The organism is Cedecea sp., assembly GCF_036500665.1.
GTDB lineage: Bacteria > Pseudomonadota > Gammaproteobacteria > Enterobacterales > Enterobacteriaceae > Cedecea.
In genome coordinates, this window is record NZ_DASYBS010000086.1 from 1 (window position 1) to 55,539 (window position 55,539).

Below are 55,539 nucleotides of genomic sequence, written 5' to 3' on the forward strand. Positions count from 1 at the left end.
CGGAGACGAAAATAATCCCGCTGAGCGGCGTCAGTAAGTCCGGGGCTGGTTGCATCATCCACGCTGGAGGTGCCGGAGGCTTCCGACACTGGCTGGCAGGTATTGTTGACGCGCAGCCGCTTAGTGCCAGCAACAACATCACGCTGCAGCTCATCAATAGTATGTCTGGCATCTGCCAACTCCTGGGTGTATTTAGCGTCCAGTGCAGCGACGTCGCGCTGCCTTGTCTGCATGTCGGTGAGCGTCGCACTGGCTTGAGTCAGCTTTGAATTAGCTGTATCACGCTGCTCTTTGTACGCAATAGCGTTTGAGCGGTAGTGATTGACGGCCCAACCGAGACTAAACAGGATTGCAACCACAGCCACGCAGGTGATTAGTATTGCTCGGCTCATATTCAACCTGCCAGGCCGAGAGCGCGAACGAACACATCAAAGCCGTAAGGCTGCTGGCCGTTCTCATGCTTAATGATGGCTTCCAGTAACGGGAGCATGATTCGGCTGTCGCCCACGTCAATCTTATGGTCAGGCGAAACACCCACCGCCTGAGCAACGCTGTTGATATAAGCCTGGGTATTGTTCTCGTTCGGCGGTGCCCAGCGGTTGATAATCCCGGAAACCGTGTTGAGGCCATGCTTACGCTGATAGTTACGCAGGATAATCACCATTGCGCGGATGCCATATTCCGGTGAAGTGAACTGGCAGAATGATTTATCTGTGCGCTGCGCCGTCGGCACCAGACCTTTCCATTCATCACCCCGGCCAATGTTACCCGGGTTATTGTTGCGGATCCCGCGAGGGCTACTTTGCTGCATTATCACCTCCGAAACGGGTGTTAATCACGTTCAGCACGAACTTTCTGAACTGCTCCACACCAATAAAACCAATGCCACCGCCGATAGCGACAGAAACAGATTTAGGCCATTTCATATATTCCAGACCCGAGGCCACCGTCAGAGTCAGTGCGCCGCAAAGTAACCCTTCAAGGAGCATTTTTTTCCAGCCACCGCCGGTATAAGCAATTCGAAGGACGGCCATAATGAACGCCATCAGCACGGCACCAAAAGGCGTTTCTCCGCGCCACCAGCTCTGGAGCAATTCCAGCCAGTCAGGCCAGTGAGTGGGATTGTTGGGCATTTTCATAATCTCTCACCTCGCTAAGCGGGTGCTGTGTGAAGGAAATAAAAAACCCCTGCGGTTAGCCAGGGCCAGAAAAGGTTGTTGTATCCATTAAAACCGTGGGTACTTCGTGATAAGAACGGAAGAGGTGGGATGCAGATGTCTGAGTACCCGCGCTGCTGACTCCCTGATGCACAAAAGGCCCACCGAAGTGGGCCTTTGAATTACGTTGCGCTGTATTGTCGCAGTGCCGGGTGCCTCCCGGTGAGTCCTGGGCTGGTCAGACCGGACTCGCACAAAACTTTCGAACACTCGAGGGTAACCATTTCGCCCCGCCGCTCAGGGGGATTCACTGCGACAAAACAACCATACACTTCATAGCGGAATAGCCACAATACCGGGAGGATAAATTTGTGTTCAACATCAAGAAAAAAAGCCCGCCAGAGTCCTGCGGGCGGGCATAAGTTGCTAAATTTCGACAGGAAAGTACAGCCCTGACGCGCAATCGTACAGGGCAATTTAGATTATGGATGCAGTTCCGGAATTTACCATACAGTACGTAAAATATTACTGGACCGAAAGCACATTCGGCTGAGCACTGGACAATGCGGTCGACAGGGCTGATAGTGCGATATCAGTTAACTATCCAGTGCTCATGCGAATGCGCCCTCCCGGTTACTAAAGATTTATCGTCCCCGGCAAAAAATGGAAGGTCTGCACGGAATTGCATCAATATACTATCGAACATCCTGACCCCGGTCAGGAATGAAAGAATAAGTATCAAAGCAATCATCCAGTTGCGCAAGTACTCACCTCAATCACCTGCTTCTTTCGTAGTAATCCATGCCACGAAAAGCCATCATCTCTGAATAAAGATAATAATATATTATGCAACCACCAATCAGACATCCACCAAGCACCACAGCCATCAACATTCTTTTCAGGTTCATTACTACGACTACGCTCACACTTTTTCTATAAAAATACAGCGTAGGCAGTTTTGTATAAACGATACATCAACCTTGTTGATGAATATTAAGTCGCCAGTGTAAACATTGAGTTGAGCACTGGATGGTTAGCTACGGGGTTGCTACAAAGATATCAATACCCCCCGGTGCTCATGTTAATAGCTTTCCGGTCACTCCGGGTCATCCCTTCTTCGCAGACCGGAAAGCTTTTACCGGGGCGAGATGTAAACTGAAATAAAAAAGGCCCCGGCATCTGATGAGGGGCCTTCCTTTGCCGCTGGTTACCCACAGCTGATACTTTCACTGACCACAGCAGACAAAGGAGCCTTTATATATCTCAGGCACAAGCATGCGTCAATAGATTATCAAATGGTTAAGCACATTTAATCAGCAAGCCAGTAAATCTGGTCCGCCACCGACGCCCTGAACTACAACATCCTGGTTGTCGCTCTTCCTGATGAACTAGTGGCGGATGGTACACCGTACTGGATTCGAACCAGTGGCCTATTGCTTAGAAGGCAATTGCTCTATCCAACTGAGCTAAGGGCCGAAACGGAATGATACACAAATGAAATTAACCATTCAATCTAAACGGTTTTTATGGTTGTCGGCATCCCCGCCTGATATTATTGATTACCAAAGGTAATTATCAATAAAGGGGATTATCTGGCATGGCAAGGCATAGTTTTTTCACAGTGGACAGGCATAGAGCATTCTTTGAGGGAATGAAAATTGAATTAACTTACCCTTATTACCCAATTGTTACGCTGCAATCACATGCTCGTTCCAGACTGTCTGGTGGAGTATCCCGGCATGCTAACAACTATTTCTTCAACTATAACATTAACCTGACAGGCTCTGAAGAACGATTCGATGCAATGATAGAAATGTTACTGGAAGAACGTAGAAAATCCAACTTTCGTGAAAAACCATCACGCTTTCAGGCTCTGTTCGCGTGTGAATCCATAAACGAGGCGGTCAGGTTCAGAGATTATTCCAGACTACCGCCTGGCACCCCTATTTTCGAGGTCAACTCAACGCCCCACTACCACAGGGGCGACATGAACTTGTTGAACATGAATTGCACGCCAGTTGAATTATCTCACAGACTGGATCTTTACTGGCAGGGTGAAACAAAACCGATTAGTAAAGGTTACCAGCCCTTGTGGGAGGTGCTCATTCCGCTCCCCGTCACAATTGGAGAAAAGGCTAATACTTAGAAAATAAAGCCTTCAACCCCACAATCATTTATGTAACCGAACCGACTCCTGGTCGGATACCACAGAAAAATACAAAACCCCACCATTACTGGCAGGGGTTCGATTGTTAAGCTGTGTGTCGAAGTGACCACTCTTACCAGAATAAGAGTGGTTTTGTTATAACACAACTGTTTTTTATCAACTTACCTGTCGGCGCTCCATCCTTTCTATCGCCAGTCGCTCAAACCGCGCCAGCGTCTGTATGCCAGGCTCCAGGTCAATACGGCCAGCCTCCTGCTGCAACTGAGCCAGTACGCACGCACAGTCTTCACCATTACGAACAATACGGCGCAGCGCTTCTTTTTCTATGCGCACAAGCATGTCATTGGTAGCACTGGTGACCTGAATCAGACGGCGGCATTCTTCGGCTACCGCAGGTAAATCGCTCACAGTAAACTGAGCCGGGGAAGCAACGCCAGTTGCCTTACGCAGGGCATACCATACGCCGCGGCTCCATGTTGTTTGTCGATGAAACTGCATGCTCAGGAGACTCACCAGGTGATTGAGGTTGTGCATGTCGTTCGGGGTCAGCGGTTCGGATATGGTACGAGCCGGTTCGCATACAGGATGTTCGTAGCGGCCAGTTTTGCGGAGGGTGGGCAGAACTTCATTGAATACCCAGTCCTGGAATTGTCGGGCTTCGGGTTTGTTGCTGCGGAAAATGACTCGGTAGAGATTGGGTTCGTTGATGAATGATAACTGTCTATTTTGACCTCCAGACCTGAGGTAGATCTTTTCTACCCCGGCCTTATCTAGCTGTTTAGACAGCAAATCACTAGAGTTTTTTATATCGAGAATTTCACAAACATCTTTAATGCAAAACCACGGCTCACCGCCGATTATATGGATACGTACGTCATGGGATTCTTGAAATGAAAAAACTGCAGGCTGAGTAGTCATATGACATCCTCCGGGTGGTATCGTTGAATAATCACCACCATCGAGGCTAATCGAGAGGTGGTGAACTGTGCAGGGTTAGCCTTACCGGGATACCACCGGCGCGGATTGCTCCGCCCCCGCACAGCCCACCATAATTTGGGTGTAGCTATGCGTGCGACAAAAAAACACGCTCGCGGCGTGTTGTGTCGCGGTATCTATCCAGGAGGCTAATCCCGACCACCAGCAATGTGGTAGTACGTCGACTATAGCCCCGGATATCCGTTGAGGTCAACCCTCAGTATTTGAACCTGTCCACCACCAGCCAGATAAGCCCTGCAAAAACGACGAGAGGCAGCAGACCCAAAATCAGTTCAATCCAGTACATTTTTCTCTCCATTGAATTTAATTACTGATGGCTCCAGTCCATTTCGAGGGTGACGCTCAGCGCTGCCAGACAACCCTCAATGAAACCCTCCGCTTTTTGCAACCGGATAACCACCTGATTGAGCGATATCCCCAGCTTGCTGCCTATACCACGCAACGTCATTCTGTTCACGTAGTACCACTCCAGCAGCATACATAGGTAAGCATCTTTCTTTTTCAGCACGCTCATCGCAGAGCTGATAACCAGACCATCATCGTCGCAGCAGGCAGCGCGGGATTTACGGGAGCCAGGAATCAGGCCGCTGAACCCTGCGGCAACCGGGGCATAATAGATATTCCCGCCCTCACTTGCCGCCCACGCTCCCCAGCGCTCCAGCACCAGTTGAATATCACGCATTGTCTCTATCCCCCGCTCCGATGGCAATTACCAGCCCCTGTGGGCTAAAGTGCTTCAGGGGTGCTTCGAGTTTCATATTTACCCCTTATGCTCTCGCATACCGGCGTGATTGTTCTTTTGGCTGCGGAGCGGATAGCATCCTGGCCTGATCCTGATCGACTGGCAAAAAATGCCCGTTATAAAATCGGCGGTAGATGGTTCCCGGCTCACCGTTACGCTGTTTCGTTACATTGATTTCAGCAATGCCACGCGCCGGTGACTCTGGGTTATACACCTCGTCCCGATACAGCATGAGAATGATGTCCGCATCAGCTTCGATTTCGCCAGAGTTTTTCATGTCTGAGTTCATGGGGCGTTTATTTGGTCTGGATTCCACACCACGCGATAGCTGGCTGAGCGCAATCACAGGGGTTTTGTTGGCCTTAGCCAGCCCTTTAAGCCCTTTAGATATTTCACCCACAGCAAGGTCATGGCGGTTAGCACTGTTGATTTTGATAAGCCCCAGATAATCGACCACCACCAGCGCTATCTCCGGGTGCGCCAGTTGATACCGGGTTGCCGTCTGGCAAATCTGCTCAATGGTGAGGTTCGTGGCATCCACAATCCAGATATCACGGTTAGCCAGCCGTTCCATACCGCCGAAGAGACGCCCCCATTCCTCATCGTTGAAGCGCTCAGGTGCTTTCAGTTTTGATACTGGCATTCCGCCCGCCGCGGATACCATGCGTTCGGCGATCTGGATGCTCGCCATCTCCATGCTGAAAAGCAGAACACCATGCCCCTGCCCTGTTACCTTTTCAACAATATCCAGCGCCAGCTCGGTTTTACCCATTGATGGCCGGGCAGCAATAAACACCAGGTCAGTGAGATCAATGCCGCCGGTCTTTTCGTCCAGCTCATCGATCCCCGTCAGCAGACTACGTCCGGTTTCTTTCCCCTGATTGCCCGCTTCGATTTTGTTGGTGATATCTTCCAGCAGATCGGACATGTGCACGGCCTGAACCGCCCGGCTTCCGGCGTCGATGTTCGCCATTGTCGCTTTAGCAGCGTCAAGAGCAGCCATTGCGGCCTCGCCATTGTTCGCATTACGAATCCCCTCCAGCGCGGCGCTGAGCGTTGCTTCTGCATCACGTACAGCGGCATTTCGCTCAAGGGCTGACACGTAGAAAACCAGCGCCGATTTAGCCCACGCAATCCGGCCAGCCCCCAGAATCGTCGGTTCATGCTCTGGCATCGCCTCGCACAAAATAACCGGGTCAATAACGCCACTGCTTCTGGCCTGTCGGCAGATGCCGGCGTAAATCTCCCTGTACTGCCGGACAGAAAATGCGCTATCCGGCAGGCGAGAAATAATTTCCAGCACCTCAGGATCGGCACCGCGCAAAAACATCGCGCCAATTACCGCCCCTTCGAGTTCTTCGTTGCGCCAGACATCACTCATTCGGCCTTACTCCCTGTCTTGCTGCGATAGCTCTCCCAGTTGAACGCCAGGCGGTTACGCCCACCATTGGTAATGCGATCCAACGCTCGTTCACCTATCGCGTCACTCAGCTGGGCGAATGTCAGGTTGCTGATGAGGATTGTCGGCAGCACGCTTTCGTATCGGGCGTTAATGATTTCCTGCAGGATCACCGCCTCTGACTGGCTACCAAACTGAACCCCAACCTCGTCGATAATCAGCAGGTCGAGCGAAGCGTAATGCCCTATCACCTCTTCCCCGGTATGGCTGGAGTCGCTGCGCCAGGTGCTTTTTACGGCGCGGGTAAGGCGCATAACATCAGTGATTTCGACCCGGGCCAGATGGTTACGGATAATCGTTTTTGCCATCGACACCGCAAGATGATTTTTCCCGGTGCCGCAGCTCCCTGTCATCACCAGACCTGTGCCGGCCGCGAAAACACTCGGCCAGTTTTCGGCGTAGCGCTGGCAGGCAGACAGGTTTTTAGCGGCATCCGGGTTTACTGGCTGGTAGTTTTCGAATTCGCTGCTGTCAAAGCGACGGGAGATACCTGCGTCGTTAAGCAGCCCCACCACCTGCAGACTACGCAAGCTGGATTCAGTTTCTGCCAGTTCTTGGCGGATACATTCCGGGCAGCCTGAGCGTTTAGCGCTCGGTATGCCGCGAAACTCAGGGCCGGTCAAAAGACGTCGCGAGTATTTGCCATGTGTATCGCAGCTGGCGGCCTCTCCGCTCTCCTGCCAGCGCACGTAATGGAATGGCTTCACGCCATCCGCAGCGAATGCCAGTTCCTCTGTGAGCTGCTCCTGACGGGATTTAAGCTCGTTTTTTTTAACCATCTGGTTCAAATTCAACATCGTCACTCTCCCGCTTACCAGTCGCAGCTCGACTGGCCATAGTCCTGATTACTGAAGCCTGCCAGCGGCAAACCACCTCGTCGGCCGCCCGGCTGGCTGGTGGGCACTTGCCAGGATTCCTCGAAATGGCGATCTGACCCGAAGAACGTGGCGGCCTGTTTGACGTATTGGGAACCAGCATTACCCGTAGCCTGTACGAATGCCGCATAGCGCTTAACGCCATCCAGCATGGCCTCAGGTTTAACCCCCTCTTTCAGCCGGGCCTTCCAGTGTTTCCAGGCTCCAGCTTTCGGGTTACCGCCTGCGCGTTTTGGGTATGCCAGCCAGGCTGCTTCGAATTCAGGTGAATATTCATCCCTGGAGGAGCGCTTTTGTGCAGGAGCGTCAGCGGATGCACAGAGTGTTTTATTCTCTGTAGTAATCTCTGTGTTAGTCTCTGTAGTAATCTCTGGTAATGGTTGGGTCATATTGACCTGTTGCATTGGGTCATCCTGACCTTGTGCATTGGAGCAAACTGCACCATTGCATTTGGTCATATTGCACTGTTCCATTTGGTCAAATTGACCAAATGCATCGTTCACTGGATTTGCTGTGCTTTCGATAGCTTCCAGTGCTGCATAATTGATGCTGTACCATTTGCTACGGTCGCGTGGATCACGGTTGTAATTTCCACTGACCACCATTCTCTGCTGTTCAAGGCTCACTAGCGCACGTTTGATAGTTGCTTCGCTCCAGAACGGGAACTGTTTCTGCCAGCTGGCAACGCTGTTATAGACCCACCTACGCCCCTCGTACTGATGTTGTGAGGAAGCCATCCAGTAATGGATTTGCTGGAGCACTACCGCCTCGTTAAGCCCTATAGCACAGGCAAGCGAAGGCAGCACCTGAAGAGGGTTTTCGTTAATGAGCAATCTGCTCATAGCAAGCTCCCCTTACGTTCCGTGAGATAGCCCGGCACTTTGGGATCTCGCCGCTGTTTCCAGTCCTGAATGGCCCGCTCTTTGACGTCAGGGAACTGGTTTGCATTACAGCCAGTGCAGGCAACGTAATACGATTCCTTTTCCCCGCCAAAATCAGTAACACGCACCAGCTGCACTGCCTGAGTGCCACAAGACGGGCACGGCTTGAGAGGGAATTCGCTATTAACGATCGAGACGTTTCCCATCATTTTTTCTCCTGCAGAAGATTCATCAGGTCGGTGTCGTGGGTAAATTGACCATCCCATGTTTTCTTCATCGGAAGCTCACCGTTCAGGTAATGGCGATATAGCCAGGCTGCACCCTTCTGTTTCAATATTGGCTTGAAGGTGTCACGCATCTCGCCATTCTCCTGCTCTACGCGGCCAGGGCGTTCGGTAATATATTGACCTCGGGCGTAATGCTTAACACGCCAGCGAGGGTGCTTAGCTTTTGGCTGGTCATCAAAAAGCCAGTTACGCTCTTCCAGGAATGCGTTAACCGAGCGTGTATTGACACCATTAAGCTGTTTGCAGAACTGAACTGGGGTAATGCCTTCGGCAAGATGATTTTCCAGTTTGTTGATGTAGCGGGCCTGACGATCGGCATAGCCGACAGCAAGACGCTCAGCCTTTTTGGCTTCAACCCATGCTTCAGCGGCGGCTATAGGATCTTCGAAATCGGGTAAGCCGCTGTTTGCAGGCGCCAGCTTACCTGTCCGGAAATCGATAAAAGCCTGGTTGACCTGCAGACGGAACGCCGGGGAAACCCAGCCCGCATATTCAACGGCCAGCAGTTCGTGAGCGAAAGTGCCACCGTTACGACCTTCAACTGTAACTACCGGGATCCCGGTAGTTTGCATTTCGAGCTCCGCAATCAGCCACTTAGTGCTATCGAGGGCCAGCCAGTAACTCGGGCCGTTCTTTTTCTCTGCCCCGCTGGCCCGATGAAGGCAGTTCAGGTTAAAGCGCCCTTCCGTGTCAGTGGTAATCGCTATACCCGCAATGACGGGCTGATTTTCCGCTTTGACGCTTGAAACGCTCTGGTGTTTATTGGTATTGTTTTCCATGAGTTCACTCCGTCGGGTGAATTTGAAATGATGTTACGTAACGAAGTCAGAACAGGCCCGGTTGAGCGTTCCCTCTTCCGGGCTTTTTCTTGCCTGACTTTCTCTCCGCAACTGTCACCTGCCCTTTAGCCCACTGACGGGCGTGGAACAAACAATCTTCATACGCTCTGCCTTTGCGGCTCGCCTGAGACATACGATGATAATGATCCAGTCCCACGCATGCCCCATCCTGAGCCACCTGTAATGGAAAACCTTCATCCACCAGCGCATGGGTAATGTGCTTTTTGATAAATTCTTCCGGTGGCATGGCACACCTCTGTGCAATTTTTTTGATTGCAGAGATTGGGGTGGGAATAGGGAATCTCCGCGTCTAAATGACACAAAATCGCCACTTCCTCGGGGACGCCGCGTTTTTCCCATTTTCCAACCGCTTGTCCGCTTCTTGGTTTACCCTTTCTAGGGAAGTTGCGACCAATAGCGGCATTCGAGCCATAGGTAGCCCTCAAGATTTTGTATAGTTCCATCAGATCCTCAATGAAAAGCTTAGTTTCGGAAAATAATAGTTCATCGAAACCTATGTTACAATGTTTTTTGATATATTCCTTTCGACACTTTTATATCAGAGAGAGCAAAAAAATGACGAGCAGCTTTGGCGAAAGACTGTTAGCACGTAGAACTGAATTGGGGTTATCTCAAGATGAATTAGCTAAGAAGACAGGGGTATCAAGGGTCACAATAAGCAAAATAGAACTTGGGGGCTCTCAGGATACAAGATCCTCCAACCTGTTTAAGATAGCTGAAGCTTTAAAGTGCTCGCCGCGCTGGCTACTTGACGGAACCAAAGACAAGGGATTTGAGGTCGATAAAAACGTCACCAACCCCAAAGCCAACCGCCCACCAAATTATCGTTACCCCAAGCTAACATGGGTTAGTGCGGGCCCCTGGAACTGCGAGGATTACCCAGCGTACCCAGAAGACTGGATTGGGAGTGATGTTTATGCGGGAGAACATGGTTTTTGGTTAGATGTCAGAGGGGACTCAATGACCTCCCCGGGAGATTTTTCCATCTTTGAAGGAATGGAGATCTTGGTAAGCCCCGATCAGGAGGTTTACCCTGGTAAATTTGTTGTCGCAAGATTGAAGGGGTCCGGAGAAGCAACCTTAAAACAGTATGTTGAAGATGCCGGTCAGAGATTTCTAAAACCATTAAATCCCCGCTACCCAATGATATCAATCAATGGAAACTGTGAGATAGTCGGTGTTGTAGTGGAAATGAGAATGAAAATTTAAACCGAAACTTTTATTACAAAAGGCATTGACTATCTATGAGTCTACTCGTAACCTTCATTGCGAAACGTAGGTTACGAGGAATCAACCATGCTTTTATCACTTCCAGTCATCCTAGATCAGATTGAAGCTCTTCAGCTTGAAGCTTTAGAGTCCTGCTCCCACGACACCAAAAAGCTTTTACTCGAAATATCTATTGAGAAAACTCAACTACTTAAAAACAGCCCGTTAGCATCAAGGTTTCGAGTTTCTCCGGCCTTGCAAGATACACACGCTGTAGGGTCCCGCATTCAAATCATTCGTGAAATCCTTGGACTTACCGAAGCAGAGCTGGCGCGTAAACTCAACACCTACAGCGATCATATTTCTGATTGGGAGTGCGGGATCTCGGAACCACCGGCAAGCATGGTTATTCCCCTGGCGAACTGCCTCAAATGCGATCTGATGTGGCTGTTAACAGGCGAACCAGTAGCCGTTGCCCGGGAGTCATAATTCATGAAAAATTTCGAAAGTCTGCCGTTAAATCCTGTAGAAGCATTTGCCAATATTGAAATCCTGCTAGCCGCAACTGAAATCATGTTCAGCGCAGATAATGCACCATTAAACCGAATCGGAACCATGATTCTAAATGCGGCCCGCGAATATTGTTCAGCATCAAAGGATTTCGAGCCGGAGAATGAAAATGAATAATCATGATGCAATGATATCCATTGAACGGGCACAAGCCGTTCTGGACGCACTAATCGAATCTGATGTGGATCCCAAAACAACCGAAAGCAACCTGTTTGTTATTCGCTCTCTTTTAGCTGATACGGAAAAGGCATTGTCAGCACCACAGGATGAAAGTAAAGATGATATGTCCAGCATTCTGTGTGCTGCCGCTGATATCAGTGGCCACCTAAAACAGGTTGCATTTTTATATCAGCAAAACTTCTCTCCGGACGAAGTGGAGTCGCAGCATTTTGTCATGGCAAGCCTTATAGCCAAATTCAGTCATCAGCTATGCAAAGAGATTAAAGCAGTAAAAAACCTTACTTAATATTTTATAACTGAAATTTAATTACGCCTTAACCGGTGGGGATATCCACAGACTGAATTCAGCGGAGATATAATTATGTCATTCGTGAAAGACAAAGCAGCATACAGAACAGCACTTATTATTTTTGTTACTTATGGCGAAGAGTATCGACATATTGCAGATCTCTTCATGCGTAAAGCCTACGGGAGATAATTATGCTCCCTCTCGAATCGGTCAAACTGAATGCCGAAAATCTTCTTCATTTGCTGGATTTGATGTCAATGAACTCTGCGAAATTGCAAGGCGAACAACTGGACCGATTACTGGGACTTGCGCTCAATTTATCTGGCGATATTCAACAATGGTTTGAACAGGAGAATAAACGCCGTGAACAGCTTAATTGAAACACGCCGCCGCTGGGTTGTTATTGCAAAACTTAATTCTGCCCTGCCAGAAACAGAGCAGAGTTACACTCATCACCAAATACCTTTTTCTTTTTCACTGATGAGTTGCGCCTTAAATTCCAGAAGTTCATCAATAGTGGCAGCAAACATTAAAGGAATAAAGTCAGCGCCAGAGCCACGGAGATAAATGCGGACATTCTTATCCAGCATGACACCTGCTTTCTCAATATGAAAGCATCCCTGTAACTGGCTATGCATTAAAACATAAAAATCACCCTGAATATCCATAGAGGCTCCAATGATTAAATTTGAAAAAGCAACCGTACTCATTCTCAACAACGATGACTTTCAGTCACCAGGCAAGCTAACTGAGTCTGCAGACCAGGAAACGATTACAGCCGACATAGTGATTTATGAAGGGCGTACCGTCAAGAACCGATTATTCAATATGGATGGCGAGCATAAAGGAGTAAACGATGGAAATTAACAAAACAAAATCCGGCATCGACGCAGCATTCAGCCGCCCGCTTCGCCCGGTTTATATCGTGACCCGTCACGGCTTCCGAAAGCGCTGTCTGAGCCGCAGTGCCGCACTGAACAACCTGGCGCACTACATGACCACTCACGCATTCCGCCTGGCTGGCGTTAAAACTCACCACCCTGATATGCCAGTGCAGCGTGACGGCGTGACGGTTTACCAGCCTGGACAGCCAACCGATAGCTACCTGTCGGCGCACTCACGCTGTATTCAACGACTACGCCGAATTCTGGCCCGCAAGCACGAGATCCTTCAGTGGAAGGAGAAACACGATGCGCTAACCAAACAATACCGTGAATTCATGAAAACAAAGCCGTTCTGAGGGGGCTTTATGGGAAAGAAACGCAACAGCAAAACCCGGCAGGGATTATGCGGAGTTACCCTGGCGCAGGGTCTCAGGCTGACTCGGGACGCTGAGTACGAACGCGCCAATGTCCATCAGGTTGTTAGCCAGTTCGCTACTGGTGACGGCAACGTGAAAATGCCACTCAACCGCAGCATGCGCCGCTACGCAAAACACATCGGGATCGAGCTTAAAAAAGGGGAATGACATGTCGATGAAAAACGAACTTATCAACGTCTGGTACCGCGTCACCTTTATGGTGACCGAGAGCGGCGACCGCCGCGAATACTCAACCTTTATTCAGAGTAGCAGCGAGACGGGTGCAGCGGTATCTGCCGCTGTCAGCATCTGCGAAAGCAGCGATGAATTGAGTAACCCTTCCTTCAAATCTATCCGTATCGCGACCTACGGTGAGGCCGATTCACTCGATACGGAGCTTGATGCGATTGCTGAGCGTGAAGCGAAGGTACTGGAGGAAGAAGGCGATGAATAACAAATTGATGACATTTAACTCTGTGGACCTCGGTATTTCTCTGAGCGGGATGCTTTATCGGGAGAAACCTGTCTTTGTTGCAGTGGAGGTAGCCGTCGCATTGGGTTATGAGCGACCTTTTGATGCTATCTCAACCCACTGCAAATCATTGATTAAATTGAAACACGGTGAAATGGCGAGTTTAGGTCTGGAACCAAAGCCAAATGGTATCAGCTTGATTGGTGAGCCAGACGTGTACCGCCTCATACTGAAAAGTCAGCTTCCATTAGCTGAGCGCGTTCAGGATTGGGTGTGTGAGGACGTTCTGCCGTCTATCCGTGAAACTGGCAGCTATTGCCACCAGCGCCCGAAATCTCAGGCGGAAATCATTGCCGAAATGGCCCTTTTGAACGTTGAACAGGAGCGCCGACTGAACCATGTTGAGGATAAAGTCGTCGAGGTTGCGCAGACCGTAGAAAACATCAAGCGCGGCTCGCTTCCTGCTGGATGGATTGGGTACTCAAATCTGAAAGCAAAGTTGGGCATGTCTCCCCTTAAATGCAAAACACTGATCGGCGCATACAGAGTTCCAACTGACACTCAGGATTATCTGACCCCCGACGGGCTACTTGCCAAAAGGGAAATCGTTCATTACGAACCATTTATGAAAGCCCTGCATCAAATGATGGCAGAGGCAGAACGCCGCGGCACCCGCTGGTGGCATCCAAAAATGGGGCTCTTCCAAATCCTGAAATGGGAGGCCAAATAATGCACAGCATTTACACCGAACCCGGCAAAACTCTGTTCGAGCGCCACCAGCAGGCGCTTACGTGGGTATGCGATGCGTACCTGTTCTATCTGGTAAGCCTGCACCGCCGCCCTGTTTATCGTCATGCTAACGGTGATATTTCGCTTAATCAGCCAGCGCTGCAAGGTTTTATTGACTCCTATCTCATGGATAAGGGATGGAGCATAGGACGGCGGCATGCGCATTACATCGATATCCTGGACCTCATCACGTACATGGGCCGCAAAAACTCTGATTTTATCGACTGGGGTACTGTTCCGGCGCTTACCCCTCGCGGGATCCGGTGGCTCAATGCCTGCTTCTCCAGGCTCGGAGAAATGGTTAGCAGTTACGGTGGGTGGGATGAATACGTCAGAAAGGTCGAGGGGAAGGAAACGCCATGAAAATCGTTTATCAGGACTTCGGCGCCGCGGCGAACGTCGTTATCACCAACACCGTATTCGAGTTTCGGAAGCATAATCGGGTGGTTGATACCACCCTCTTCCTGGTGCCGGAAGTCGCCAGCAAACATCTCGGGTTCTTCATCATGAAAACCGTTATTTCCGGTAAAACAAAGCATGTTCTGCGGGCCTACAAAATCGCGCTCAGGGAGACAGGACGATGCCAACGATGAAAAGGGTATCGAAGGACCGCCTGGTCGACATCAACGACGAGCTGGTCAAGTCCAGCGTCCATATTGATGACGGATGCGACTGGACCGCTTACCTCAACTGGCAAGCTAAAGCCAACTACCGACTCAGCAAGGGAATTTATGAGCCGCCACCAGCCAGGCCGAAAGTGGCAGCAGTGAAGATCGAACCGAAAAAGAAGGCCCGGAAACGGGGTTATCAGGTGGTGCAGAAAGCGATTAGTGCGGTGTGAGGTGGGTATGCAAACAATTATCCAAATGGAACCTAACGAGTGGGTTACCGAAGATCTGTTAATCGCAGTGACCGGGATGAAGCGAGGCACGATTTCTCGGGCGCGCAAAAAATCATGGCTGCTTGGCCGCGAGTACAAGCATGTTTCGCCAGAGGGTGAGCCAAAACCCACCAGCGAATGCATGTACAACCGCAAAGCCGTGGATGCCTGGATTGCGGCACAAAATCAACCAATTTGGTGATCGAAAACAATGAAACAGGTAAGCTTACGGCGCTCCTGGACGTCGGGAGGGAATTATGAGTAAAGCATCATACCCAACGGGCGTTGAAAACCATGGCAGCTCACTCCGCATATGGTTTTTGTATAAAGGTAAGCGTGTCAGGGAAAATCTCGGTGTCCCTGACATCGCTAAAAACCGCAAGGTTGCCGGAGAGCTGCGTACCTCAGTCTGCTTTGCTATCCGCATGGGTAGCTTCGACTACGCTTCGCAGTTCCCGGACTCATCCAACCTTAAACTTTTTGGGCTGGGTAAAAAAGATATCACCGTGCAAGAACTCGCTGACAGGTGGCTGGAGCTAAAGAAAATGGAGATCAGCGCTAACACTATGGAGCGTTATCAGTCCATGATGAAAACCTGCCTTCGGGTGTTGGATGGCAGCAGACTTGCATCTATGATAACCCAGGAAGACGTGCTAATTTTTCGGAGAGAGCTTCTGACCGGCTATCATTTTCTTACACAAAATCAGAAGAAGCCGATTAAAGGACGCAGTGTTCCTACGGTAAATACTTACATTGCGGTAATTGGTGGAATGTTCCAGTTTGCCGTAATCAATGGGTACATAGAGAAAAACCCCTTTACAGGAATGCCAGCCTTAAAAAAAGCGAGACCTGAACCGGATCCACTATCGCGAGATGAGTTTATCAGACTGATAGATGCATGCTCCCATCAGCAAACCAAGAACTTCTGGTCACTGGCAGTCTACACGGGAATGCGACATGGCGAGTTATGTGGGCTGGCATGGGAGGATATTGATCTCAAGGCCGGGACGTTGATCGTCAGAAGGAACTACACACAAACAAAGGAGTTTACCCTGCCCAAAACAGATGCAGGAACAGACAGGGTGATACACCTTATTCAGCCCGCCATCGATGTGCTACGACATCAGGCTGAAATGACGCGTCTCGGCCAGCAGTATCAGATTGAAGTAAAGCTGCGTGAATATGGCCGGACAACCTCTCACTCATGCAGCTTTGTTTTCAACCCACGAATTACAGATCGCGGAGGACAATCCGGTCCCCATTATGCCGTAAGTTCGATTAACAAAACATGGGAGTCTGCAATAAGGCGCTCAGGAATAAAACATCGCAAAGCTTACCAGTCCAGGCACACTTACGCTTGCTGGTCTCTGGCTGCAGGAGCAAATCCTAACTTCATTGCAAATCAGATGGGTCACGCTAACGCTCAGATGGTTTACAATGTTTACGGTGCATGGATGAGCGACAATAGCCAGTCTCAGGTGGCGATGCTAAACCAGAAGTTATGCGATTATGTCCCACAGGTGCCCCATAGACTGTATACAGCATAGCAAAATTAACTAAAATCAAAAAGTTAGCATACAGGTACAAATACATGAACAATATGAACGTAATTATTGCTGACGACCACCCGATTGTTCTGTTCGGCATTCGTAAGTCTCTTGAGCAGATCGAATGGGTGAATGTTGTCGGTGAATTTGAAGATTCCACAGCGCTTATCAATAACTTGCCTAAGCTTGAAGCCAATGTTCTGATTACAGATCTTTCTATGCCGGGCGACAAATACGGCGACGGTATCACGCTGATTAAATACATCAAGCGCCACTTCCCTAATCTGTCGATCATCGTCCTGACCATGAATAACAATCCGGCTATTCTTAGCGCGGTGCTGGATCTGGATATCGAAGGGATCGTCTTAAAACAGGGCGCACCAACCGACCTGCCAAAGGCACTTGCCGCCCTGCAGAAAGGTAAAAAATTCACGCCGGAGAGCGTCTCCCGCCTGCTGGAAAAAATCAGCGCAGGTGGCTATGGTGACAAACGCCTGTCACCAAAAGAGAGCGAAGTGCTTCGCCTGTTCGCGGAAGGTTTCCTGGTCACCGAGATTGCCCGCAAGCTAAACCGCAGTATCAAAACCATCAGCAGCCAGAAGAAATCCGCGATGATGAAATTGGGCGTGGAAAACGATATCGCCCTGCTGAACTACCTCTCCTCTGTGAGCCTGACACCGGCGGACAAAGAGTAATTCACACAAAGCCCTATGAAAGAAAAAGCCCCGCATTTGAGTGCGGGGCTTTTTTTATTGTCCTGCGTTATCAGGCATCACGGGTACTGCGCACCCGGGCAGCATACACCGCCAGCGTCTGTTTAATGACGTCCAGCGTCACCGGTTTAGACAGGCAGCTGTCCATTCCGGACTCAAGGCACCGCTGCTTCTCTTCAGCAAGGGCATTGGCCGTCACGCCAATCACCGGCAGCGTCAGCCCCAACTGACGAATACGCTGGGTCAGGCGATAACCGTCCATATTCGGCATGTTGACGTCGCTAAGCACAATATCAATATGGTTTTTACTGAGCACGTTCAGCGCATCCACGCCGTCGTTCGCCGTTTTGCACTGGTAGCCAAGCGAACCCAGCTGGTCTGCCAACAGACGACGGTTAATCGGATGGTCATCGACCACCAGAATCATCATGTCGTCGTTCTGCTCGCTTATCTCGTTCACCGCGACCAGTGCCGGTGAGCTGCCCGGTACGTCTACGGTAATGCTGTAGATCCGCCCCAAAAGCGGCAACAATTCGTGCGGCGCAGCCACGCTGTGTACCCAGCAGGCAGGTTCAAATTCAACGGGGATCCCAATATGGCGGCGGCAGAAGACAATTGCCGCCCGTCCGCCCCACGGAGCAGCAAGATTATCATCGGTGATCAAAATATCGTCACTGCCCGGTGTCTCACCCGACCAGGTGTGGGCATGTAGCCCATTCTTAACCAGCAATGATTCCAGATAGCTGCTGAGATAATCATTACGAACCGCCAACCAACAGCGCTTGCCGGCCAGCCCTTCGACGTTATTCTTCGGTGCGAACTGCGCCTTATACAGCGGTATACGCACCGTAAACTGGCTCCCCATACCGGATTCAGTATCCACCGAAATATCGCCGTCCATCATGCTGATGAGCTTTTCGCAAATCGCCAGGCCCAGTCCAGTCCCCTGGAAGTTACGCTGCACGCCGGTCCCCACCTGGAAGAAAGGATCGAAGAGTCTCGTGACCTCTTTAGTCGGGATCCCAACGCCGGTATCGCGTACGCGGAAGCTGAGATAGTCACCATTAATGGAGACATGCAGGATGATGCAGCCAATATCGGTAAACTTAATCGCATTGCTCAACAGGTTCGAAATAACCTGCTGAAGCCGCATAGGATCGCCCTGCAGCGTCAGCGGCACGTCAGCGTCGATAAAGCAGTAAAGGCCGAGCTGCTTACGTACCACGAGCGGTAAATAGTTGGCCGTAATATGGCTCATCACTTCGCGCGGTGAGAACTCACGCGGCTCGATTTTCAGCTGCTCGGACTCAATTTTAGAGAAGTCGAGAATGTCGCTGATGATTTTCAACAGCAGGCTGGAGGAGTTATTCATCGCCGTGACCAGCCTGTCGACGCCTTTCGGCAGCTCTTTCGTTTGCAGGAGGTCGAGGTTACCGATAATACCGTAGAGCGGCGTACGCAGTTCGTGACTGACGGTGGCAAGGAACATCGATTTCGACTGGCTCGCCTGCTCGGACGCCTGCGCCATCTCTTGCAGCGACTCTTCCATCTTCACACGGGCGCTAACGTCAACCAGCACGCAAATCGCCACGTTCTCATTGCGATAGCGTGAATGCACAAAACTGATTTGCAGATTGGTGTGGTTGCTGGTTAGCACATCTACAAAGTTCACCTGCTGGCCACAGATAATCTGCGTCAGCCTTTGCCTGTCCTCATGGGTCAACATGTTCAGGTAGTTGTGCGCCAGCTCGTTACTCAGAATATTGGTGCCGTCCTGAGTTCGCAGAATACAAATACCCACGGGCGCGGAGGCGACAATTTTCCGGTTGAACTGCTCGTGTTCTTCCAGGCGCTGGGCGTCACTCTCGGCAGGAATAAATATTCGCCGCTCGTACATTCTTGCCAGGGTAAACAGCACGATCCCCACCAGCACGTTGAGTAAAACCGCATTGAGGATAAGCATCCTGATGCTTTCCAGCACCAGGTCAACAGGCACGGAGTAGATAACGCTCAGCGATGAAGGCGGCAGATTCTTTTTCAATACCAGCGCCTTAAAGCCTGCCGTGTAGCCAAACCAGGAGCGATCCTGGATCCAGCGGCTTTCAGGTTCGATACGTGATTCCGGGCCGGTCAGCGAAATCAATGGGTGACCGTTTTCATCCAGAATGGTGACGCCGATGGGCAACGTTCCGGGCGTGAGGAAGTTCTCCATGCGAACCGTTTGTTCAATGCCCAATAGCGCCTGCAGGCGCGTCGCCAGATAGACCGGCGTTAAAGTATAAAAGTAGCCAATTCCGGCACGAGGTCCCTGGCCAATCCAGTAGATGCTATTGGCACGTTCATCCTGAGGTGCAGTGCGGTACTTCATGATGCGTTCATGCAGCGTTTTAAGGGCGTTTTCCCGCTCCAGTGGCATATCGCGCAGGCCAAAGTCCGCCATACATAAATTATCGCCACCAATCAGAAAAACGCGATTCAGGTCGTAAGCGGCTGAGAAATTATCGCGCCAGTAGCGCAGGAACCACGAGAGGGATTGCAGCGAGCTTCGCCACGTTGTGCTCACCGCCGAGCAGTCCGAGTCCGGGAACAGCGGCATAAACGTCGGCGCTTCGGTTTTATCTTCGTTTTGTTCAAGCGGAGGCAGCACGCCATTTGGGGCGGTAAGGCGGTTTTCAGCAATGTATTTAAGCTCTTTCACCACGTCAGAAGTACGCTGAATATAGCGCTGAGCCTGGTCAAAGCTGATATTGAATTCCTGACGGATTTCCGACTCTTTATCGTGCAACGCGTTAACGATATAAAACACGGAAAACAGCGCGATAAGCAACCATAGTAAAAGCGCTAACGCCCTGAACAGGTAGCGCGAAATTTTAAGCGTGCTGCGGAAAGAGACGAGATATTTCAAATTGAACCTGGAGGTACGCGACGAGTAAATAGAGATGCGCTTAAGGTAGCCGCAAAACCCTTGTCCCGCAACGGCAAACAAAAAAGGCCGCAAAAGCGGCCTTCCAGATACAGAACTGTGCTTAGATAAGCATCGTTCTTCCAGAGAGCACTTGCAAATAAACCAGGGAAATCAATTCATTGATTTTCTTCAGATAACCACAGTAAAGGAATAACCACGCTTATTCCTTTACTGTCAGAACGTTAAAGGGCCGCAAAAGCGGCCCTTTATTTACAGACAATTCCGGATTATTCGTCCGCGTCGTCCGCTACATCATCATCGGTGTCGGCTTCCGGCGCGATATCATCGTCGCCTTCCGCTACGCTACCGTCGATGCTGTCCAGTTCTTCGTCATCCACCGGCTCGGCCACGCGCTGCAGACCCACTACGTTTTCATCTTCCGCCGTGCGGATGAGGATTACGCCCTGAGTGTTACGCCCGACTACGCTGACCTCAGACACGCGTGTACGCACCAGCGTACCGGCATCCGTTATCATCATGATCTGGTCGGTATCTTCCACCTGAACCGCGCCAACGACGCTGCCGTTGCGCTCGGTGACTTTGATAGAGATAACGCCCTGCGTTGCACGAGACTTGGTTGGGTATTCTGCCGCTGCGGTACGTTTACCGTAGCCATTCTGCGTGACGGTCAGAATTGAACCTTCACCGCGAGGAATGATCAGAGACACCACTTTATCTTCACCGGCCAGTTTAATACCGCGAACGCCTGTTGCGGTTCGGCCCATGGTACGAACGGCGTCTTCTTTGAAGCGCACCACTTTACCCGCAGCCGAGAACAGCATGGCTTCATCGCTACCGTTGGTCAAATCAACGCCAATCAGCTCGTCACCCTCGTTGAGGTTAACGGCGATAATGCCCGCAGAACGTGGGCGGCTGAAGTCGGTCAGCGCGGTTTTCTTCACGGTACCGCTTGCGGTTGCCATGAAGACGTTGATGCCTTCTGCGTACTCGCGCACCGGCAGAATCGCGGTGATGCGCTCATCCTGCTCAAGCGGCAGCAGGTTCACAATTGGGCGGCCACGTGCGCCACGGCTCGCTTCTGGCAGCTGATAAACCTTCATCCAGTACAGGCGACCACGGCTGGAGAACAGCAGGATCGTGTCATGGGTGTTAGCCACCAGCAGGCGATCGATAAAGTCTTCTTCTTTTATACGTGCGGCTGACTTGCCTTTGCCGCCACGGCGCTGCGCTTCATAGTCGGTCAGCGGCTGATACTTCACATAGCCCTGGTGAGACAGGGTGACCACCACATCTTCCTGGTTGATCAGATCTTCAATGTTGATATCCGCGGTGTTGGCCGTGATCTCCGTGCGGCGATTGTCGCCGAACTGATCGCGCATCGCTACCAGCTCTTCACGAATCACTTCCATCAGACGCTCGGCGCTGCCCAGAATATGCAGGAGCTCGGCAATCTGCTGCAGCAGCTCTTTATACTCGTCGAGCAGTTTTTCGTGCTCAAGGCCGGTCAGTTTCTGCAGACGTAAATCCAGAATCGCCTGAGCCTGCTGCTCGGTGAGGAAGTATTTGCCGTCACGGATACCAAACTCGGGCTCCAACCACTCAGGACGCGCGGCGTCGTCACCGGCACGTTCCAGCATCGCGGCAACGTTACCCAGATCCCACGAACGGGCAATCAGGCCAGCTTTTGCCTCTGCGGCATTCGGCGAGTGACGAATCAACTCAATGATCGGGTCGATGTTCGCCAGCGCGATCGCCAAACCTTCAAGGATATGGGCGCGATCGCGAGCTTTGCGCAGCTCAAAGATAGTACGGCGGGTCACCACTTCGCGGCGGTGGCGCACGAACGCAGACAGGATATCTTTCAGGTTCATGATCTTCGGCTGACCATGGTGCAGTGCCACCATGTTGATACCGAAGGAAACCTGAAGCTGGGTCTGTGAATAAAGGTTATTGAGCACCACTTCGCCGACGGCGTCGCGCTTGATCTCAATAACAATACGCATACCGTCTTTGTCAGATTCATCGCGCAGGGCGCTGATGCCTTCCACGCGTTTGTCTTTCACCAGCTCGGCGATTTTCTCGATCAGGCGAGCTTTGTTTACCTGATACGGGATCTCGTGAACGATGATGGTTTCGCGACCGGTTTTGGCGTCCGCTTCCACTTCGGCACGCGCACGAATATAAATTTTACCACGACCGGTACGGTAGGCTTCTTCAATACCGCGGCGGCCGTTAATGATAGCGGCAGTCGGGAAATCAGGGCCTGGGATATGCTCCATCAGCCCTTCAACGCTGATGTTCTCGTCTTCGATATAGGCGAGGCAGCCGTTGATGACTTCGGTAATGTTGTGTGGCGGAATATTCGTCGCCATCCCTACCGCGATACCGGATGAACCGTTTACCAGCAGGTTAGGAATTTTAGTCGGCATGACGTCTGGAATTTTTTCGGTGCCGTCGTAGTTATCGACGAAATCAACCGTCTCTTTTTCCAGGTCGGCCATCAGCTCGTGGGCGATCTTCGACATACGGATTTCCGTATAACGCATCGCTGCGGCAGAGTCGCCGTCTACGGAGCCGAAGTTACCCTGGCCGTCAACCAGCATGTAACGCAGGGAAAATGGCTGTGCCATACGGACGATGGTGTCATAAACCGCGGTATCACCATGAGGGTGATATTTACCGATTACGTCACCAACAACACGGGCGGATTTTTTATATGCTTTGCTCCAGTCATTGCCCAATACGTTCATCGCGTAAAGTACGCGACGGTGTACCGGCTTAAGTCCATCTCGGACATCTGGCAGTGCGCGGCCAACAATAACCGACATCGCATAATCCAGATACGAGCTCTTTAGCTCTTCCTCAATGTTGACCGGCGTAATTTCTCTGGCAAGGTCGCTCATGTAACCGCTATCCCTCTACTGTTTTCCCGGATTCAAAGGTCGCAAATTATAACACATCCGGCCCTGTGTGGGGAAACCTGAACGCAATTGTCGGCGCTTTATTCACGCCGCCAGCCTGATATACTGCCAGCCTCAACATCTGCAAGGAGTCACCGCTGTAATGAATGCTGAAAACCAACCGGTTATGCAGAACGTCGACCACGATGAAATCGCCAAATTTGAAGCTGTCGCTTCCCGCTGGTGGGATCTGGAAGGTGAATTTAAGCCGCTGCATCGCATCAACCCGCTGCGTTTGGGCTACATCAATCAGCGTGCTGGCGGGCTGTTCGGCAAAACGGTTCTGGATGTTGGCTGCGGCGGCGGCATTTTGGCGGAAAGCATGGCGCGCGAAGGCGCGAGTGTTACCGGCCTGGATATGGGGTTCGAACCGCTGCAGGTGGCGCGCCTTCATGCGCTGGAAAGCGGTATCAAGGTGAATTATGTTCAGGAAACCGTAGAGCAGCACGCGGACAAACACACCGGGCAGTATGACGTGGTGACCTGTATGGAAATGCTGGAGCACGTCCCTGACCCACAATCGGTAGTGCACGCCTGCGCTCGCCTGGTGAAGCCCGGCGGCCACGTTTTCTTCTCTACCATCAACCGCAACGGTAAAGCCTGGCTGATGGCCGTCGTCGGTGCAGAATATGTCATGCGCATGGTGCCTAAAGGCACGCACGATGTTAAAAAGTTTATCAAGCCTGCCGAGCTCTTAAGCTGGGTGGACGAAACCCCGCTTCGCGAACGCCACATGACCGGGCTGCATTTCAACCCGGTGACCAACACGTTCAAGCTTGGCCCGGGAGTAGATGTTAATTATATGCTGCATACTGAAGCATAAAACGGCATATCGTATAAGGATTGATTATCGATAATTGCGCCAGAATCGTTGCGCAATTATCGATGAAGTTTAAGAAATCAGCACCCGATCAAAATTTTCATTTTTTTTGCATCCCATTGACAATTCCCTCAAGCCTTACGTGACGTGGACTTACGAAAAAAGCGCCCCGCTGAACCTCATTTTATTGCTGAAATCAATACTTGTACTGAACGGATTCCTTACTAGAATACTCACCATCTAGTGACCATTTTGTCACCCACCCCCTATATATAGTATTTATCCACAGAGTTAGTCACAGGCTAGCGGATGTGCATAAATCAGGGGAAAACTCATCTCACGGACAGGTAAAACTCACATGAATCAGAGTCTGCTGGTTACAAAACGCGATGGCAGCAAAGAGCGCATCAATCTGGATAAAATTCATCGAGTGCTCGACTGGGCCGCTGAGGGACTTAACAATGTCTCCGTTTCACAGGTAGAGCTGCGTTCCCATATCCAGTTTTATGACGGCATCAAAACCTCTGACATTCATGAAACCATCATTAAGGCCGCAGCCGATCTGATCTCCCGTGACGCGCCCGATTATCAATATCTTGCCGCACGCCTGGCGATTTTCCACCTGCGTAAAAAAGCCTACGGCCAGTTTGAACCGCCGAAGCTGTACGATCAGGTGGTTAAAATGGTTGAGTTGGGCAAATACGATCAACATCTGCTGGAAGACTACACGGAAGAAGAGTTCGAGCAGATGGACGATTTCATCGATCACTGGCGTGACATGAACTTCTCCTACGCGGCCGTTAAGCAGCTGGAAGGTAAATACCTGGTGCAGAACCGCGTCTCTGGCGAAATCTACGAGAGCGCGCAGTTCCTTTACATCCTGGTGGCTGCCTGCCTGTTCTCCGGCTACCCGCGTGAAACCCGACTCAGCTACGTCAAGCGTTTCTATGATGCGGTTTCCACCTTCAAAATTTCCCTGCCTACGCCAATTATGTCCGGCGTGCGCACCCCGACTCGCCAGTTCAGCTCCTGCGTACTGATCGAGTGCGGCGACAGCCTGGATTCTATCAACGCCACCTCCAGCGCTATTGTGAAATACGTTTCCCAGCGTGCTGGCATCGGCATCAATGCCGGTCGCATTCGTGCCCTGGGCAGCCCGATTCGCGGCGGTGAAGCGTTCCACACCGGCTGTATCCCGTTCTACAAGCACTTCCAGACCGCGGTGAAGTCCTGCTCTCAGGGCGGCGTGCGTGGCGGGGCTGCCACCCTGTTCTACCCGATGTGGCACCTGGAAGTTGAAAGTCTGCTGGTGCTGAAAAACAACCGTGGCGTAGAAGGCAACCGCGTGCGCCACATGGACTACGGCGTCCAGATCAACAAGCTGATGTATACCCGCCTGCTGAAAGGCGAAGAGATCACGCTGTTCAGCCCGTCCGACGTACCGGGCCTGTACGATGCGTTCTTCGCCGACCAGGAGAAGTTCGAGAGCCTGTACACCAAATATGAGAAAGACGACAGCATCCGCAAACAGCGCGTGAAGGCGGTCGAGCTGTTCTCCCTGATGATGCAAGAACGCGCCTCTACCGGCCGTATCTACATCCAGAACGTTGACCACTGCAACACCCACAGCCCGTTTGATCCGGCCATTGCGCCAGTGCGCCAGTCCAACCTGTGCCTGGAGATCGCGCTGCCGACCAAACCGCTGGACGATGTTAACGACGAAAACGGCGAGATTGCCCTGTGTACCCTGTCCGCGTTCAACCTTGGCGTTATCGAAAGCCTGGACGATCTTGAAGAGATGGCCGTGCTGGCGGTACGCGCGCTTGACGCTCTGCTCGACTACCAGGATTACCCAATTCTGGCGGCAAAACGCGGCGCAATGGGCCGCCGCACTCTGGGTATCGGCGTGATTAACTTTGCCTACTATCTGGCGAAGCACGGCGTGCGTTACTCCGACGGCAGCGCAAACAACCTGACGCACAAGACCTTCGAAGCGATTCAGTACTACCTGCTGAAAGCGTCAAACGAGCTGGCAAAAGAGCAAGGCGCCTGCCCGTGGTTCAACGAAACCACCTATTCGAAAGGTATTCTGCCGATCGATACCTATAAGAAAGACCTGGATGCCATCAGCAACGAGCCGCTGCACCTGGACTGGGAAGGCCTGCGTGAGTCCATCAAAACGCACGGCCTGCGCAACTCCACGCTTTCCGCCCTGATGCCGTCCGAGACCTCTTCGCAGATCTCCAACGCCACTAACGGTATTGAACCACCGCGCGGCCACATCAGCATTAAAGCGTCGAAGGACGGTATCCTGCGCCAGGTTGTGCCGGATTATGAACTGCTGAAAAACAATTATGAGCTGCTGTGGGAAATGCCGAATAACGACGGCTATCTGCAGCTGGTTGGCCTGATGCAGAAGTTTATCGACCAGTCGATTTCTGCCAACACCAACTACGATCCGACGCGCTTCCCGTCTGGCAAAGTGCCGATGCAGCAGCTGCTGAAAGATCTGCTGACCGCCTATAAATTCGGTGTGAAGACCCTGTACTATCAAAACACCCGTGACGGCGCGGAAGATACTCAGGATGACCTGGCACCTTCCATCCAGGACGATGGCTGCGAAAGCGGCGCATGTAAAATCTGATTTTCGTTTTTCCCTCACCTCTGCTTCTCCCGGCACCGTGCCAGTTCCCTCTCCCTTTGGGAGAGAGCCGGGGTGAGGGGAAACAAAAATAATGGAATTAAAATAATGGCTTACACTACTTTTTCACAGACGAAAAACGACCAACTCGCCGAGCCGATGTTCTTTGGTCAGTCGGTTAACGTGGCGCGCTACGATCAGCAAAAATACGACATCTTCGAAAAACTGATTGAAAAGCAGCTCTCCTTCTTCTGGCGCCCGGAAGAAGTGGACGTCTCCCGCGACCGTATTGACTTCCAGGCACTGCCGGAACATGAGAAGCACATCTTCATCAGCAACCTGAAGTACCAGACGCTGCTGGACTCCATTCAGGGCCGCAGCCCGAACGTGGCGCTGCTTCCTCTGATCTCTATCCCGGAGCTGGAAACCTGGGTTGAAACCTGGGCGTTTAGCGAGACCATTCACTCCCGCTCCTACACCCACATCATCCGCAACATCGTGAACGATCCGGCGATTGTCTTCGACGATATCGTCACCAATCAGGAAATCCTCAAGCGTGCCAAAGATATCTCTGGCTACTACGACGACCTGATTGAGATGACCAGCTACTGGCACCTGCTGGGCGAAGGCACTCACACCGTGAACGGCAAAACCGTCACCGTGAACCTGCGTGCGCTGAAACGCCAGCTATATCTCTGCCTGATGAGCGTGAACGCGCTGGAAGCTATTCGCTTCTATGTTAGCTTCGCCTGCTCCTTCGCTTTTGCCGAGCGCGAACTGATGGAAGGCAACGCCAAAATCATCAAGCTGATTGCCCGTGATGAAGCGCTGCACCTGACCGGCACCCAGCATATGCTTAACCTGATGCGCAGCGGTGAAGACGATCCGGAAATGGCGGAAATCGCCGTTGAATGTCGCCAGGAATGCTACGACCTGTTCGTGCTGGCCGCTCAGCAGGAAAAAGAGTGGGCAGACTACCTGTTCCGCGATGGTTCCATGATCGGCCTGAACAAAGACATCCTCTGCCAGTACGTTGAATACATCACCAACATCCGTATGCAGGCCGTGGGGCTTGATCTGCCGTTTCAGACGCGCTCAAACCCAATTCCATGGATTAACGCCTGGCTGGTTTCCGATAACGTACAGGTCGCACCGCAGGAAGTCGAAGTCAGTTCCTATCTGGTCGGTCAGATCGATTCGGAAGTTAACACTGACGACCTGAGCGATTTCCAGCTGTAAGCCATGAGCCGTATTACGCTTAGCATTACCGGCGCACAGCTGATTAGTGAGGAGGAACATCCCTCGCTGCTGGCAACGCTGGAATCTCATCGAGTCTGCGTAGAATATCAGTGCCGGGAAGGGTATTGCGGCTCGTGTCGCATTAAGCTGCTGGCCGGTGAAGTTCAGTGGCTGACCGAACCGCTGGCGTTTATCCAGCCCGGTGAAATTCTCCCCTGCTGCTGCAAAGCGCGGGGCGATATAGAAATCGAGATGTAAAAAAGGCCGCATTCGCGGCCTTTTCTCTTTCCGTTACTTCTGCTTCAGGAACTGAACCGCCTTGTCCGGGAAGTCGGTAAACAGCCCGTCGACGCCCGCTTTGTTGTACAACACCTCGTACAGCTGATTCACATCGCTCACATAGTCAGGCAGCGCATCCGCCCTTACCGTGTACGGATGTACGGTAAGCTTACTGGCATGCGCTTCGGTTACCATATCAGTGAGCCTGACGTTGCCTTTGGTCGAGGACTTCTCCACCAACATATGGTAGTCCGGGCCAACACCGTCGGCATACTGAGCGATTTGCTTCATCGCGCCAGGCTTAAACATCCAGTCGTAGCTGTAGTTCACCCACTTGCCGTCCGGCTGTTTTTCCTGAGTCTCATTCCAGTCGGTATAAGCGATAAGCTGCACCAGTTTAAGATTCATGCCCATTTTCGGCTCAAGCTCGTTTTTAATGCGCTTAAGCTCCGCCGCGTCAAAGCACTGGAGATAAACCTTATCCTGCTTGCCGGTATAGCCGTATTGCTTCAGCACCTCCAGCGTTTTCGCCGCGATATCTTTCCCTGCCTGATGGTGGAACCACGGCGCTTTTATCTCAGGATAAATGCCGATGTTCTTGCCGGTGGAATGGTTCAGCCCCTGAACAAACTCGATTTCTTCTTCAAAGGTGTGCACCCGGAAGTCGGATTTGCCCATCGGGAAGCGCCCCGGATAGGTCTGCACCTGCTTGCCGTCAACGATATCAAAACCTTCGGTGAACTTGAGGGACTTGATTTCCGCCAGCGTAAAGTCGATGGCGTAGTAGCGGCCATCTTTTCGTGCACGGTCCGGGAAGCGCTTCGCGACATCAGTCACCCTGTCCAGATAGTGGTCATGCAGCACCACCAGCCTGTCGTCTTTGGTCATCACCAGGTCTTGCTCAAGGTAGTCCGCTCCCTGAGCATAGGCCATCGCCTTCGCCGGCAGCGTATGCTCAGGCAGATAGCCGCTGGCCCCCCGGTGAGCAATCACGACTTTGTCCGTGCTCTCAGCAAATGCGCTGCTGGTCGCCATCAACACAACGCCCGCCAGTAAGGATGTTGCAATCAGTTTCATTTTGCTCCCCTTAGCCGTTCTTCATCATTTTTTCGTCATGCTGTTTACGCTCGCCAATCATCACCACAATCAGCAGCAACACGGCCAGAACACTGCCGCCAATCATCACGATAAAACCGCCGTCCCAGCCGAAGAAGTCAACGGTATAGCCAACAATGGCGCTGGCCGCGACCGAGCCGCCCAGGTAGCCAAACAGGCCGGTGAAGCCCGCTGCCGTACCCGCCGCTTTCTTAGGTGCAAGCTCAAGCGCATGCAGGCCAATCAGCATCACAGGGCCATAAATCAGGAAGCCGATGACGATCATGCAGGCCATGTCCACGCCCGGGTTACCCGGCGGGTTAAGCCAATAAACCACGGTGGCAATTGTCACCAGCACCATGAAGAACACGCCGGTCGCACCGCGGTTGCCCTTGAATACTTTATCGGACATCCAGCCGCACAGCAGCGTACCGGGAATACCTGCATACTCATAAAGGAAGTAGGCCCAGGACGATTTATCCAGCGCGAAGTGCTTCACTTCCTTCAGGTAGGTTGGTGACCAGTCCAGAATGCCGTAACGCAGCAGGTAGACAAACACGTTGGCAATCGCGATGTACCACAGCAGGCGGTTCGGGAAGACATACTTCATGAAGATCTGCTTCGCCGTCAGCTCTTCTTCCGCTTTCTCGCTGTAATCGTCCGGATAATCGTTTTTATACTCTTCAATCGGCGGCAGACCGCAGGATTGCGGCGTGTCACGCATCAAACCGAAAGCAATAATCGCCACAATGATTGCCGCAAAAGCCGGCATATACAGCGCCGCATGCCAGTCGTTAAACCACGCCATACCCAGCAGGAACAGCAGCGGAGGAATACCGCCGCCCACGTTATGCGCACAGTTCCACACGGAAACAATACTCCCGCGCTCTTTCTGCGACCACCAGTGCACCATAGTGCGTCCGCACGGCGGCCATCCCATACCCTGGAACCAGCCGCACAGGAACAGCAGCACAAACATCACGGCGATGCTTGACGTTGCCCACGGCACAAAGCCCATAAACAGCATCACCGCCGCCGCCATGATAAGCCCGGCAGGCAGAAACACGCGCGGATTCGAACGGTCGGAAACCGAACCCATGATGAATTTCGAAAATCCGTAGGCGATCGAAATCCCGGATAGCGCAAAACCGAGATCGCCACGGGAAAAGCCCTGCTCCACCAGATATGGCATCGCAAGAGTGAAGTTTTTCCTCACCAGGTAATAAGCAGCGTAACCAAAGAAGATGCCCATGAAAATTTGCCAGCGCAGGCGACGATAGACCGGGTCTATCTGCTCCTCTGGCAAACGCGTCTTATGCGCGGCGGGTTTGAAGATACTTAACATACGAGCCTCCGTGGCGTTGATGTTCAGCGGGGGCAAGCGGCCCCTGCCTAATGTTCTTTTTCGAGCACATGGTAGTTATCTACGCGCGTACTTACTGTGAAACATCGCACATAATGTTACATTTTTATTACAAAGAGGCGAAAAGGTGCATGGCATCACGAATAATTTTCGTTTATTGCTCGAATTTGCTCGCAATCAAACATTTCGTGCCTTATTTGTGGCTGAATAACAGTAAATAATGCGGGGATAAAGGAACGCCATGTGAGCAGAGAGACGGACGTGATTATCATTGGCGGAGGAGCAACCGGAGCCGGTATAGCACGTGACTGCGCCCGACGTGGGCTGCGTGTTCTTCTGCTCGAACGCCACGACATTGCGACGGGCGCGACCGGCCGCAACCATGGCCTGCTGCACAGCGGCGCGCGCTATGCGGTCACCGACGGCGAATCCGCACGAGAATGCATTGAGGAAAACCGCATCCTGAGGCGCATCGCCCGCCACTGCATCGAACCCACAGACGGTCTGTTTATCACGCTTCCGGAAGACGACCTGGCGTTTCAGAGCGGGTTTATTGCCGCCTGCCGTCAGGCCGGGATTCACGCAGAAGCGCTGGCCCCCAAAGAGGCTCTGCGTCTTGAACCATCAGCGAACCCGGCGTTAATCGGTGCGGTGCGTGTCCCGGATGGGACGGTCGATCCTTTTCGCCTTACGGCTGCCAATATGCTCGATGCAAAAGAGCACGGCGCAAAGGTACTCACCGGCTGCGAAATTACCGGCCTGATTCGGGAAGGCTCCAGGGTCTGCGGCGTGCGCGTATTCAATCATCTCACCCGGCAATCGGGGGAGTTCCGTGCTCCGATGGTGGTTAATGCCGCCGGGATCTGGGGCCAACACATTGCTGAATATGCCGATCTCAAGGTAAAAATGTTCCCGGCTAAAGGCGCGCTGCTGATCCTCGGCCACAGAATCAATAACATGGTCATCAACCGCTGCCGTAAACCGGCAGACGCCGATATCCTTGTCCCCGGCGACACCATCTCGCTTATTGGCACCACCTCCACGCACATTGACTACGACCAGATTGACAATATGTCCGTCACGCCGGATGAGGTAGATATTCTGATCCGCGAAGGTGAAAAACTGGCTCCGGTACTGGGCCAAACCCGTATTCTGCGAGCCTACGCAGGCGTCAGGCCTCTGGTCGCCAGCGATAACGATCCGACGGGGCGCAGCGTGAGCCGTGGGATTGTGCTGTTGGATCACGCGAAACGCGACGGCATGGACGGTTTTATCACCATTACCGGCGGCAAACTCATGACCTACCGCCTGATGGCGGAATGGGCAACGGACCTGGTTTGCGAGCGGCTTGGGAACAATATCCCCTGCTCCACAGCTTCGACGCCGCTGCCGGGCTCCGAACAAACGGCAGAACAAACGCTGGGCAAAGTTATCTCCTTACCGCCTACGATTCGCGGGTCGGCCGTCTGGCGGCACGGCGACCGCGCTACCCGCCTGCTGAATAACAGCCGGCTTAGCAACAGCCTGGTTTGCGAATGCGAAGCCGTCACCTCCGGTGAGGTTCGCTATGCCATCGACGCCCTCGGCGTAAAAAGCCTGGGTGATTTACGCCGCAGAACGCGTGTGGGCATGGGCACCTGCCAGGGCGAACTTTGCGCCTGCCGTGCCGCGGGCCTGCTGCAGCGCTTCCAGCTCACCACACCGGCACAGTCGCTTGAGCAGCTTTCCCATTTCCTCAACGAACGCTGGAAAGGTGTCCGCCCGATAGCCTGGGGAAATGCGTTACGCGAAAGCGAATTTACCGCCTGGGTCTACCAGGGGCTGTGCGGACTGGATAACGGAGAACAGAGATGAAATTCGACACGATTATCATCGGCAGCGGCCTCGCCGGACTGACCGCTGGAATAAAGCTGGCGGAAAACGGGCAGCGCTGCGCTATCGTCAGCCGCGGGCAAAGTGCGCTGCACTTCTCTTCTGGTTCACTGGATTTACTGTCTGCGCTGCCGGACGGCAGCCCGGTTCAGGAGCCTGAGGCCGCGCTGGAAAGCCTGGCTGAACAGGCCCCCCAACATCCCTACAGCCTGATGGGTAAAGAAAGCGTGTTGGCTTTTGCCGCAGAAAGCGAACAACTGCTGGCAAGGGCTGGCATCCCCATGACGGGCCATTATCGCCAAAACCACCTGAGAATTACCCCGCTGGGCAAACAAAGGGCCAGCTGGCTAAGCCCGCCGGAGGTGCCTCAGGCTCCACTGCCCTGGCAAAAAGTCACGGTGATCAATATCGCAGGTTTTCTGGACTTTCAGGCAGAGCTGGTGGCCGGTTCGCTTTCGTCCTCGGGCTGTGCCGCACACGTCGCCGAACTCACCTTACCCGTGCTTGACGTATTACGTAATAACCCAAGCGAGTTTCGTGCCGTAAATATCGCCCGGGTGCTGGATCTGCCGGAAAATCGCCGGGCGCTGATAGATGAACTCCGGCTGTTGCTGGGCCGCGGTGAAGCGATGATTCTGCCCGCTTGTCTGGGTCTGGAAGGAGATACGCTTTCAGCCCTGGAGCACGCGCTTAACGTACCGGTAAAACTGCTTCCTACGCTGCCGCCGTCGGTACCCGGAATGCGGCTACACGCCGTGCTCCGCCGCCGCTTTCAGTCTCTTGGTGGCCTTATCATGCCTGGCGATACCGTAACGGGTGCTCAGCTTGAACAAGGGTGCATCAGCGCCCTGTTCACCAAAAATCATCGTGAAGTCCCGTTGCGTACCCGCAATGTCATTCTGGCCAGTGGAAGCTTCTTTAGCGGTGGACTGGAGGCCGACCGGCAACGCGTCTTTGAACCGATATTCGGGCTGGGCGTCGAGGTGCCGGAGGAGCGAACCTCATGGAGCAAAGCAGATTTCTTTGCGCCACAGCCTTGGCTGCAGTTTGGGGTAAAGGTTAACGCCCGCCTTCAACCATTCCACCAGGGCGAATACACAAAAAATCTCTATGCCATCGGCTCGGTGCTGGGCAGCTTTGACCCTATACAACAAGGATGTGGGGCCGGCGTGTCGATGCTAACGGCGCTCTTCGCTGCTGACAGCATCCTCACTACTGCGGAGGTTCACCATGAACCTGCTCGATGAAACCAGCTTTGAAAGCTGTATTAAATGCACGGTCTGCACTACGGCCTGCCCGGTTAGCCGCGTACGCCCGGAATACCCGGGCCCCAAACAAGCCGGGCCGGACGGTGAGCGACTGCGTCTTAAAGATCCATCGCTGTATGATGAAGCGCTGAAGTACTGTACCAACTGTAAACGGTGTGAAGTCTCCTGCCCGTCCGAGGTAAAAATTGGCGATATCATTCAGCGGGCACGGGCCAGGTACGGCGAACACAAGCCCTCGTTGCGCGACGCCATTCTTAGCCATACCGACTTAATGGGCACGCTCTCTACTCCGTTTGCTCCACTGGTGAACGCCACCACCGGCATGAAGCCCGTACGCAAGCTGCTGGATAAGGCGTTAAACATTGATTCCCACCGCGAGCTGCCCAAATACTCTTTTGGTACCTTCCGCCAGTGGTATCGTCGCCAGTCGCAGCAGCAGGCCAGCTTCCCGCAGCAGGTAGCGTTCTTCCATGGCTGTTTTGTGAACTACAACCACCCGCAGCTCGGCAAGGACATGGTTAAGGTGTTTAACGCGATGGGCATCGGCGTGCAGTTGCTCAAAAGAGAGAAGTGCTGCGGCGTACCGCTTATCGCTAATGGCTTTATCGATAAGGCAAAAAAACAGGCGGCGGCAAATGCCCGCTCGCTTGAAGAAGCCGTTATCCAGCAAGGGTTACCGGTTGTCTCAACCTCTTCGACCTGTACTTTCACCCTGCGTGACGAATACCCGCACATACTGGGCGTTGATACCACGCCAATCCGCGATCGGATTGAACTGGCAACGCGCCACATCTGGAAACTTCTGGAAGAGGATGGCAGAACGCTGGCGCTAAAAAATACGCCGCTTCGCATCGCTTACCATACGCCGTGTCATATGGAAAAAATGGGCTGGACGCTCTACTCCGTTGAACTGCTGCGCCGAATTCCCGGCGTGGAGCTGGTGATGCTGGATTCCCAGTGCTGCGGCATTGCCGGAACCTATGGGTTTAAAAAGGAAAACTATACCGCCTCTCAGCGCATCGGCGCGCCGCTGTTCAGGCAGATAGAAAAGAGCGGCGTAGACCTGGTGGTCACCGACTGTGAAACCTGTAAATGGCAGATAGAGATGTCCACCAGCAAACGCTGCGAGCACCCGATTACGCTGCTGGCACGGGCGCTCGCCTGATACCTAGAGGCTTGCTGACTCCACAACCGTAATCCAGCCGTGCCCGGCTTTCAGCGGCTGGCCGTTGAGCCAGCGGCGAAGCACGTTAAGCGCCATCATGGCACACACCTCCTGGCGGGTGGCTAACGCATGGCGACTGTTGCCAAACTTCACGCCAAGGCCAAAGGTGCCGTCCGGCGTGGAGAGCGCAAAGTTGATCTGCTGCGCTTCCTCACCTGCTATCACCAGGGCCACGCCGCTTTGCTGGCTCTGGCGCAGGTCTGCGCTGGACTTCAGCGCCTCCGCCAGCGTGCCAGCCTCCTGCGGTAAAACACGGCTAGCTTTCAGCGCAGCATGCGCTCGTGTCAACTGCAGCGCCAGCAGGCCGCCGGTAAACTGCTCGCTCACGGTGATGGTCAGTGAACGCTCGGCGAGGCGGCGTGCTATTTGCGCAGGAAGCCCTTCGGTCCCTTCAAAAATCAGGCTGTCTCCTGCCACACGGCGCACTTCCGGCCATACCGCTTCCATGGCTTCACGCTGGCTGGCCGGGCCGGTGAGCTTGAGCTCGATAATCGGCATGGATGAGCGATATCCCATCACCACATCATCCGGCAACGTCAGTGGATCAAGGCATTGTGCCAGCTCACTTTCGGAGCGTCCAAACGTGGTTAAGCGCAGACATACCGGGGGTTCAGGGAGCGTAAAGCGCGCGCGCAGCCGCGGCATTATCTGTTTTTCGACCATGGCCTTAAATTCTGACGGCACGCCGGGCGTAAAAAACATCAGGCAGCGGTTTAATTTCAAAGCAAAACCACAGGCGGTACCGACGGGATTGTCGATCATTTCGCTGTTGGCCGGGATTTGCGCCTGTTTGCGGTTGCTCGGCGCCATCACTCGCCCACGTTCGGCAAAGAACTGCTCCATATGGGTTAACCATTCAACGTGCTCAACCAGCTCAACGCCCGCAGCCGTGGCCGCCGCCAGAGCGCTTAAATCATCGCTGGTTGGCCCAAGGCCGCCGTTTACGATGAGGATATCAGCCTCGCAGCTACGCTCTTTCAGCACTGAAATCAGGTCAGGAAGGCTGTCGCCTACCGTATTACGCCGCGACATGGGTAACCCCTGATTAAAGAAATAATCGGCAAGCCAGGCTGCATTGGTGTCCGTAATTTGCCCGTACAGCACTTCGTCGCCGGTTGACAGCATTTCTACTTTTAACATCTTCTACTCCGCGGGAGGGGAACGCCCCACTATAGCGCAGACGAGGACAACAGGCGGGAAGAAAAAGCGCGACAAAAGTGTCGCGCTGGAATAAATCAGAAACTGGCGCTTACGCCAACGTACGGGCCGTCGGCAACGGTATCGGTACGGTCGCCGTCTTTGCCACCGAGGCTGATATAGCGGTAGCCGACCTGGGCCGAAAACGGACGCATAAAGTTCCAGCTAGCCCCTGCGCTCGCTTCCTGATAGTCCTTCACGCTGCTGGACAGAGAGTCCGGAGAGTAATAGTAATCACCAAAGATCGCGATATCAGAAGTGATTGGCCATTTCAGACCACCGCCTGCCGCTATGGCATAACCTTCTTTGCGGTCTTTTGGATGCAAGTAAACGCCTCGTCCACCTACGGTGGCCATCAGCGGCCCCAGGGGGATATTAAAACCAAGACCCAGCCCGACCGCATCGCCATTATCATCGTTGTGGGCATAGTTAGCATTTACCGCAATACCGCTGCTTTCAGTACCGAAGCCAACGCCAATATTGGTGTATTCCTTACCCACTTCACCGCTTACACCGATGGCGCTCGCCGTTGCTGAAACCAGCAGCAGACCCGCGCCGCTGGCTAAAAATAATTTATTCATTCCTTGGTTCCTGAAAAAGAAAAAGGGCAGCCCTTGAAAACGCCTCTGGATGGCGTGCCGCATTATCTAATTAACGCGTGAGAAAATGCCAACACTTCCTTGATTGTAAGGAAATGAAAAGACGCGCTTTCCCGGGACAAGATCAAGGAATGACTGCGGCTGAAAGTGCAACAGTGTTTCAGCAATGAATGTAGTCACATTATAAATATGGTCTATATTTAACGCTTTTCTGTAACAACTTGACCCAGGTCTTAGGGAGGCATTGATGAGCAAGAAAGGATTAACCACCGCCGCAGGCGCACCCGTTGCCGATAACAACAACGTCGCTACCGCAGGCCCGCGTGGCCCTATGCTGCTTCAGGACGTCTGGTTTCTTGAAAAGTTAGCGCATTTCGACCGGGAGGTGATTCCCGAGCGCCGTATGCACGCCAAAGGTTCTGGCGCTTTCGGCCATTTTACCGTCACTCACGATATTACCCGCTACACCCGCGCGAAGCTGTTTTCGGAAATCGGCAAACAAACCGAAATGTTTATGCGTTTTTCCACCGTAGCCGGTGAACGCGGCGCCGCCGACGCCGAGCGCGATATCCGCGGCTTTTCCATGAAGTTCTATACCGAGGAAGGCAACTGGGATCTGGTGGGTAATAACACGCCGGTGTTCTACCTCCGCGATCCGCTGAAATTCCCGGACCTGAACCACGTCGTAAAACGCGATCCGCGTACCAACCTGCGCAACCCAACGTATAAGTGGGACTTCTTCTCTCACCTGCCCGAAGCCCTTCATCAGCTGACCATCGACTTCAGCGACCGCGGCCTGCCGCGTTCTTATCGTCATATCCACGGTTTTGGCAGCCACACCTTTAGCTTCATTAATAAAGATAACGAGCGCTTCTGGGTGAAGTTCCACTTTAAAACCCAACAGGGTATTGAGAACCTGATGGACGAAGAAGCAGGAAAAATCATTGCGGAAGACAGGGAAAGCTCGCAGCGCGATCTGTACGAATCCATCGAGGCCGGTGATTTCCCGCGCTGGAAGCTGTTCATTCAGATTATGCCGGAAGCCGAAGCGTCAAAAACACCGTACAACCCGTTTGACCTGACCAAAATCTGGCCGCACGGCGACTACCCGCTGATTGAGGTTGGGTATATTGAACTGAATCGCAACCCGGAAAACTACTTCTCGGATGTCGAGCAGGCAGCAATGTCTCCGGCAAATGTGGTACCGGGCATTAGCTTCTCTCCGGATAAGATGCTGCAGGGCCGCCTTTTCTCTTACGGCGACGCGCATCGCTACCGTCTGGGCGTGAATCACCATCAAATCCCGGTTAACGCACCAAAATGCCCGTTCCACAACTACCATCGCGACGGCGCGATGCGCGTGGACGGCAATAGCGGCAACGGCGCGACCTATGAGCCTAACAGCTTTAATGTTTTCCAGGAACAGCCCGATTTCAGCGAGCCACCGCTAAGCCTTGAAGGCGCGGCAGACCACTGGAACCATCGCGAAGATGGCGACTATTTCAGCCAGCCACGGGCGCTGTATAACCTACTCAGCGCTGAAGAACATCAGCGTATGTTTGCCCGTATTGCCGGTGAAATGAAAGATGTGCCGGAAAGCATCCAGGCGCGCCAGATTTGTCTGTTCAGCCAGGTGCATCCTGAATACGGTGCAGGGGTGGCTAACGCAATTAAAGCGCTTAAAAACGACAGGTAATACATTTGCAGAGGCTACGCCCCTGCAACCCATTCCATCAGCCTGCGGCGGGAGATTTTAATCCCGCCCTGTTTCAGCTCCTGCGGCAAGGTTAGCCAACGCACGGGCCGCTGAAAACGGGGCAACTTTCCGTCAAGCCAGACGGCAATTTCGTTCAAATCACATCCCACACTTGTTTCCACTACGGCAACCGGACGCTGCCCAAACTCGGCGTCATCAACGGGCACCACAAATACCTGCTGTACCGCGGGATGTGTCGCAATGACTCGCTCCACCTCTTCCGGCTGAATGCCTTCTCCGCCGCTGAAGAACTGGTTATCAAGGCGTCCCATTATCATCAGTTGCCCCGCCTGCAAAACGCCTCTATCGCGGGTTGCAAACCAGCCGTGTTCATTCACCAGCGGAATAAGCTTGCCATCGCGCCAGTAGCCGCTGGCAAGACTATCCGCTTGTATCCACACTTCTTCCTCGACGATTTTCACTTCCCGCCCGGCCAGCGGTTTACCAACATCAGGCAGGCCGTCGGCCCGTTTCGCACATACCGTTGAAGCAAGCTCCGTCAGGCCATAGCCGCACCAGCAGCGCACACCACGCGCTTCTGCCTGCTGCGTCAGCTCCACGGGAATCGCCGCCCCGCCCAGCAGCACTTCACGCAGCGCCAGCGGTTGCTGCTGCTCCAGCGGTTGCTGCTGCTCCAGCAGGCGCCAAAGCTGGGTCGGTACCAGCGAGGCATGGCTGCACTCCCGTAAAGCTTCGCTTATCGACTGAGCAGAAGAAACCTTCAGTTGGCCACCGGCATGCAGCCAGCGCCAGAGGATCCCTTGCCCGGAAACGTGAAACAGCGGCAGCGACAAAAGCCAACTATCTTCGGCGCCGTAATCCATCATCGACAGCACACCCGCCGCGCTGGCAAGGTGGGCCGAGCATGTATGCACGGCCGCTTTGGGTAACCCGGTTGAACCAGAGGTCAGCGTCATAGAGGCGAAACGCGATGGCCGCCAGCTTTCGCACCAGGGAGCGGCATCCACCAGCCGCAGCGGCGTCAAGCCAGGCAGCGGACAAACGTCGGTTAAGTTGATGCCGTAGCTCAGCGTCATCGACGGCAAGAGCTCTGCAAGAAGGCTTTCAGGAAGCTGTGGATTCAGTGGAAGAACCCGCGCGCCGCATTGCAATAGAGCCAGCCAGGCAAGCAGCGTTTGCGGGCCATTTTTCGCTTTTAGCGCAACGCCATCACCTTCTTTTACGCCCTGCTGGCGAAAGCCTCCCGCCAGCGCATCCACGCGCTGGCAAAGGGTTGGCCAGGTTAAGCGCTCATCGTCGAGGCGGAGCGCGACGTTTGCGCCCCGGACGTTTGCCCAGTGACGCCACGGCCAGTCGGAAAAGATCATCGAATACGCTCAAGCTGATTGGCACTTATGCAAGGCAGCGAGCTACCCGGCCAGCTGCGCTCAAGCTGAGACTGCATCAGGGACAACGTATCCAGCCCCGGCAGGGTTCCCGGCGTGAGCCAGGCGGCGATGCGAGCCAACTGGGTCAGCCCCAGGCTCGACTCAATGGAGGAGCTGATCACCGCTTTTAACCCTAATTTGTGCGCGGAGGTGACCTGCTCACGCACTTTATCCAGGCTTCCGGTCAGCGTCGGTTTGATAACCACTGCCGAAACGCCCGGCTCTGCGGCGAAAACGAAATCACTCTCTCGCAGGCTCTCGTCCCAGGCAATCGCAATCCCTGTTTCCCGACTGAACTCGCGAGACTGCTCGCGGGTTTTGCACGGTTCTTCGACAAAATCGATGCGCGAGCGGCGATCAGGATTAACGTATTTAGCGAACTGCTGTGCCTTGAGCGGCGTCCAGCTGCGGTTAGCATCAAGACGCAAATGCAGTTCAGGCACGGCCTCAAGCAGCAGATTGACCACCATGCCGTCCCGCACGGCTTCGTAAAGGCCAACTTTTACCTTCGCCACTTTTTCCCCCGGCATTTCAGCCAGCGCAAGAATCAGCTCGTCAGGATCGCCGGTACACAGCGGGGCCGCACGATAGTCTGCTCCCTGTGGCAGCGTTCCGTCTATTTCTGCCAGCGCACAGCTAAGGCCAAACGCGACGGACGGCAGCTCAGGCAGGGAAGACGTTTCGTCAGCAATCCAGCGCTCGAGCCAGCGCTCGGCCTGCGCCTGGGCTTCCACAAGGCTTTCACGGCTAAAACCCGGTAAAGGTGAAATCTCGCCCCATCCGCTACGCTCGCCCGATGTCAAACGTACCACCAGACCATCCCTGAATTTGAGGCGCTGGTCGCGTAGCACGACGCCGGCCTCCATCGGGATTTGAAAGCGCCACAGCGCCGCGCTGCGCATTATGGATTCCGTTTAAATTTGCTGAAGTCTGGCTGACGCTTCTGGTTAAACGCGTTGCGACCTTCCTGACCCTCTTCGGTCATGTAGAACAGCATCGTGGCGTTGCCCGCCAGTTCCTGCAGCCCGGCCTGACCGTCGCAGTCAGCATTCAGGGCGGCTTTCAGGCAGCGCAGCGCCATCGGGCTGTTTTGCAGCATTTCACGGCACCAGCGCACGGTCTCTTTTTCCAGATCGGCGATCGGTACGACAGTATTGACCAGCCCCATATCCAGCGCTTCTTTCGCGTCATACTGGCGGCAAAGGAACCAGATTTCGCGCGCCTTTTTCTGGCCAACAATACGCGCCATATAGGACGCGCCCCAGCCACCGTCAAAAGAGCCTACTTTCGGGCCCGTCTGGCCAAAGACGGCGTTTTCAGCGGCAATGGTCAGGTCACACATCATGTGCAGCACGTGGCCGCCGCCGATGGAAAAGCCCGCTACCATAGCAACAACCGGTTTAGGACAGGTACGGATTTGGCGCTGGAAGTCGAGCACGTTCAGGTGATGAACGCCGCTTGCGTCCTGATAGCCGCCGTAGTCGCCGCGCACTTTCTGGTCGCCACCCGCGCAGAAGGCCTTTTCACCTTCGCCGGTCAAAATAATGGTACCGATATTGTCGTCATAGCGTGCGTCGGCCAGCGCGTTAATCATCTCTTTGACGGTTAGCGGACGAAACGCGTTGCGTACTTCCGGGCGGTTAATGGTGATTTTGGCGATGCCGTCGCTGGATTTATGGTAGCGAATATCGGTGTAGCCTTCGGAGCAATCCTGCCATTCAACCGGTGCATAAAGCATTTGTTCATCAGGGTAAATCATGAGGGATCCTTACAGGTCATAGTGACGAAAGAGGGTTAACAGGGCCGAGCTGAACGCGGCGGGCGCCTCCCGATGGGCGTTATGGCCGGCGTTGGGGATCAGCTCCGGAGAACCGCTAAGCTCAGCGGCGACGGCGCGAAACTTTTCGTCCCGCTCGCCGCATAAATAATGAAAAGGAACCGCAAGCTGGCAAAGCGGCCTGCGTAAATCGGGCTGACGAGCAAGCGATGTGGCCTCGAGCATCTGCGCGAGCGCCTTCGGATTGTTTTGCTCACGCAGGGCAACCAAAGCAGCGCGCTGTTCGTGACTCAGCGAATGGAATACCGGCTGCTGATACCAGTCCCGGAGGACAGTCTGGAAATGCTCATGCGTTAAGCGCTGTCCCCAACGCGCATCGCTCAGCGCCCTCAACTCACGCTCTGCCTTGCGGACTAAACCCGGATGACTGCCTTCCACCACCAGCCCTCGCAGCCCTTTACCTTCGGGCTGGCAGGCATGATACATCGCTATACGTCCACCGAGGGAGTAACCCACCAGCCAGTAATTGCGGATGCCGTAATGTTCTAACGTCGCCCGTAAAGCGCTATCGACATCGGCAAAGTCGTGCACCCGGATCCCGACGGAACCGCCGTGGCCGGGCAGATCTACCCGCAGCTGCGACCAGTCAGGAAAGTGCGGAGGGAAAGCCTGCCATTCCTGATGGCCGCCGAGAAAACCATGCAGCCAGACAATCCAGGGCAAGTCTGAACGGCGCCCCAAATGCGGTACGGCATGAAGGATCATGCCTGGCTGACCTGAGCCAGCAGGTGTTGCAGCGTTTGGGCACCGGCGGTTTCCGGCACCGTTATTTCAATCACCGTCGCGCCAGGGCGCAGCCAGGCACGACGCACGGCTTCCTCCAGCGCTATCCAGCTATCAGGATTTTGATAACCCAGGTCGAACATTGCGGCGGCATGGGCGAAATTCACGTTCTGCGGCATGCAATAGAAACGTTCGCGCTCTTCGGCAGGCGTCGGCAGGAGGGAGAAAATCTGCCCGCCGTTGTTGTTAACCACCAGAAGCACAAAAGGCGCAGATACGTGGCGCAGCAGCGCGAGCGCATTAAGGTCATAAAGTGCGGAAATATCGCCGACGATGGCAAGCGTGGAACGTGCCGTTGCACGCTGTACCCCGGCCGCCGTTGAAATCAGACCATCAATGCCGCTGGCCCCTCGGTTACTGTAGACCGGATACCCTACAGGCAGCTGCGCAAAAGCATCGATCAAACGAACAATTAGACTGTTGCCAACAAACAGCTGGCCACCTTCCGGCAGTATGCGAGGTAAACGCTGGGCCACCTGAGCTTCACCAAATTCACCCGTGCCTTCTTCAACCTTTTCCAGCGCCTGCCAGGCAAGGGAGGTTAATTTTTCTGCCCAGGGGATGCGTTTTTCCGCGGGGTGTTTTTCCAGCCAGGCTTCTACCCCTGCAACCAGACGGCGGCCACGATGATTAGCAGGATCAAGACGCCCGGGCAGTTTATCCACCAGCCAGTACTCTTCCGGCTGGCAGGCGGCCTGCCACTGGAGTACCCGTTTTCCGGTCAGGCTGCCGCCGAACTGAATGACGATTTGCGCCTGCTCCAGGCACGCAACGGCCTGGCTATTGCTTAGCCACAAATCGGCGCACGGCAGCGGCTGGCCGGTTTGCGAAAGCACATCACCGATAAGCGGCCAGCCGAGCATTTGCGCCCATGTCGCCACCTGTTCGCCTTCGCTGGCAGAAAGCCGCCCGGCCACCACCACGCCCCGTTTTTGTCGCCAGAAGAACCAGTCTCTCTGCTTCAGAACCGCATTTTCGCTCATGTCACGGAGCCAGGGTTTGTCTCCTTCCCACCAGCCTTCCAGCTGGTTTTGCCAGTCAAGGCCGGTATCATCCGGGGCACCGTATAGCGGCTCGGCAAACGGGCAATTGATATGCAGTGCTCCACCTCGCAGCTGGCCTACGGCGCTGTCGACCGTGGACACCAGCCAACGGGCAGGAATGTCGTGCGTTGGGCGAGGTAGGTTAAGAACCTCAGTGGGGTGCGAGCTAAACAGTCCTGGCTGACGAATGGCCTGGTTTGCACCACAGTCAATAAGCTCAGGTGGGCGGTCAGCCGTCAGTAAGATAAGCCTTTCGCCGGTTAGCCCGGCTTCGATCACGGCAGGATAAAGATTGGCAACGGCGGTGCCGGAGGTCACGATAACCGCCACCGGCTCCCCGCTCGCCTTCGCCAGCCCAAGGGCCAGATGACCAAGGCCGCGCTCATCAAAATGGGTATGACAAATGAAACTGCGATTTTCCGCCGCGCTGAGGGTCAAGGGCGTTGAGCGGGAACCGGGCGCGATGCACACGTGCCGCACCCCATGTCGGGTCAATGCTTCGAGTATGACGCCCGCCCAGCGACGGTTAAATGAGCTTATCGACATAATATTGTCCGCAGTCAATTTCGACGATTGATTATAAATACTATGGCAAAAGTTAAATTGATTTGCGTCGTGAATAACTTATTCAGTTGCCGCCGCCAATAAGCAGCGTCTTCAATCCTGCCGCTTTATTTTCAATCTCTTGCCACTCTTCTGCGGCAACCGATCCGGCGACAATGCCCGCTCCCGCGTAAAGGCGAACGCCGGTGTGGCTCACTTTTGCCGAGCGCAGCGCCACGCAGAACTCCGTTTGGTGGCGGGACAAATATCCGGCCGAGCCCGCGTACCATTCACGTTCAAAAGGCTCGTTCGCGGCAATAAATGCGCGGGCAAGCTCACGCGGTAACCCTGCTACCGCCGCGGTTGGCTGTAGCTGTTTCAGGCAAAGTGCATCATCCTGACGCTTGAGGCGGGTCCAGATGCAGCGTCGCAGATGCTGAACCTTACGCAGCCGCATCACCTGCGGCGGCAGCACATCCAGCGCACCTACCGCCTCCCGTAGCCGCTGGCAGATGTCTTCTACCACCAGCATATTTTCACGCTGGTTTTTGTCATCTTTTAGCAGCCACTGGCCTAGTTTCGCGGCCTGAGCATCGTCGGCGTGGTTAGCCACCGTGCCTGCCAGCGCCTCGGTGCGCAGCGCATCGTCGATTCTTCGCCACAGGCGTTCCGGGCTGGAGCCCAGGAAAGCATTTTGCGCATCGAACGCCATCAGGAAATGGTAACAGTTCAGATTCACCCGGCGGCTTGCGGCCATGAATCCGCCGGCAGAAACCGGGGAAGAAAACGCCAGGTCGGTCGCACGCGCCAGTACGACTTTATCCAGCTCATCCTGGCTAATCGCGCTGACCACCTGGTCGACCAGGCGGTGCCATTCAGGCTGCTCAGGGAGATGCGTTTCACCCAGGCATTTGAGATTTAACTGTGGGAGCAGTTTCGCGGGCAGGAGCTGTTCAATAAATGCCGCAGCGGCTAAAGCATCCTGCTTCAGGGACGTTTCGCTATACAGATGCAGCCAAAGATGCGCTTCGCCACCTACCCGTCGCCATTCCAGGCGCGAGAGAAAGAGAAATCCGGTCGACGGGTCGAAGGCATTTAACCCCCAGACGCGCAGACAAGGCTGCCCCGGATGAGACTGTAAAAAAGCCTGAGCCTGTTCCAGAGCAGAAAAATGCAGCAGTGCACCTAGCGCCGCAACTTCTTCATTACCGCTGCGCTGCTGCCAGTAAAATTGAGGATAGAGGGGTTGAGCAGTTAGCCATGCGAGAGGATCGGAGGCGTCACTCAGCGTGACCGGCACGCACAGGCGCTGAAGGCCCGGCGCATCCGCAAATTCTCCTGCTAATTCCTGCTGCATTTGCTGCAGTGCTACGGCGACTGAATTCACCTTTACCTCACGCGCTGTAAAAACCCCTTATTATACGTGGTCGTTGCGGCAAAAAAAAATCCTACCCAGGGGGTAAGATTCTTTATTTGCCGTTCTCAGGCGAGGACAAGCTTACCGACGCAGTAAAAGCCCTATCATCAGCCCTACCGCAGCCCCTACACCTATGCCCTGCCAGGGCTTTTCGTGCACATAATCATCAGCACGGTAAACCGCCTTTTTGGCACGGTAGTAGTAGTTGTCCGACGCGTTGCTGATGCGTTCTTTCACGTCGTTCAGCGCCTGTTCCGCTTTCGCCTTTAGCTCAATGTATTTTTGGTCAGCCGGATCGCCGGAGGAACGAAGGACCTCTTCAAGCGTGTCGCTTAACAGCGCAAGGTCATCATCGAGACGAGATTCATACGGTTGCATACCTTTTTCTCCGTGTTAAAAAATTTCTCGTCCGCTAACTATAGACAACCTGAACGGGTTTCGCCTGCTATCGATTAGCCATGCCAACGTGCGGGATGCCATCTTCGTCATACACTTCGGTGACCGGATGGAAACCAAACTGGGCATAAAACGCCTGCAAATGTGCCTGAGCGCCCAGGTAAATAGCCCGGTCAGGCCACTGACGTTGACAGGCAGCAAGCGCCTGGGTCATGAGCTGCTGGCCAAGCTTTTCACCGCGTACGGATGCATCCACAATGACGCGGCCAATCACCACCGGCTCCAGTTCGTTGTCGCTTTTAAGAATGCGGGCATAGGCAATTAACTTGCCGTCACGCCAGCCGAGAATATGGCGGTTCTCTCCCACCAAATCCTCACCATCAACATCAAGATAAGCGCAGCGCTGCTCAACAATAAAGACTTCGCAGCGCAGGGCCAGAAGGGCATAAAGATCGGTGGCGCTCAGCTCAGAATGGTGTAAATCCTGCCAGTTAAGCATTGAAAAACTCCTTTTGATTCAGGCGCCACCTGATGGGTTATTGATGACGCTCAAGCAACTGTTTTAGCACAGTTTCCAGAGGTGTGGCAGCTTTCACCGTTTCGCCGGTGAAATCAATCCAGCCTTCGTTGAAGCCGTCCAGCATTTGCATGCGCGGGAGCGGGTTTCTCATGCCCTGAGCAAGGAAATCCGCCGCCCAGTTTTCACGCGGCACCGCTTCTGCCGTTACCGGACGCCCCAGAACCTGAGAGAACGCTTCGGCTGCCAGTTGCGGGCTGTAACGCTGCGGCCCTTCCAGCTCCACAATGCGAGTTCCTGGTTCTGGCTGAGCCAACAGTTCAGCAGCAAGCGCGGCGATATCCGCCGTCGCAATCATCGGGATAGCCCGCTCCAGGGGCTGCAGATGGCTATAGATCACGCCGGTCTCCTTCGCGCTTTCCACATCCCAGAGGAAATTTTCCATAAACCAGCCCGCACGCAGGAAAACGACCGACTCGCAAATATTCGTCAGCTCTTTTTCCATGATCCCCAAAGCGTTCAGGAGATTTGGCTGGGTGGCGTGTGCACCAATAGTTGAGAGACAGACAACGTGCTGCGGGCGGGCGACCTGTAACGCCTGCTTTATGGCAGCAATATTGGCTCGCGGCTCTGCGAAATCCCCCGAAGGATCAAACACCGGCGGCAGCAGGATAAATACGGCATCAGCGCCCGTGAACGCCTGAGCCAACGCCTCGCCATCATTCATTGCCGCCCGCGCAACGTCAGCGCCCTGCTGTGCCCACGGCAGCCCTTTCGTTTCATTGCGTACCACCGCACGAATCCCGTGTCCTTCAGCAAGCAGTACTTTAGCCAGCGCACCGCCAACTTGTCCGGTAATACCCGTAATTGCGAACATACTGTTTCTCCAGTTTCTCATTCCACCACAGGGTGTGGACGGCATTATGCTGAAGCCGCTATGTTGTATCGATAGCACCATAGACAATTCACTGATGACTTCGGGGCACCAATATGATTTTCAACGATCGGGCTTTTGACGGCCTGTCTGTATTTACCGCCGTGGTGGAAAGCGGCACTTTTGCCGCCGCCGCGGAAGTCATCAATATGTCGCCTCCGGGGGTCAGCCGGGCCATTGCACGGCTTGAGAAACGCCTCGGTATCCGCCTTTTCGACCGCACTACACGCGCGGTGTCATTGACGGTAGAAGGCAAAGACTTTTATCGCCAGATACTGCCGCTGCTGGCAGCGCTGGAAGACGTCACCAGCAGCGCTTCGCTGGCAACCAAAGCGGTAACCGGCAGGTTACGGGTTAATATCGATCCTTTCTTTTCAAGCCTGGTATTCGGCCCGCAAATTGAGACCTTTATGTCACGTTACCCGAACCTTGAGCTGGATCTGGTCACCCGTGACAGGTTGGGTGACATGATTTCAGAAGGTTTCGACCTGGCCGTCAGATTTGGGGTTCCGCGTGATAGCAGCCTGGTGGCAAGGAAGCTGCTGGAGACAAGGATCATGACCGTTGCCACCCCCGCCTATCTTGAACGCTTTGGTCGCCCGCCAACGCCAGAAGCGCTGATGGAGCATACCTGCATTCATTTTCGCGACCCGGAAACCGGCAGGCCGTTTGAGTGGGAGTTTCACCGCGAGGGGCGGGTAATCAACGTTCCGGTGGAGGGAAGGCTCACCCTGAACGATGCCCGTATGCTGCACGAGGCCTGCCTCAGCGGCCACGGGATAGCGCAGATGATGACCTTTGGCTCTGACCAACTGGTGCAGAAAGGGTTGCTGGTAGATCTGTTCCCTGACTGGCCGGACGAGCGCTTCCCGCTTTATGCTTACTACCCTTCACGTATCAATCCCGCCGCACGCACCCGCTGTTTTCTGGATTTTATTCTTGAGTTGGCCAAAGGCTGAGCCCATAAAAAAACCGCCAGCAAGTGGCGGTTTTTGAACGGTTTCGTAAACCCGATTACATCAGCGGCTGCGCTAACTGCACCAGGCTAATAAGCGGCTGCGGATAAACACCCAGCAGCAGCACCAGCAGGGCAGAAATCAGCACCACCACGCCGCCCGCGGTCAACGCCCAGTTCCAGTTAGATGGGGTATCACGGTTAAGCTGCTGAGGTGCGCTCAGGTACAGGCTCACGGTCACGCGCAGATAGTAGTAAAGGCCGATGGCGCTGCCTAGTACCACTGCACCGGTCAGCCACCACAGGTGGGCCTGAACGCCGACTGCGATGATGTAGAACTTACCGATGAAGCCCAGGGTCATTGGAATACCCGCCAGGGAAAGCATCATCACGGTCATTACCGCAGAAAGCACCGGCTTGTGCCAGAACAGACCACGATAGGAGAACAGTGAGTCGGCATCCGGGCCACGGTACGGGCTGGACATCAGGCTAACCACGCCGAACGCCCCCAGGCTGCTGAACAGGTAAGCGGCCAGATAAACCCCTACCGCTTCCATCGACATATTGCCGGTTTGCAGCGCAATCAGCGCCACCAGCAGGTAGCCAAGGTGGGCGATAGAGGAGTAACCCAGCAGACGCTTGATATTGGACTGGTTCAGCGCCATCAGGTTACCGAAGAGGATAGAGGCGAAGGCAATAATGCCCAGCACCACACGAACCGCTTCGCTGTTGCCCACAGGTGCGTAGAGGAACAGACGCATCACCACGCCAAAAATGGCAATCTTGCTGGCTGTCGCCAGGAAGGTGGAGACCGGGGCAGGTGCGCCCTGGTAGACGTCCGGCGTCCACAGGTGGAACGGCACCAGAGAAAGCTTGAAGCCAAGGCCGACTATCATCAGGCCCAGACCCGCCAGCAGCAGAGGCTCGTGCAGCATATTGTCCGCCAGGCTCTTACCGAGGCTAACAAACGACAGGCTACCGGACTCGGCGTAAACCAGCGCCATACCGAACAGCAGGAAGGACGATGCCGCCGCTGACAGAATGGTGTACTTGATGCTTGCTTCCAAAGAACGCTTCTGGCGGAAGGCATAGCCGACCAGGCCGAACAGCGGCAGAGAGATCAATTCAATGCCGAGGAACAGCGCCGCGAGGTGGTTCGCGTTAGCCAGCAGGATGCCGCCGAGGGCAGCAATCAGCACCAGCAGGTAGAACTCTTCGCGGTTGTCGGTGTAGCCCTGCAGCCACGGATAGGCAAAGGTACAGGTCGCCAGGCTCGCCAGCAGCACCAGCCCGGTGTAGAGCATGGCGTAGCCGTCAACGCGCATCAGCGGGGTGACGTCCATCGCCCCTGCCTGACCGACAAACCACAGTGAAATCAGCGCGGCGTTAAGGCCGATAACCGACAGCGTAGCATTCAGAAAATGGTCGCGTCGCCACGCAATGGAGAGCATCACAACCACCACCGTCAATCCGACGATCAACAGCGGTAGCAGCGCGATCAAGTGTTGAGTCGTTAAAGTCATGAGCGAATTACGGCCTTGTAGTAGAAAGTGAACTGGTAAACCACTGCTGAATATTGCTCATCGCAGAATGCGAAGTATCCAGAATCGGCTGCGGGAAGAAGCCCAGCAGAACTAACAGCACCACCAGCAACAGAATGATAAAGAACTCGCGCATGGACATGCCAGGCAGCTGTTTATCGCTGATTTCGCTCTTAGCTTTACCGAAGTAAGCGCGGTGCAACATCGCCAGGGAGTAAACGGAGGCGAAGACCAGGCCGAAGGTTGAAATCACGGTAATGACCGGCACAACGTGGAAGCTGCCGAACAGAATCATGAATTCACCAACGAAGTTACCGGTCCCTGGCATACCCAGGGTGGCAACAGCGAAGAACATCGACAGACCCGGCAGCCATTTAATTTTGTTCCACAGGCCACCCATCATGCGCATATCACGGGTGTGCAGACGCTCATAAAGCTGACCACAGATGATGAACATACCCGCTGCGGACAGACCGTGGGCAATCATCTGAATCACCGCGCCCTGGTAAGCCAGCTGGTTGCCGGTGTAGATAGCAATCAGCACGAAGCCCATGTGGGAAACGGAGGTATAAGCAATCAGGCGTTTAATGTCGGTCTGAGCAAAGGCCATCCACGCGCCGTAGAAGATGCCGATGACGCCCAGCCACATGGCGATTGGCGCGAACTCTGCGGACGCTTCAGGGAACAGCGGCAGAGAGAAGCGCAGCAGGCCGTAGGCTGCGGTTTTCAGCAAGATACCCGCCAGGTCAACGGAACCCGCCGTCGGTGCCTGAGAGTGCGCATCCGGCAGCCAGCCGTGAAGCGGAACCACCGGCATTTTCACCGCGAAGGCAATAAAGAAGCCCAGCATCAGCAGCCATTGTACGCCGTGGGACATCGGCGTTTTCAGCAGCAGCTCGTAGTTGAAGGTCCACACCCCGGTCGCGTTGTAGTGCACAAACACCAGGCCAAGGATAGCTATCAGCATCACCAGGCCGCTCGCCTGGGTATAGATGAAGAACTTGGTTGCGGCGGTAATACGCGTCTTCCCGTCGGAGGCTTTGTGGCCCCACAGTGCAATCAGGAAGTACATCGGCACCAGCATCATTTCCCAGAAGAAGAAGAACAGGAACATGTCGATGGCAAGGAACACGCCGATAACGCCACCGAGGATCCACATCAGGTTGAGGTGGAAGAAGCCCTGATATTTTTCGATTTCATTCCAGGAACAAAGTACCGCCAGCACGCCGAGCAGGCCGGTCAGCACTACCATCAGCAGCGACAGACCGTCGAGCGCCAGGTGAATTTCAATGCCAAAACGTGGGATCCACGGCAGAACAAATTCAGACTGCCACTGCGGCAAACCCGCCGCCTGCGTCAGTGAGTAGCCACCCTGCAACCACAATTGCAGAGAGAGAGCCAGTGTCAGCCCCATGGTAATCAGCGCTATCCAGCGAGGCACTTTCACGCCGAAGCGTTCGGTCTGCCAGCAGAAGAAGCCGCCGATAAAGGGGATTAGTATTAGCCAGGGTAATAGCATGGCGTTTGAGTCCCTAAGTCAAAATAATTCTTAAACATCGCTCACTTCCCAGCGCCAGAGGAGGTATTCAGCCCCGCTCCGACCCTCTCTCTCACGAGAGAGGGGGATGGAAGAAATCCTGTTAACGCAGAACCAGCAGCAGGCCGAGTACCACAACGGCCCCGATGCTCATGGACGCAACATACCAGCGCAGGTAACCGTTCTCACTCACCAGCAGGCCGCGGCCAGCAAAGCGGGAAAGAATAGCCGGAATGTTCATCAAAGCATTCAGCGGGTCACGGCGCAGCAGCCACGCAATACCGAGGAACGGCTTGACGAAAATCATGTCGTACAGCCAGTCGAAGCCCCAGGCATTGAACCACCAGGTACCGAAGAAACGCCCCGGTGCGCTGTTCGCAAGCGACGTCACCAGAGTACGTTTGCCCAGCCACAGGAAGGCAGCAATCAGGATCCCGGCAATAGCGACGACGCCGGAGATGATCTCCAGGGTCAGCACGCTGCCGTGCGCAAGTTCAGTGGTTTCCGGCAATACGCCGCGCAGCGGTGGCACAATCATGGCGCCAACGAAAGTGGACAGTACCAGCAGAACAACCAGCGGCAGGTGGTGGGTAATGCCCTTCCCTGCGTGAGCGTGAATTTTTTCTTCGCCGTGGAACGTGATGAAAATCATGCGGAAGGTGTACAGCGAGGTCATGAATGCCCCGACCAGGCCCGCAACCATCAGGTTGATGTGGCCGTTCGCCATCGCACCGGCAAGAATCTCATCTTTACTGAAGAAGCCTGCGGTAATCAGCGGCAGAGCGGACAGCGCCGCGCCCCCGACCAGGAAGCAGACATACACCAGCGGAATGGACTTACGCAGGCCACCCATTTTGAAGATGTTTTGCTCGTGGTGGCACGCCAGAATCACCGAGCCGGATGACAGGAACAGCAGCGCTTTAAAGAACGCGTGGGTCATCAGGTGGAAAATAGCCGCATCCCATGCCTGCACGCCCAGCGCCAGGAACATGTAGCCAATCTGGCTCATGGTGGAGTAAGCGAGTACGCGTTTGATGTCGGTCTGTACCAGCGCGGCAAAGCCTGCCAGCACCAGCGTAACGGCACCCACGATACCCACCAGATGCAGAATTTCCGGGGTCATCAGGAACAGGCCGTGGGTACGGGCAATCAGATAGACGCCCGCGGTTACCATGGTGGCCGCGTGAATCAGCGCAGAAACAGGGGTTGGACCCGCCATCGCATCCGCCAGCCATGTTTGCAGCGGAAGCTGTGCAGATTTACCGACCGCGCCGCCCAGCAGCATCAGGGTTGCCCAGGTCAGCATCTGGTTACCGGCAGCAAAGTGCTGCGGCGCCAGTTCAACCATTTCGCGGAAGTTCAGCGTACCCAGTTCGTTGTAGAGAATGAACAGGCCGAAGGCCAGGAACACGTCCCCTACGCGGGTGACCACAAACGCTTTCATTGCCGCTGCGTTGTTCTTCGGATCGGTGTAGTAGAAACCAATCAGCAGGTAAGAACACAGACCAACGCCTTCCCAGCCGAGGTACATCAGCAGCAGGTTGTCGGCAAGAACCAGAACCACCATGCTGGCGATGAACAGGTTGGTGTAGGCGAAGAAGCGGGAGTAACCCTCTTCGCCGCGCATGTACCAGGACGCGAACATGTGGATCAGGAAGCCGACGCCAGTAACCACAGAAAGCATGGTCAGGGACAGGCCGTCCAGCACCAGGTTGAAGCCGATGTTAAAGTCACCGACCGCCATCCAGGTCCACAGCGGCTGAGTAAACGCCTGCTGCCCGTTGTTAAAGAAATCAACCCCGGCAATGGCGGTCACAACCGCCGCCAGACCTACTGAGCCCATCCCGATGGTTGCGGACAGGTTTTCTGACCAGCGGCCACGGGAGAATGCCAACAGTAAAAAGCCAATCAATGGCAGAACAATGGTTAACCAGAGAAGGTTCATCCACGCATCTCACTTACTGAATCGATATTCAGATTCTGGCGACGACGATGGAGCTGCAGTAACAGCGCGAGGCCAATACTGGCTTCGGCAGCAGCTAAGCTAATCGCGAGTATATACATCACCTGACCGTCAGCCTGGCCCCAGTAGCTGCCGGCAACCACGAAGGCCAGCGCGGCGGCGTTAATCATCACTTCCAGGCTGATCAGCATGAACAGCAGGTTGCGGCGAATGACCAGACCGGTCAGTCCCAGCACGAACAAAATGGCGGCGAGGATCAGTCCATGTTGCAGCGGGATCATACGTTCTCCTCCGTTTTTCTTCTCACGGCCATATCAGCAGGGCGATTGCTCAGCACCTCGCCGACACGGTCTTCACGACCCAGGTGGAACGCAACGACCAGACCTGCGAGCAGCAGCATGGAGGCCAGCTCCACCGCCAGAACGTAAGGCCCGAACAGCGCGATACCGACCTGTTTCGCATCGATAGACGTGCCGTCGATGCCCTGGTCGTTAACGGTGCGGATTGCGTAAATCAGAACCACCAACAGGACTGCAGACAGGATACCAGGCCCGATCCACAGCTGCGGCTTCAGCCACTCGCGTTCCTGCTGCTGAACCGCGTTACCGAGGTTGAGCATCATCACCACGAAGACGAACAGCACCATGATAGCCCCGGCGTAGACGATGATCTCCAGCGCACCGGCGAAGTAAGCCCCCAGGGAGAAAAACACCCCGGAGATCGCCAGCAGCGAGATGATCAGGTACAGCAGCGCATGCACCGGATTGGTGTGAGTAATCGTCCGAAGGGTCGTCAGGACGGCCACAATGGCGCAGATATAAAAAGCGAATTCCATTGCCTTGCTCCTTAAGGTAACAGGCCTTTGACGTCGATAGGCTTGGCTTCGTTTTCCGCTTCGCCCTTATCTTTGCCGTCGATTGCCATACCTGCCATCCGGTAGAAGTTATATTCCGGGTATTTGCCCGGACCGGAAATCAGCAGATCCTCTTTCTCGTACACCAGATCCTGGCGCTTGTACTCACCCAGTTCGAAGTCCGGGGTAAGCTGAATCGCGGTGGTCGGGCAGGCTTCTTCGCACAGGCCGCAGAAGATGCAGCGAGAGAAGTTGATACGGAAGAACTCCGGATACCAACGACCGTCTTGCATCTCGGCTTTCTGCAGGGAAATACAGCCTACCGGGCAGGCTACCGCACACAGGTTACAGGCTACGCAGCGCTCTTCACCGTCCGGGTCGCGCGTCAGCACGATACGGCCACGGTAGCGCGGCGGCAGATACACTGGTTCTTCCGGATACATGCGGGTTTCGCGCTTGGCGAAAGCGTGCATGCCGATCATCCAGATACTGCGTACCTGGGTGCCGAAACCAACCACTAACTCTTTCAATGTCATGGTTTTTTCACCCCTTATGGTGCCTGGTAAAGAATGACCGCGGCGGTCACCAGCAAGTTGATAAGCGTCAGCGGCAGGCAAACTTTCCAGCCGAAGGACATCACCTGGTCATAACGCGGACGAGGCAGTGCGGCGCGAATCAAAATGAACATCATCATGAAGAACGCGGTTTTCAGCGCGAACCAGATGAACGGCGGTAACCACGGGCCATGCCAGCCACCAAAGAACAGCGTCACGATCAGAGCAGACACGGTGACGATGCCGATGTATTCCCCGACGAAGAACAGACCGAACTTCATACCGGAATATTCGATGTGATAACCATCGGCCAGTTCCTGCTCGGCTTCCGGTTGGTCAAACGGGTGACGGTGGCAAACCGCAACGCCGGCAATCGCGAAGGTCACGAAGCCGAAGAACTGCGGGATAACGTTCCACAGATTGGCCTGGTTGTTGACGATGTCGGCCATATTAAAGGAACCGGCCTGCGCCACCACGCCCATCAGGGAAAGCCCCAGGAACACTTCATAGCTCAGGGTCTGCGCGGAAGCACGCATCGCACCAAGCAGGGAGTATTTGTTGTTACTGGACCAGCCGGCGAACAGCACGGCGTAAACCGCCAGGCCCGCCAGCATCAGGAAGAACAGGATCCCGATGTTCAGATCCGCAACCACCCAGCTTGGGCT

60 protein-coding genes, 1 tRNA gene and 1 pseudogene (1 of these 62 only partly in view) are annotated in these 55,539 nt (G+C 54.1%); 26 read left to right on the plus strand and 36 right to left on the minus strand.

From position 1 onward, the window contains the following. The 5 genes and pseudogenes from rz1 to VGM55_RS13535 form a co-directional block, all read right to left on the minus strand. Positions 1 to 103, minus strand: a 103-nt coding sequence (gene rz1 / locus VGM55_RS13515) for a lysis system o-spanin lipoprotein Rz1 (protein ID WP_331635786.1), incomplete at its 3' end; no start/stop codon positions are given. Further along, a pseudogene (locus VGM55_RS13520) lies at positions 63 to 392 on the minus strand (lysis protein); the annotation flags it as partial. The gene rz1 and the pseudogene VGM55_RS13520, both read right to left, overlap by 41 nt. A gap of 2 nt (positions 393 to 394) precedes the next feature. Continuing rightward, a complete protein-coding gene (locus VGM55_RS13525; protein ID WP_331635741.1) occupies positions 395 to 811 on the minus strand; it encodes a structural protein in 417 nt (138 codons plus the stop codon). Further along, positions 798 to 1,139 carry a phage holin, lambda family gene (locus VGM55_RS13530; protein ID WP_331635742.1) on the minus strand — a complete coding sequence of 114 codons (342 nt, stop codon included), beginning with the start codon at positions 1,137 to 1,139 and terminating at the stop codon, positions 798 to 800. The genes VGM55_RS13525 and VGM55_RS13530 overlap by 14 nt, the downstream gene beginning before the upstream one ends. Before the next feature lie 1,417 nt (positions 1,140 to 2,556). Further along, a tRNA-Arg gene (locus VGM55_RS13535) sits at positions 2,557 to 2,627 on the minus strand. A gap of 127 nt (positions 2,628 to 2,754) precedes the next feature. Between VGM55_RS13535 and VGM55_RS13540 the strand changes: the two genes are divergently transcribed. Continuing rightward, complete coding sequence (locus VGM55_RS13540; RefSeq protein WP_331635743.1) at positions 2,755 to 3,303, plus strand: DUF2441 domain-containing protein; 549 nt, start codon at positions 2,755 to 2,757, stop codon at positions 3,301 to 3,303. Between the two features lie 177 nt (positions 3,304 to 3,480). Here VGM55_RS13540 and VGM55_RS13545 read toward each other — a convergent pair whose 3' ends face one another. From VGM55_RS13545 to VGM55_RS13580, 8 genes are all read right to left on the minus strand, one after another. Continuing rightward, positions 3,481 to 4,242, minus strand: coding sequence for a BRO-N domain-containing protein (locus VGM55_RS13545; RefSeq protein WP_331635744.1), 762 nt, complete (start codon positions 4,240 to 4,242; stop codon positions 3,481 to 3,483). 385 nt (positions 4,243 to 4,627) lie between these two features. Next, positions 4,628 to 5,002: an antiterminator Q family protein gene (locus tag VGM55_RS13550; protein WP_331635745.1), complete on the minus strand. Its 375-nt coding sequence runs from the start codon at positions 5,000 to 5,002 to the stop codon at positions 4,628 to 4,630. 85 nt (positions 5,003 to 5,087) lie between these two features. Further along, a complete protein-coding gene (locus tag VGM55_RS13555) occupies positions 5,088 to 6,443 on the minus strand; it encodes a replicative DNA helicase (RefSeq protein ID WP_331635746.1) in 1,356 nt (451 codons plus the stop codon). Next, positions 6,440 to 7,318, minus strand: coding sequence for an ATP-binding protein (locus VGM55_RS13560; RefSeq protein ID WP_331635747.1), 879 nt, complete (start codon positions 7,316 to 7,318; stop codon positions 6,440 to 6,442). Before VGM55_RS13560 ends, VGM55_RS13555 begins: the two co-directional genes overlap by 4 nt. A 14-nt stretch (positions 7,319 to 7,332) precedes the next feature. Beyond that, positions 7,333 to 8,238, minus strand: coding sequence for a hypothetical protein (locus VGM55_RS13565; protein ID WP_331635748.1), 906 nt, complete (start codon positions 8,236 to 8,238; stop codon positions 7,333 to 7,335). Further along, the gene (locus tag VGM55_RS13570; protein WP_331635749.1) at positions 8,235 to 8,486 is read right to left on the minus strand and encodes a Lar family restriction alleviation protein; all 252 of its coding nucleotides are present in this window, start codon (positions 8,484 to 8,486) and stop codon (positions 8,235 to 8,237) included. The genes VGM55_RS13565 and VGM55_RS13570 overlap by 4 nt, the downstream gene beginning before the upstream one ends. Further along, entirely contained in the window at positions 8,483 to 9,343 is an 861-nt protein-coding gene (locus tag VGM55_RS13575; RefSeq protein WP_331635750.1) for a KilA-N domain-containing protein, read from the minus strand. The genes VGM55_RS13570 and VGM55_RS13575 overlap by 4 nt, the downstream gene beginning before the upstream one ends. 46 nt (positions 9,344 to 9,389) lie before the next feature. Then, positions 9,390 to 9,650 carry a hypothetical protein gene (locus tag VGM55_RS13580; protein WP_331635752.1) on the minus strand — a complete coding sequence of 87 codons (261 nt, stop codon included), beginning with the start codon at positions 9,648 to 9,650 and terminating at the stop codon, positions 9,390 to 9,392. 329 nt (positions 9,651 to 9,979) lie between these two features. On the opposite strand from VGM55_RS13580, the gene VGM55_RS13585 reads away from it, so the two are divergent. The 5 genes from VGM55_RS13585 (at position 9,980) to VGM55_RS13605 (ending at position 12,052) form a co-directional block, all read left to right on the plus strand. Then, positions 9,980 to 10,633, plus strand: a complete 654-nt coding sequence (locus VGM55_RS13585; RefSeq protein WP_331635753.1) for a LexA family transcriptional regulator — start codon at positions 9,980 to 9,982, stop codon at positions 10,631 to 10,633. 87 nt (positions 10,634 to 10,720) lie between these two features. Continuing rightward, the gene (locus tag VGM55_RS13590) at positions 10,721 to 11,122 is read left to right on the plus strand and encodes a helix-turn-helix domain-containing protein (RefSeq protein ID WP_331635754.1); all 402 of its coding nucleotides are present in this window, start codon (positions 10,721 to 10,723) and stop codon (positions 11,120 to 11,122) included. Positions 11,123 to 11,125: 3 nt separating this feature from the next. Next, on the plus strand, positions 11,126 to 11,320 hold the full coding sequence (locus VGM55_RS13595) for a hypothetical protein (RefSeq protein ID WP_331635755.1): 195 nt from the start codon (positions 11,126 to 11,128) through the stop codon (positions 11,318 to 11,320). Then, on the plus strand, positions 11,313 to 11,669 hold the full coding sequence (locus tag VGM55_RS13600; protein WP_331635757.1) for a hypothetical protein: 357 nt from the start codon (positions 11,313 to 11,315) through the stop codon (positions 11,667 to 11,669). The genes VGM55_RS13595 and VGM55_RS13600 overlap by 8 nt, the downstream gene beginning before the upstream one ends. Before the next feature lie 194 nt (positions 11,670 to 11,863). Next, a complete protein-coding gene (locus VGM55_RS13605) occupies positions 11,864 to 12,052 on the plus strand; it encodes a hypothetical protein (protein ID WP_331635759.1) in 189 nt (62 codons plus the stop codon). 72 nt (positions 12,053 to 12,124) lie between these two features. On the opposite strand, the gene VGM55_RS13610 is transcribed toward VGM55_RS13605, so the two are convergent. After that, complete coding sequence (locus tag VGM55_RS13610) at positions 12,125 to 12,340, minus strand: hypothetical protein (protein ID WP_331635760.1); 216 nt, start codon at positions 12,338 to 12,340, stop codon at positions 12,125 to 12,127. Positions 12,341 to 12,350: 10 nt separating this feature from the next. Between VGM55_RS13610 and VGM55_RS13615 the strand changes: the two genes are divergently transcribed. The 11 genes from VGM55_RS13615 to rcsB are packed head-to-tail and all read left to right on the plus strand — an operon-like array spanning position 12,351 to position 17,355. Then, positions 12,351 to 12,539, plus strand: coding sequence for a hypothetical protein (locus VGM55_RS13615; protein WP_331635761.1), 189 nt, complete (start codon positions 12,351 to 12,353; stop codon positions 12,537 to 12,539). Then, entirely contained in the window at positions 12,529 to 12,912 is a 384-nt protein-coding gene (locus tag VGM55_RS13620) for a hypothetical protein (RefSeq protein WP_331635762.1), read from the plus strand. Before VGM55_RS13615 ends, VGM55_RS13620 begins: the two co-directional genes overlap by 11 nt. A 9-nt stretch (positions 12,913 to 12,921) precedes the next feature. Further along, positions 12,922 to 13,140, plus strand: coding sequence for a hypothetical protein (locus VGM55_RS13625; protein WP_331635763.1), 219 nt, complete (start codon positions 12,922 to 12,924; stop codon positions 13,138 to 13,140). 1 nt (position 13,141) lies between these two features. Then, entirely contained in the window at positions 13,142 to 13,426 is a 285-nt protein-coding gene (locus VGM55_RS13630; protein ID WP_331635765.1) for a hypothetical protein, read from the plus strand. After that, positions 13,419 to 14,174: a BRO-N domain-containing protein gene (locus tag VGM55_RS13635; protein WP_331635766.1), complete on the plus strand. Its 756-nt coding sequence runs from the start codon at positions 13,419 to 13,421 to the stop codon at positions 14,172 to 14,174. Before VGM55_RS13630 ends, VGM55_RS13635 begins: the two co-directional genes overlap by 8 nt. Further along, on the plus strand, positions 14,174 to 14,596 hold the full coding sequence (locus VGM55_RS13640) for a hypothetical protein (RefSeq protein ID WP_331635767.1): 423 nt from the start codon (positions 14,174 to 14,176) through the stop codon (positions 14,594 to 14,596). The genes VGM55_RS13635 and VGM55_RS13640 overlap by 1 nt, the downstream gene beginning before the upstream one ends. Beyond that, the gene (locus VGM55_RS13645; protein WP_331635768.1) at positions 14,593 to 14,826 is read left to right on the plus strand and encodes a hypothetical protein; all 234 of its coding nucleotides are present in this window, start codon (positions 14,593 to 14,595) and stop codon (positions 14,824 to 14,826) included. Before VGM55_RS13640 ends, VGM55_RS13645 begins: the two co-directional genes overlap by 4 nt. After that, positions 14,814 to 15,074, plus strand: a complete 261-nt coding sequence (locus tag VGM55_RS13650) for a hypothetical protein (protein ID WP_331635769.1) — start codon at positions 14,814 to 14,816, stop codon at positions 15,072 to 15,074. Before VGM55_RS13645 ends, VGM55_RS13650 begins: the two co-directional genes overlap by 13 nt. 7 nt (positions 15,075 to 15,081) lie before the next feature. Next, positions 15,082 to 15,315, plus strand: a complete 234-nt coding sequence (locus VGM55_RS13655) for an excisionase family protein (RefSeq protein WP_331635770.1) — start codon at positions 15,082 to 15,084, stop codon at positions 15,313 to 15,315. A 55-nt stretch (positions 15,316 to 15,370) separates the two neighbouring features. Next, the gene (locus tag VGM55_RS13660) at positions 15,371 to 16,660 is read left to right on the plus strand and encodes a site-specific integrase (RefSeq protein WP_331635771.1); all 1,290 of its coding nucleotides are present in this window, start codon (positions 15,371 to 15,373) and stop codon (positions 16,658 to 16,660) included. A 44-nt stretch (positions 16,661 to 16,704) separates the two neighbouring features. Beyond that, a complete protein-coding gene (gene rcsB / locus VGM55_RS13665) occupies positions 16,705 to 17,355 on the plus strand; it encodes a response regulator transcription factor RcsB (protein ID WP_008459849.1) in 651 nt (216 codons plus the stop codon). 70 nt (positions 17,356 to 17,425) lie between these two features. On the opposite strand, the gene rcsC is transcribed toward rcsB, so the two are convergent. Then, positions 17,426 to 20,278: a two-component system sensor histidine kinase RcsC gene (rcsC, locus tag VGM55_RS13670; RefSeq protein ID WP_154188095.1), complete on the minus strand. Its 2,853-nt coding sequence runs from the start codon at positions 20,276 to 20,278 to the stop codon at positions 17,426 to 17,428. Positions 20,279 to 20,565: 287 nt separating this feature from the next. Continuing rightward, positions 20,566 to 23,202: a DNA topoisomerase (ATP-hydrolyzing) subunit A gene (gene gyrA, locus VGM55_RS13675; protein WP_331635772.1), complete on the minus strand. Its 2,637-nt coding sequence runs from the start codon at positions 23,200 to 23,202 to the stop codon at positions 20,566 to 20,568. A 160-nt stretch (positions 23,203 to 23,362) separates the two neighbouring features. Between gyrA and ubiG the strand changes: the two genes are divergently transcribed. The 4 genes from ubiG to yfaE all read left to right on the plus strand — a co-directional run bounded on the left by ubiG (position 23,363) and on the right by yfaE (position 28,217). Then, complete coding sequence (gene ubiG / locus VGM55_RS13680) at positions 23,363 to 24,082, plus strand: bifunctional 2-polyprenyl-6-hydroxyphenol methylase/3-demethylubiquinol 3-O-methyltransferase UbiG (RefSeq protein ID WP_154188097.1); 720 nt, start codon at positions 23,363 to 23,365, stop codon at positions 24,080 to 24,082. Between the two features lie 355 nt (positions 24,083 to 24,437). After that, positions 24,438 to 26,723 carry a class 1a ribonucleoside-diphosphate reductase subunit alpha gene (gene nrdA / locus VGM55_RS13685; RefSeq protein WP_154188098.1) on the plus strand — a complete coding sequence of 762 codons (2,286 nt, stop codon included), beginning with the start codon at positions 24,438 to 24,440 and terminating at the stop codon, positions 26,721 to 26,723. Positions 26,724 to 26,828: 105 nt separating this feature from the next. After that, positions 26,829 to 27,959 carry a class Ia ribonucleoside-diphosphate reductase subunit beta gene (gene nrdB / locus VGM55_RS13690; protein ID WP_154188099.1) on the plus strand — a complete coding sequence of 377 codons (1,131 nt, stop codon included), beginning with the start codon at positions 26,829 to 26,831 and terminating at the stop codon, positions 27,957 to 27,959. A 3-nt stretch (positions 27,960 to 27,962) separates the two neighbouring features. Next, a complete protein-coding gene (yfaE, locus tag VGM55_RS13695) occupies positions 27,963 to 28,217 on the plus strand; it encodes a class I ribonucleotide reductase maintenance protein YfaE (protein WP_154188100.1) in 255 nt (84 codons plus the stop codon). A gap of 33 nt (positions 28,218 to 28,250) precedes the next feature. Here yfaE and glpQ read toward each other — a convergent pair whose 3' ends face one another. Both glpQ and glpT read right to left on the minus strand, forming a co-directional pair. After that, positions 28,251 to 29,315 (minus strand): glycerophosphodiester phosphodiesterase, encoded by a 1,065-nt coding sequence (gene glpQ, locus VGM55_RS13700; RefSeq protein ID WP_331635773.1) that lies wholly within the window; start codon positions 29,313 to 29,315, stop codon positions 28,251 to 28,253. A 10-nt stretch (positions 29,316 to 29,325) separates the two neighbouring features. Continuing rightward, the gene (gene glpT / locus VGM55_RS13705; RefSeq protein WP_154188102.1) at positions 29,326 to 30,678 is read right to left on the minus strand and encodes a glycerol-3-phosphate transporter; all 1,353 of its coding nucleotides are present in this window, start codon (positions 30,676 to 30,678) and stop codon (positions 29,326 to 29,328) included. Between the two features lie 261 nt (positions 30,679 to 30,939). Here glpT and glpA point away from each other — a divergent pair, with 261 nt between their 5' ends. From glpA to glpC, 3 genes are read left to right on the plus strand one after another with little or no spacing between them, the layout of a single operon-like run. Continuing rightward, complete coding sequence (glpA, locus tag VGM55_RS13710) at positions 30,940 to 32,550, plus strand: anaerobic glycerol-3-phosphate dehydrogenase subunit A (RefSeq protein WP_331635774.1); 1,611 nt, start codon at positions 30,940 to 30,942, stop codon at positions 32,548 to 32,550. Beyond that, positions 32,547 to 33,815 carry a glycerol-3-phosphate dehydrogenase subunit GlpB gene (gene glpB, locus VGM55_RS13715; protein ID WP_331635775.1) on the plus strand — a complete coding sequence of 423 codons (1,269 nt, stop codon included), beginning with the start codon at positions 32,547 to 32,549 and terminating at the stop codon, positions 33,813 to 33,815. The genes glpA and glpB overlap by 4 nt, the downstream gene beginning before the upstream one ends. Further along, positions 33,799 to 35,001: an anaerobic glycerol-3-phosphate dehydrogenase subunit GlpC gene (gene glpC, locus VGM55_RS13720; protein WP_331635776.1), complete on the plus strand. Its 1,203-nt coding sequence runs from the start codon at positions 33,799 to 33,801 to the stop codon at positions 34,999 to 35,001. Before glpB ends, glpC begins: the two co-directional genes overlap by 17 nt. Before the next feature lie 3 nt (positions 35,002 to 35,004). Here the strand turns inward: glpC and VGM55_RS13725 are convergent, their stop codons facing one another. Continuing rightward, on the minus strand, positions 35,005 to 36,201 hold the full coding sequence (locus tag VGM55_RS13725) for a nicotinamide mononucleotide deamidase-related protein YfaY (RefSeq protein ID WP_154188105.1): 1,197 nt from the start codon (positions 36,199 to 36,201) through the stop codon (positions 35,005 to 35,007). 95 nt (positions 36,202 to 36,296) lie between these two features. Further along, on the minus strand, positions 36,297 to 36,839 hold the full coding sequence (locus VGM55_RS13730) for a YfaZ family outer membrane protein (protein ID WP_154188106.1): 543 nt from the start codon (positions 36,837 to 36,839) through the stop codon (positions 36,297 to 36,299). Positions 36,840 to 37,104: 265 nt separating this feature from the next. On the opposite strand from VGM55_RS13730, the gene katA reads away from it, so the two are divergent. Continuing rightward, entirely contained in the window at positions 37,105 to 38,553 is a 1,449-nt protein-coding gene (katA, locus tag VGM55_RS13735) for a catalase KatA (RefSeq protein WP_331635777.1), read from the plus strand. Between the two features lie 14 nt (positions 38,554 to 38,567). On the opposite strand, the gene menE is transcribed toward katA, so the two are convergent. The 9 genes from menE to VGM55_RS13780 form a co-directional block, all read right to left on the minus strand. Next, positions 38,568 to 39,941, minus strand: a complete 1,374-nt coding sequence (menE, locus tag VGM55_RS13740) for an o-succinylbenzoate--CoA ligase (protein WP_331635778.1) — start codon at positions 39,939 to 39,941, stop codon at positions 38,568 to 38,570. Continuing rightward, the gene (gene menC / locus VGM55_RS13745; protein ID WP_154188109.1) at positions 39,938 to 40,903 is read right to left on the minus strand and encodes an o-succinylbenzoate synthase; all 966 of its coding nucleotides are present in this window, start codon (positions 40,901 to 40,903) and stop codon (positions 39,938 to 39,940) included. The genes menE and menC overlap by 4 nt, the downstream gene beginning before the upstream one ends. Continuing rightward, positions 40,903 to 41,760 carry a 1,4-dihydroxy-2-naphthoyl-CoA synthase gene (menB, locus tag VGM55_RS13750; RefSeq protein ID WP_154188110.1) on the minus strand — a complete coding sequence of 286 codons (858 nt, stop codon included), beginning with the start codon at positions 41,758 to 41,760 and terminating at the stop codon, positions 40,903 to 40,905. The genes menC and menB overlap by 1 nt, the downstream gene beginning before the upstream one ends. Positions 41,761 to 41,769: 9 nt before the next feature. Next, entirely contained in the window at positions 41,770 to 42,543 is a 774-nt protein-coding gene (gene menH / locus VGM55_RS13755; protein ID WP_331635779.1) for a 2-succinyl-6-hydroxy-2,4-cyclohexadiene-1-carboxylate synthase, read from the minus strand. Further along, a complete protein-coding gene (menD, locus tag VGM55_RS13760) occupies positions 42,540 to 44,210 on the minus strand; it encodes a 2-succinyl-5-enolpyruvyl-6-hydroxy-3-cyclohexene-1-carboxylic-acid synthase (protein WP_154188112.1) in 1,671 nt (556 codons plus the stop codon). Before menD ends, menH begins: the two co-directional genes overlap by 4 nt. Before the next feature lie 82 nt (positions 44,211 to 44,292). Then, positions 44,293 to 45,594 carry an isochorismate synthase MenF gene (menF, locus tag VGM55_RS13765; protein ID WP_331635780.1) on the minus strand — a complete coding sequence of 434 codons (1,302 nt, stop codon included), beginning with the start codon at positions 45,592 to 45,594 and terminating at the stop codon, positions 44,293 to 44,295. Positions 45,595 to 45,705: 111 nt separating this feature from the next. Then, a complete protein-coding gene (elaB, locus tag VGM55_RS13770) occupies positions 45,706 to 46,002 on the minus strand; it encodes a stress response protein ElaB (protein WP_154188113.1) in 297 nt (98 codons plus the stop codon). Between the two features lie 67 nt (positions 46,003 to 46,069). Continuing rightward, positions 46,070 to 46,519 (minus strand): GNAT family N-acetyltransferase, encoded by a 450-nt coding sequence (locus VGM55_RS13775; RefSeq protein ID WP_154188114.1) that lies wholly within the window; start codon positions 46,517 to 46,519, stop codon positions 46,070 to 46,072. Positions 46,520 to 46,556: 37 nt separating this feature from the next. Beyond that, entirely contained in the window at positions 46,557 to 47,414 is an 858-nt protein-coding gene (locus VGM55_RS13780; protein WP_154188115.1) for an NmrA family NAD(P)-binding protein, read from the minus strand. Between the two features lie 113 nt (positions 47,415 to 47,527). On the opposite strand from VGM55_RS13780, the gene VGM55_RS13785 reads away from it, so the two are divergent. Continuing rightward, positions 47,528 to 48,430 carry a LysR family transcriptional regulator gene (locus VGM55_RS13785; protein ID WP_331635781.1) on the plus strand — a complete coding sequence of 301 codons (903 nt, stop codon included), beginning with the start codon at positions 47,528 to 47,530 and terminating at the stop codon, positions 48,428 to 48,430. 55 nt (positions 48,431 to 48,485) lie between these two features. Here the strand turns inward: VGM55_RS13785 and nuoN are convergent, their stop codons facing one another. The 7 genes from nuoN to nuoH form a co-directional block, all read right to left on the minus strand. Next, positions 48,486 to 49,949, minus strand: coding sequence for an NADH-quinone oxidoreductase subunit NuoN (gene nuoN / locus VGM55_RS13790; protein ID WP_331635782.1), 1,464 nt, complete (start codon positions 49,947 to 49,949; stop codon positions 48,486 to 48,488). 7 nt (positions 49,950 to 49,956) lie between these two features. Further along, positions 49,957 to 51,486: an NADH-quinone oxidoreductase subunit M gene (gene nuoM, locus VGM55_RS13795; protein WP_038480887.1), complete on the minus strand. Its 1,530-nt coding sequence runs from the start codon at positions 51,484 to 51,486 to the stop codon at positions 49,957 to 49,959. Between the two features lie 121 nt (positions 51,487 to 51,607). Further along, positions 51,608 to 53,449 (minus strand): NADH-quinone oxidoreductase subunit L, encoded by a 1,842-nt coding sequence (nuoL, locus tag VGM55_RS13800; protein ID WP_154188118.1) that lies wholly within the window; start codon positions 53,447 to 53,449, stop codon positions 51,608 to 51,610. Next, positions 53,446 to 53,748: an NADH-quinone oxidoreductase subunit NuoK gene (nuoK, locus tag VGM55_RS13805; RefSeq protein WP_008459783.1), complete on the minus strand. Its 303-nt coding sequence runs from the start codon at positions 53,746 to 53,748 to the stop codon at positions 53,446 to 53,448. The genes nuoL and nuoK overlap by 4 nt, the downstream gene beginning before the upstream one ends. Next, the gene (gene nuoJ, locus VGM55_RS13810) at positions 53,745 to 54,302 is read right to left on the minus strand and encodes an NADH-quinone oxidoreductase subunit J (RefSeq protein WP_061274963.1); all 558 of its coding nucleotides are present in this window, start codon (positions 54,300 to 54,302) and stop codon (positions 53,745 to 53,747) included. The genes nuoK and nuoJ overlap by 4 nt, the downstream gene beginning before the upstream one ends. A gap of 11 nt (positions 54,303 to 54,313) precedes the next feature. Continuing rightward, positions 54,314 to 54,856: an NADH-quinone oxidoreductase subunit NuoI gene (gene nuoI / locus VGM55_RS13815; protein ID WP_016537431.1), complete on the minus strand. Its 543-nt coding sequence runs from the start codon at positions 54,854 to 54,856 to the stop codon at positions 54,314 to 54,316. 14 nt (positions 54,857 to 54,870) lie between these two features. Then, a protein-coding gene (gene nuoH, locus VGM55_RS13820) for an NADH-quinone oxidoreductase subunit NuoH (protein WP_038480872.1) crosses the window boundary here: on the minus strand, positions 54,871 to 55,539 show its 3' portion. Its footprint extends 309 nt past the window's final position; only the last 669 of its 978 coding nucleotides appear in the window; the start codon falls outside the window, past its right edge — the gene reads right to left on this strand; its stop codon occupies positions 54,871 to 54,873.

Bases quoted from the DNA above. Each gene is read 5' to 3' on its own strand.
- VGM55_RS13775 (WP_154188114.1), bottom strand. From the start codon at position 46,519: ATGCTTAACTGGCAGGATTTACACCATTCTGAGCTGAGCGCCACCGAT.
- VGM55_RS13590 (WP_331635754.1), top strand. From the start codon at position 10,721: ATGCTTTTATCACTTCCAGTCATCCTAGATCAGATTGAAGCTCTTCAG.
- VGM55_RS13615 (WP_331635761.1), top strand. From the start codon at position 12,351: ATGATTAAATTTGAAAAAGCAACCGTACTCATTCTCAACAACGATGAC.
- VGM55_RS13645 (WP_331635768.1), top strand. From the start codon at position 14,593: ATGAAAATCGTTTATCAGGACTTCGGCGCCGCGGCGAACGTCGTTATC.
- nuoL (WP_154188118.1), bottom strand. From the start codon at position 53,449: ATGAACCTTCTCTGGTTAACCATTGTTCTGCCATTGATTGGCTTTTTA.
- VGM55_RS13625 (WP_331635763.1), top strand. From the start codon at position 12,922: ATGGGAAAGAAACGCAACAGCAAAACCCGGCAGGGATTATGCGGAGTT.
- yfaE (WP_154188100.1), top strand. From the start codon at position 27,963: ATGAGCCGTATTACGCTTAGCATTACCGGCGCACAGCTGATTAGTGAG.
- nuoJ (WP_061274963.1), bottom strand. From the start codon at position 54,302: ATGGAATTCGCTTTTTATATCTGCGCCATTGTGGCCGTCCTGACGACC.
- nuoK (WP_008459783.1), bottom strand. From the start codon at position 53,748: ATGATCCCGCTGCAACATGGACTGATCCTCGCCGCCATTTTGTTCGTG.
- gyrA (WP_331635772.1), bottom strand. From the start codon at position 23,202: ATGAGCGACCTTGCCAGAGAAATTACGCCGGTCAACATTGAGGAAGAG.
- VGM55_RS13650 (WP_331635769.1), top strand. From the start codon at position 14,814: ATGCCAACGATGAAAAGGGTATCGAAGGACCGCCTGGTCGACATCAAC.
- VGM55_RS13630 (WP_331635765.1), top strand. From the start codon at position 13,142: ATGTCGATGAAAAACGAACTTATCAACGTCTGGTACCGCGTCACCTTT.
- menB (WP_154188110.1), bottom strand. From the start codon at position 41,760: ATGATTTACCCTGATGAACAAATGCTTTATGCACCGGTTGAATGGCAG.
- menH (WP_331635779.1), bottom strand. From the start codon at position 42,543: ATGATCCTTCATGCCGTACCGCATTTGGGGCGCCGTTCAGACTTGCCC.
- VGM55_RS13600 (WP_331635757.1), top strand. From the start codon at position 11,313: ATGAATAATCATGATGCAATGATATCCATTGAACGGGCACAAGCCGTT.
- VGM55_RS13605 (WP_331635759.1), top strand. From the start codon at position 11,864: ATGCTCCCTCTCGAATCGGTCAAACTGAATGCCGAAAATCTTCTTCAT.
- menD (WP_154188112.1), bottom strand. From the start codon at position 44,210: ATGTCGATAAGCTCATTTAACCGTCGCTGGGCGGGCGTCATACTCGAA.
- nrdA (WP_154188098.1), top strand. From the start codon at position 24,438: ATGAATCAGAGTCTGCTGGTTACAAAACGCGATGGCAGCAAAGAGCGC.
- VGM55_RS13545 (WP_331635744.1), bottom strand. From the start codon at position 4,242: ATGACTACTCAGCCTGCAGTTTTTTCATTTCAAGAATCCCATGACGTA.
- nuoN (WP_331635782.1), bottom strand. From the start codon at position 49,949: ATGACTTTAACGACTCAACACTTGATCGCGCTGCTACCGCTGTTGATC.
- VGM55_RS13580 (WP_331635752.1), bottom strand. From the start codon at position 9,650: ATGCCACCGGAAGAATTTATCAAAAAGCACATTACCCATGCGCTGGTG.
- VGM55_RS13730 (WP_154188106.1), bottom strand. From the start codon at position 36,839: ATGAATAAATTATTTTTAGCCAGCGGCGCGGGTCTGCTGCTGGTTTCA.
- VGM55_RS13565 (WP_331635748.1), bottom strand. From the start codon at position 8,238: ATGAGCAGATTGCTCATTAACGAAAACCCTCTTCAGGTGCTGCCTTCG.
- VGM55_RS13655 (WP_331635770.1), top strand. From the start codon at position 15,082: ATGCAAACAATTATCCAAATGGAACCTAACGAGTGGGTTACCGAAGAT.
- menE (WP_331635778.1), bottom strand. From the start codon at position 39,941: ATGATCTTTTCCGACTGGCCGTGGCGTCACTGGGCAAACGTCCGGGGC.
- VGM55_RS13610 (WP_331635760.1), bottom strand. From the start codon at position 12,340: ATGGATATTCAGGGTGATTTTTATGTTTTAATGCATAGCCAGTTACAG.
- glpT (WP_154188102.1), bottom strand. From the start codon at position 30,678: ATGTTAAGTATCTTCAAACCCGCCGCGCATAAGACGCGTTTGCCAGAG.
- VGM55_RS13550 (WP_331635745.1), bottom strand. From the start codon at position 5,002: ATGCGTGATATTCAACTGGTGCTGGAGCGCTGGGGAGCGTGGGCGGCA.
- VGM55_RS13660 (WP_331635771.1), top strand. From the start codon at position 15,371: ATGAGTAAAGCATCATACCCAACGGGCGTTGAAAACCATGGCAGCTCA.
- katA (WP_331635777.1), top strand. From the start codon at position 37,105: ATGAGCAAGAAAGGATTAACCACCGCCGCAGGCGCACCCGTTGCCGAT.
- VGM55_RS13555 (WP_331635746.1), bottom strand. From the start codon at position 6,443: ATGAGTGATGTCTGGCGCAACGAAGAACTCGAAGGGGCGGTAATTGGC.
- glpC (WP_331635776.1), top strand. From the start codon at position 33,799: ATGAACCTGCTCGATGAAACCAGCTTTGAAAGCTGTATTAAATGCACG.
- VGM55_RS13570 (WP_331635749.1), bottom strand. From the start codon at position 8,486: ATGATGGGAAACGTCTCGATCGTTAATAGCGAATTCCCTCTCAAGCCG.
- nrdB (WP_154188099.1), top strand. From the start codon at position 26,829: ATGGCTTACACTACTTTTTCACAGACGAAAAACGACCAACTCGCCGAG.
- elaB (WP_154188113.1), bottom strand. From the start codon at position 46,002: ATGCAACCGTATGAATCTCGTCTCGATGATGACCTTGCGCTGTTAAGC.
- VGM55_RS13780 (WP_154188115.1), bottom strand. From the start codon at position 47,414: ATGTTCGCAATTACGGGTATTACCGGACAAGTTGGCGGTGCGCTGGCT.
- glpB (WP_331635775.1), top strand. From the start codon at position 32,547: ATGAAATTCGACACGATTATCATCGGCAGCGGCCTCGCCGGACTGACC.
- VGM55_RS13560 (WP_331635747.1), bottom strand. From the start codon at position 7,318: ATGTTGAATTTGAACCAGATGGTTAAAAAAAACGAGCTTAAATCCCGT.
- VGM55_RS13585 (WP_331635753.1), top strand. From the start codon at position 9,980: ATGACGAGCAGCTTTGGCGAAAGACTGTTAGCACGTAGAACTGAATTG.
- ubiG (WP_154188097.1), top strand. From the start codon at position 23,363: ATGAATGCTGAAAACCAACCGGTTATGCAGAACGTCGACCACGATGAA.
- VGM55_RS13530 (WP_331635742.1), bottom strand. From the start codon at position 1,139: ATGAAAATGCCCAACAATCCCACTCACTGGCCTGACTGGCTGGAATTG.
- VGM55_RS13640 (WP_331635767.1), top strand. From the start codon at position 14,174: ATGCACAGCATTTACACCGAACCCGGCAAAACTCTGTTCGAGCGCCAC.
- VGM55_RS13725 (WP_154188105.1), bottom strand. From the start codon at position 36,201: ATGTTAAAAGTAGAAATGCTGTCAACCGGCGACGAAGTGCTGTACGGG.
- VGM55_RS13785 (WP_331635781.1), top strand. From the start codon at position 47,528: ATGATTTTCAACGATCGGGCTTTTGACGGCCTGTCTGTATTTACCGCC.
- VGM55_RS13540 (WP_331635743.1), top strand. From the start codon at position 2,755: ATGGCAAGGCATAGTTTTTTCACAGTGGACAGGCATAGAGCATTCTTT.
- glpQ (WP_331635773.1), bottom strand. From the start codon at position 29,315: ATGAAACTGATTGCAACATCCTTACTGGCGGGCGTTGTGTTGATGGCG.
- VGM55_RS13635 (WP_331635766.1), top strand. From the start codon at position 13,419: ATGAATAACAAATTGATGACATTTAACTCTGTGGACCTCGGTATTTCT.
- VGM55_RS13575 (WP_331635750.1), bottom strand. From the start codon at position 9,343: ATGGAAAACAATACCAATAAACACCAGAGCGTTTCAAGCGTCAAAGCG.
- rcsB (WP_008459849.1), top strand. From the start codon at position 16,705: ATGAACAATATGAACGTAATTATTGCTGACGACCACCCGATTGTTCTG.
- nuoM (WP_038480887.1), bottom strand. From the start codon at position 51,486: ATGCTATTACCCTGGCTAATACTAATCCCCTTTATCGGCGGCTTCTTC.
- VGM55_RS13595 (WP_331635755.1), top strand. From the start codon at position 11,126: ATGAAAAATTTCGAAAGTCTGCCGTTAAATCCTGTAGAAGCATTTGCC.
- VGM55_RS13620 (WP_331635762.1), top strand. From the start codon at position 12,529: ATGGAAATTAACAAAACAAAATCCGGCATCGACGCAGCATTCAGCCGC.
- VGM55_RS13525 (WP_331635741.1), bottom strand. From the start codon at position 811: ATGCAGCAAAGTAGCCCTCGCGGGATCCGCAACAATAACCCGGGTAAC.
- menC (WP_154188109.1), bottom strand. From the start codon at position 40,903: ATGCGCAGCGCGGCGCTGTGGCGCTTTCAAATCCCGATGGAGGCCGGC.
- nuoI (WP_016537431.1), bottom strand. From the start codon at position 54,856: ATGACATTGAAAGAGTTAGTGGTTGGTTTCGGCACCCAGGTACGCAGT.